The following is a 55,742-nucleotide window of genomic DNA, read 5'->3' as shown; positions in this document are numbered from 1 at the left end:
GCAGCTCCTGCTTCGCCCAGCCGAGGAAGTCGTCGAGGCTCCGGCCCTGCTTCCGGAAGCCCCACTGGAATTGATAGAGGCTGCGCTCGTTGATGAAGGGCACGATGGCCTTCGGCGCCGCCTCGATGACGCGGGCGCCCCAGAAGGGCGGCGCCGGCACCGGCTCCTCGGCAGTGAGCCGCCGCCGCCGCGCCTCGGCATAGGCAACATCGACGGGCGCGAAGCCGCGCGGGTCGGCGGTGCCGAGGGTGCGGGCCTCGTTGCGCGACTTGCCCTTCCGCTTCGACTGCAAGGCGGCCAGATAATCGTCGAAGCCGTTGCCGGTCACCTTGTCCATCAGGTGGAGGCCGTCGAAGGCATCCCGCGCATAGGCGACACGGCCCGAGGCATAGGCGCGGACGCAATCCTCCTCGACATAATTCCGGGTCAGCGCGGCGCCGCCGAGCAGCACCGGCACGTCGAGGCCGATGCGGCTCATCTCCTCGAGGTTCTCGCGCATGACGACGGTCGATTTCACCAAGAGTCCGCTCATGCCGATGGCATGCGCCCGGTGTTCCCTGACCGCCGCCACCATGTCGGCCAATGGCACCTTGATGCCGAGATTGACCACGCGGTAGCCGTTGTTGGTGAGGATGATATCGACCAGGTTCTTGCCGATGTCGTGCACGTCGCCCTTCACCGTGGCGAGGACGATGGTGCCCTTCTCCTGCCCCTCGATCTTCTCCATGAAGGGCTCGAGATAGGCGACGGCGGCCTTCATCGTCTCCGCGCTCTGGAGGACGAAGGGCAGCTGCATCTTGCCGGCGCCGAACAGCTCGCCCACCACCTTCATGCCGTCGAGCAGCACGTCGTTGATGATGGCGAGCGGCGCGATGCCCTGGTCGAGCGCGTCCTGCAACTCCTCGTTCAGCCCCTTGCGGTCGCCATCGACGATGCGGTCCTTGAGGCGGCCCTCGACCGTCTCGGCCCGCACCTTCTTCGTGCTGTCGGCGGCCTTCCGGCCGGAGAAGATTTCCAGCAGTTTCTGCAGCGGGTCGTAGCCCTCCCGCCTGCGGTCGAAGATCAGGTCCTCGGCGACCTCCACCTCCTCCGGCGGGATCAGGTGCAGCGGCTTGATCTTCGACACATGCACGATGGCGCCGGTCATGCCGGCCTTCACCGCATGGTCGAGGAAGACGCTGTTCAGCACGTGCCGCGCGGCCGGGTTGAGGCCGAAGGAGATGTTGGAGAGGCCGAGGATGATCTGGATGTCAGGGAATTCCTCCCGGATCATCCGGATGCCCTCCAACGTCCACTGGCCGAGCTTGCGGTCGTCCTCGTTGCCCGTGGCGATGGTGAAGGTCAGCGGGTCGATCAGCAGGTCGGACTGCGGCAGGCCATGCTTGTTGCAGGCGAAATCGACCAGGCGGCGGGCGATGCGGAGCTTGTCCTCCGCCGTCTTCGCCATGCCGACCTCGTCGATGGTCAAGGCGATGACGGCGGCGCCGAATTTCTTCGCCAGGACGAGCCGGTCATGTGCGGCACCCTCGCCATCCTCGAAATTGATCGAGTTGATGATCGGCTTTCCGCCATGGAGCTTGAGGGCCGCCTCGATCACCGGCGTCTCGGTGCTGTCGATCACCAGCGGGGCGTTGACCGAGGAGGTGAAGCGGGTGACGACCTCGTTCATCTCCGCCATCTCGTCGCGCCCGACGAAGGCGGTGCAGATATCGAGGCTGTTGGAGCCCTCGCCCACCTGCTCGCGGCCCATGGCGACGCAGCCATCCCAGTCATGCGCCGCCTGCCGCTCGCGCCAGGCCTTGGAGCCATTGGCGTTGCAGCGCTCGCCGATGGAAAAATAGGCATTCTCCTGCCGCAGCGAGACGGCGCCGTAGAGCGAGGCGACGGAAGGAACCCAGACAGGCTTGCGGGCGACCGGCGAGGGGCGCCAAGCATCGTGCTTCCGCAGCATGGCGTCGAGGGCCGCGATATGCGGCGTCGAGGTGCCGCAGCAGCCGCCGATGAGATTGACGCCGTCTTCGCGGACAAAGCGCTCCATCCAGCTCGCCATCTCCGTGGCGCCGAGGGGGTAGTGGGTCTTGCCATCGACCAGCTCCGGCAGGCCCGCATTGGGCTGCACGCTGATGAGGCCGGGCCAATTCTGCGACAGCCAGCGGACATGCTCGGCCATTTCCTGCGGACCGGTTGCGCAGTTCAAACCCATCAGCGGCACGTCGAGCGCATTCACCACGGTCGCCGCCGCGGCGATGTCGGGGCCGACCAGCAGCGTACCCGTCGTCTCGACTGTCACCTGGACGAAGATCGGGATGTCGGCGCCGGCGGCCTTGATTGCCGCCTTAGCCGCATTCACCGCGGCCTTGATGAAGAGCGTGTCCTGGTTGGTTTCCGTCAGCAGCGCATCAACGCCGCCGGCGATCAGCCCGCGGCACTGCTCCTCGAGCGCGGCCTGGAGGTCGTCATAGGCAATATGGCCCAGGGAAGGCAGCTTGGTGCCCGGGCCGATATCGCCGATCACCCACCGGTCGCGGCCATCGGCGAAGGTCTCGGCCGCCTCGCGCGCCAGCTCGCCGGCCAGCTTGTTGATCTCGAAGGCGCGCTCGGTCAACTCGAACTCGCCCAGCGTCACCGGCGAGCCGCCGAAGCTGTTGGTCAGCACCATGTCGGCACCGGCCTCGTAATAGCCGCGATGGATCTCGCGCACGAGGTCGGGGCGGGAGAGGTTCAGCACCTCGGTGCAGTTTTCCTTGCCCCAGTAATCCTTGTCGACGTCGAGGGTGAGCGCCTGCACGCGGCTGCCCATGCCGCCGTCGCAAAGCAGCACGCGGTCGCGGAGAGCCTGAAGCAGGTGGGGGCGCGCCATGGTGAAGGGCTTCCTAGAAGGTCAGGGCAGGCAGGGCGGCGGCAGGCACCGCGAGGCGGCGGGCCGGCCAGAGGCGAACCTCCAGCGGGCCGGGGATGGTGGCGGGAGGCAACGGCGCGTAGCCGGCGGGACCGAGCCAACCGGCGATTCCGGCATCATCGAAACCGGGCCAGCGATGGGCGTGGCGGTCCAGCAATTCGGCCCGGCCATGCGGGGCGAGGTCGAGGATCAGCAGCAGGCCATCGGGCCGCAACACGCGGGCGGCCTCGGCCAGGGCGGCGGCCGGGTCCTCGGCATAGTGCAGGACCATCTGCATGGTCACGAGGTCGAAGCCGGCATCGGGCAGCGGCAGGCGGTACATGTCGGCCTGGCGTACGGCGCAATGGGCGCCGAGGCCGCGCTCGGCCAGGCGGGCGCGGGCCAGGGCCAGCATGTCGCGGCTGGCGTCGACGCCAAGGGCGGCTTCGGCGCGTGGAGCCAGCAGCTCCAGCAGGCGGCCGGTGCCGGTGCCGATATCGAGGACGCGGCCGATGCGCTCCGGCAGGGCGGCGAGCAGCGCAGCCTCGATCGCCTCGGCGGGCAAGTCCAGGGCGCGCATTTCGTCCCAGTCGGCGCCATGGCGGCGGAAGGCGTCGGACGCGATGCGGGCACGCTCGGCGGCGAGGCGAGCCGCCTGGCGCCGGTCGGCAGCGAGCAGCGGGTCCTCCTCCGGCAGCCGGGCGAGCAGCTGATGAACGAGGCCGGCGGCGGCGGGAACCTGGAAATAGACGTTGGCGCCTTCCGGCAGGCGCTCCAGCAACCCGGCCTCGACCAGCAGCTTGAGGTGGCGCGACAGGCGGGGCTGGGACTGGCCGAGCACGGCGCAGAGATCGGAGACGCAGAAGGCCCCACGGGCGCAGAGCGCCAGCAACCGCAGGCGGGTCGGCTCGGCGGCGGCACGCAGCTGGGCCAGAAGCTCATCCATGGTGCTGGATATCACATAAAGATATCCTTATGTCTAGTGGCTGAAGGAGGATGTCATGGCCTGGACTCTGGACGCGCGCATCCCGCTGCTGCTGGTGAAGGACGAAGCGGGGCTCGATGCGGCACTGGCCGCCGGACCGCCGGCCGCGCTGCTGGCCGAGGCCCCTGCCCTAGCCCGGCCCGGCTTGCCGTTCGAGGCATTCATGGTGGCGGAAGCGCATGCGGCGGCCTGTGCCTGCTGCGCCGGCCGGCCTGCGGCGGCGGTGGCGCTCGACCGGCTGTTCCAGGCCAGGGTGCGCGGGCAATGCGCCTGGTTCGAGCGGGCGGTTGCGCTGGCCGGCAGCGCGGCGGGGCGCGCGCAGGTGCTGGCGGCGCTCAATGGCGATGCGGTGACGGCGGCGCGTTTCAGGGCAGCCGAGGTGCTTCCCGCTGTGCCGTGACCGTCATAGGCTTTCGGCAAGCCGCAAGAAGCCTGGCCCTGGCAGACGGCACTCCCGACCCTCGCCCCCCTCCTCGTGCCGGCCGGGAAACCTGACGAGTTCCGCCAGAACAGCCACAATCGGCAGGCATCGGAAGCGGCGAGGAGCCAAACCAGCCGGAAGGATGGTCGTCGCAACCTGTGACAAGGACCGTTAGGATGGAGGCAAAGCGAATCGTATCGCTCAGGTTAACGAAGCTGCAAGCAAAGTAAGGTGATGGGCGAGGCCCATGGTATCGCACCGCCCAGCCGGCGCCGGAGAGAAGAGGTCGTCATGGTATTGCGTCGGCGCTTCCTGGCTGGGCCACCGCTCCGGTGCGGCGATTGGCTGTTCGTCCTACGGATCATGCTGGTCTGCCTCGCCTTGTCCGGCACCCGCCCAGCCCTCGCCGATGATCCGCCGATATCCTTGAAGATCGTTGGCGGGTTGGCCGGCGTCGCCCAGTACACCCGCCATGAGATGCCCTTCTGGACCGAGCAGGTGACGCAACTCACCCAAGGCCGGGTCCGGGTGGAGATCGCTCCCTTCGACCGCAGCGGCATCCGCGGGCCGGAGATGCTGCCGCTCATGCGGCTTGGCGTGGTGCCTTTCGGCACGGTGCCGCTCTCGGTCTCGGCGGGCGACGAGCCGGAGATCAACGCCGTGGACCTGCCGGTGACGAATCCCGATTTCGGCACGCTCCGCCGCACCGTGACGCTGCTCCGCCCTCGGCTCGAGGCGCTGCTGAAGGAGCGGTTCAACGTGGTGCTGCTTGCCGTCTATGCCTATCCGGCGCAGGTGGTCTTCTGCCGCCAGCCCTTCTCCGGCCTCGGCGACCTGAGCGGGCGCCGCATCCGCGTCTCCTCGGTCGGGCAGAGCGAGCTGTTCGAGGCGCTGGGAGCGATCCCGGTGGTGACGCCCTTCGCCGAGATTCCGGCGGCGCTGCGCGGCGGCATCGTCGAATGCGCCGTGACCGGCAGCCTCTCGGGCAACACGCTCGGCCTGCCGGGCATCGCCACCTATGTCTCCCGCCAGGCGATCAGCTGGGGCGTGTCGGTCTTCGGCGCCAATGCCGGCGCCTGGGCGGCCCTGCCGCAGGAGGTTCGCGGCCAGCTGCAGGCCGGTCTTGGCGAATTGCAGGAGCAGATCTGGCGCGCGGCCGAACAGGAGACGGAGGAAGGCTTCGCCTGCAATGCCGGCCGGCCGGAATGCGTCCATGGCACCCGCGGCCAAATGGTGGTGCTGGATGACGAGCCGCGCGACCGCCAGCGCCGCGCCCAGCTGCTGCGCGACGTGATCCTGCCGAGCTGGATTCGCCGCTGCGGCAGCGACTGCATCGACACCTGGAACACCACCATGGCCCCCAGCCGGGGCATTTTGGCACGGCCCGAATAGCATGCAGCAACGCCGCTTCCGCCTCGCCGTCCTGCTGATCGCCACGCTGCTGCTGGCGGCACTCTGCTTCGGCACCAGCCTGCTGATCGACCGCCTGCACCGCACAACGGAGCAGGCGGCGCGGGAGACGGTGCAACGCGTCACCCGCGTGGCCGAGAGCACCGTCAACCGGCATTTCCTCGCCGTCGACGGCATGCTGGCCGGGCTGCCCGCCTTGCTGAACCAGGTTGCCAGCAACGGCCGGATCGAGCCGGCGGCGGCCAACCGCATGCTGCGCGAGCTGAACTTCCAGAATTTCAGCTTCCGCGACCTGGTGCTGGTGCTGCCCGATGGCAGGCCCTGGGCCGCGGCGCTCGCTGCCTCGCGCAGCCGGCCGCCGCCGATCGAGCCGGCGGCGCTGGCAGGGGCCGCCGGGCTGGGCGCGGCCGTCATCAGCGGGCCGGCGCGCAATCCGCTGACCGGGGAATGGTCGCTGATGTTCCTGCGCGCCATGGAACTCCCCGGCATCGGCCCGGTGGTCGGCATGGCCGAGGTGCCGGTCTCCCTGGTCGCCACGCTGCTCGCGCCGATCGGCGAGGTGCCGGGGCTGCGCATCTCGGTCGAGCGGGCGGACGGGCGGGTGCTCGCATCCCTGCCGCATGACGAGACCCGGATGGGTCGGCCGCTCGCCCGCACCGCCACCACCTTGCCGGCCGATGGCAGCGCGGCGCTGATCCCCGGCCGCTTCCAGGACAGGCCGGTGCTGGCTGCGGCCAAGTCGATCCTCTACCGGGACATGTATGTGGTGGCGAGCTACGACGAGGGTGCCGCCTTCGCCGGCTGGACGCAGGACCGCCGGCGCCTCATCATCGTCGCCGCCAGCCTCGGCCTGCTGCTGGTGGCGCTGGCCGCGGCGCTATACCACGCGCTGCGCCAGCGCGAGCGGGTCGACGCCGAGCGGGCCCGGGCGCGGGCGGTGCTCGAAGGTGCGATCGAGACCATGCCGGACGGCTTCGTCATGTTCGATGCCGACGACCGCCTGGTGATCTGCAACCAGCGCTACCGCGAGCTCTATGCCGTCAGCGCGCCCTTCATCACCGTGGGCGCCAAATTCGAGGACATCATCCGCGAGGGCGCCCGGCGCGGCCAGTATCCTCAGGCGGGCGAGGATATCGAGCGCTTCGTAGCCGAGACCATCGCCTGGCACCGCGGCAACCACCCCAGCATCGAGCGGCTGCTGCCTGACGGGCGCTGGCTGATGGTCAGCGCGCGGCAGACGCCGGATGGCGGCACCGTCGGCATCCGCACCGACATCACGACCCTGAAGCGGGCGATGAGCGACCTCGCCCTGGCGCGCGACCAGTCGGCGGCGGCGACCGCGGCCAAGTCCCGATTCCTCGCCCAGATGAGCCATGAGCTGCGTACCCCGCTGAACGGCGTGCTCGGCCTCGCCCAGGCCCTGGCGCGGGACCCGGCCCTCTCCGGCGAGCAGCGCGCTCGGGCGCGGACGCTCGAGGATGCGGGACGGCACCTCGTCACCGTCGCCAATGACGTGCTCGACCTCGCCAAGGTGGAGGCGGGGCGGCTGGAGCTGCGCCTCGCCCCGACCCGCTTGGGCGAGCTGCTGGACAGCGCCGCCACGCTGGTCCGTCCAGCGGCGGAGGAGAAGCAGCTGACGCTGCGCGTCCAGGTCGCGGCGGAGCTGCCACCCCTGGTCCAGGCCGACCCGACCAGGCTGCGCCAGCTGCTGCTCAACCTGCTCTCCAACGCGGTGAAATTCACCCCAGCCGGCGGGACTGTGGAGCTGGTCGCCCGGCTCGCCGGCAGTCCCGGCGCGAAGGGCCACCAGCCGGTGCGGATCGAGGTGCGGGATACCGGCCCAGGCGTGCCGGAGGCGAAGCGGAAGGTCGTGTTCGGTGACTTCGTCCAGCTCGATCGCGGCGAGCGGGCGGGCGGCACAGGCCTCGGCCTCGCCATCGCCGCCGGCATCGCAGCGCAGATGGAAGGCAGCATCGGCTGCATCGACAACCTCGCCTCGCCGAGCGGGCATGGCGCCATCTTCTGGGTGGAGCTGCCGCTGTTGCCTCTCGCCGCGGCCGAGGCCCAGCCGGCCGAGGCGGTGCAGCCAGTGGCCGAGCAGCGTCCGCTCCGCGTGCTGGTCGCGGATGACGTGCCGGCCAACTTGGCGGTGGCGCGGGCGCTGCTCGAATCCTGCGGGCATGTCGTGGAATGCGTCTCGGACGGCTCGCTCGCCCTCGATGCGCTGGCCAAGGCGGCGCCGGCGCGGCCCTATGACGTGGTGCTGATGGATGTGATGATGCCCGGAATGGACGGGCTGGAAGCGACGCGCCGCATCCGCCAGCTGCCGGCGCCGGCCGGACAGGTGCCGATCCTCGCCGTTACCGCGAGCGCCTTCGCCGAGGACATCGCCGCCTGCCATGCGGCCGGGATGAATGCGCATCTGGCGAAGCCGATCGAGCGGGATGCGCTGATGGCGTCGCTCGAGCGGCTGACCGCCGTCGAGGCCACTGCCCGGCCCGCCGTGCCACCGGCCCCCGTCTTGGCGGAGGCGAAGCCGGAACTGCCGCTGCTCGCGCGACGCGGGACGGATGGCAAGCTGGCCATTCCTGGTCTCGACGATGCGGCGGCGAGTAGGCTGGCCCCGGTCTTCCTGCAGGAGATCGCCGAGCAGGCGCGGGTGCTGCGCGCCGCCGGGCCGGAGATGGTGAGTGAGGCCATCGCCGCGGCGCATCGGCTGACCGGCTCCGCCGCGACGCTCGGCGCGAGCCGGTTGGCGGCGGTGTCGCGGCAATTCCAGGCCGATGCGCGGCGGCTGCCGCCGGCGGAGGCGATGGCGCTCCGCGCCTCGGTCCTAGCCGTCGCCGACGAGACGCTGGCGGCGCTGGAAGCGGCACTCGGGCCGGAGCCGAGCGCCGCCCTCGCCTGAGGACGCTTTTCGGGAATTTGGCCGCAGGGCTTGGGCAGGCTGCCCGTTGCGGCGCCAGAGTCGGCCCACTAGGCCGGCTCAGGATTGGCATGGGCATTGCAGATTGAAGGCGCCCAATGGAGCGCCGCATGACAGACCTCCCCGGCGGGATGCCACCCGCGACGCGCGACTTGGCCGGCTATGGCCGCACCCCGCCCGATCCGCGTTGGCCCAGCGGCGCCCGCCTCGCCTTGTCCTTCGTAGTCAATGTCGAGGAGGGGGCGGAGCTCTCCATTGCCAGCGGCGACGAGCGGAACGAGCGCGTGCCGGAAAGCCCCAGCTGGTCGAGGGCCATCCCGATCCCTGCATGGAGACGCATTTCGCCTATGGCTCGCGGGGCGGGATCTGGCGGATTCTGGGCCTGTTCAACCGCTTCGGGGTGAAGGCGACATTCTCCTGCTGCGGGCGCGCGGTCGCGGTGACGCCCGTGCTGGCTGCGGTGCCGGCTGCCGCCGGGCATGAGGTCAGTGCCCATGGCTGGCGCTGGGAGATGCTGGCCGGCATGCCCGAGGCGCAGGAACGGACCGTCATGGCCGCCCGACCTTCCGCGACAGTTGCAACCGCGTCTGGGGCGAATGCGCCGCCGTATGGAACCGGACGGCCGGCGCGGCGCCGGGCCATACGATCCCCTGAGCCCTACCGCCCCTTGAATTGCGGCGGGCGTCGTTCGCGGAAGGCGGCGACGCCCTCCTGAAAATCCTCCGAGTTGCGGATGCCGTTCAACCGCTGGCCCTGCAAGGCCCATTGCTCGGAGGGACCGCGCGGCAGGATGTCGTCCAGCACCATCCGCTTGATGGCGCCGGTGACCAACGGTGCGAAGCCGGCCATCTCCTTGCCCCACTCGATCGCCCTGGCAAGAGCGCCGCCATCCGGCACCACCTCATTCACCAGGCCAACGCGCTCCGACTTCGCCGCGTCGAAGGTGCGGCAGAGCAGGGTCAGCTCCATCGCAAACTTATGCGGGATGCGGGAGGGCAATGCGGCGATCATCCCGCCGGTGAGGCCGAGCTTCGCCTCCGGATAGTAGAATTTCGCCGAACTGCCGCAGACGGCGAGGTCGGCCATCATGGCGAGGACCAGCGCGCCGCCGATGCACCAGCCCTCCACCGCGCAGATCAGCGGCTTGTCGGTCTGCCAGCCGACATTGGGGACGGCGCGCCAGAGCTCCGGCGGCTCCCCCACGTCGGCGCCGAAGGAGAAGGCCTTCTCGCCCATTCCTGTCAGCACCGCGACGCGCTGGTCGGAGGTGGCGAATTCCTGCATCGCCGCCTGGATCTCCTCCGCCATCAGCCGGGTGATGGCATTGCCCTTGTCCGGCCGGTTCAGTGCGACGATGCGGACAGGGCCATCGTCCCAGGACTTGATGTGCTCGAAGCTCATTCCACTTTCGCTCCCGTACGGCGCACCGCCTCTCCGAAGATCGCCCGGTCCTGCTGGATGCGGTTGGCGAAGGCCTCGCCCGCCTCGAGCTGCGGGCGGAGGCCGACCGGCGCCATGGCCCGCGCCACCTCCGGCATAGCCAGCACCCGCTCCAGCGCCCCGACCAGCCGTGCCACCAACTCCGGCGGCATCCCCGCCGGCCCGGCCAGGCCGAAGAAGGCGAGGCCGCCCTCGCCGTAGAGGCCAAGCTCGCGCAGCGTCGGCAGTTCGGGCAGTTCCGGGCTCCGCGTCTCGCCGGTGGTGGCGAGGCCGATCAGGCGACCGTCCTTCACCGGCGGCGTGGCGACCGGGTCGAATTGCAGTTCCACATCGCCGGCCAGCAGCGCGGTCAGCGCCGGGGCGGAGCCGCGATAGGGAACATGCTCCAGCCGGATGCCGGCCGCATGGGCGAAGATCTCGCCCGTCATCTGGGTGATGGTGCCGTTGCCGGCGGAACTGAAGCGCAGCTTGCCGGGATTGGCCTTGGCATAAGTCACCAGCGCATGGATGTCCCGCACCGGCACCGAAGGGTGCATCGCCACCACGCCATCCGAGATGGCCAGCATGGCGATGGGGGTGAAGTCCCGCTGCGGGTCATAGGGCAGGCGCATCATGTGCGGGCTGATGGTCAGCACCGCGGTCGGCCAGACCAGCAGGGTCAGCCCATCTGGCCTCGCCTGCGCCACCAGGGCAGCGCCGATCGAGCCGCCGGCGCCACCACGATTCTCGATCAGCACCGGTTGGCCCAGCGCCTCCGCCAGCGGCTGCTGGATCGGCCGGGCGACGTTGTCGCTGCTGCCGCCGGGGGGATAGGGGACGATGAGCGTGATCGCCCGCGGGCCCTGCGCAAGCGCCGGCGTGGCGAGCAGCGGGCTGGCGAGCAGCAGCCGGCGCGCGAGGCGCGGCATGGTGCCTAGATGGGCCATGGGTCGGCTCCGTTTCCTCCGCTGCCAGCTTGGCATGGCCCCGGGGCGCTGGGTAGCGCCCCTACCCCCTCATCTTGGCTGTGGAACCGTGATACCCACATGCATCATGGTGAAAGACAATGTCTCCCTGACCCCACGCGGGCGGATCTATGACAGCGTGCTGGAGATCGTCGGCGGCACTCCGCTGGTGCGGCTGCCGCGGCTGAAGGCAGCCGAGGGCCTCGGCGCCGACCTCGCCCTCAAGCTGGAATTCTTCAACCCGCTCGGCTCGGTGAAGGACCGCATCGGCCTCGCCATGGTCGAGGCGGCGGAGCGCGAGGGGCTGATCTCCCCCGGCCGCTCCACACTGGTGGAGCCGACCTCCGGCAATACCGGCATCGCGTTGGCCTTCGTCGCTGCCGCCAAGGGCTACCGGCTGATCGTCGTCATGCCGGACGGCGCCAGCATCGAGCGGCGCAAGATGATGCGGCTGATGGGCGCCGAACTGGAGTTGACCCCGGCTCGCCGCGGCATGGCCGGGGCCATCGCCAGGGCCGAGGCCATCCTCGCCGCGACGCCTGGCGCCTGGATGCCGAAGCAGTTCGACAACCCCGCCAATCCGGAGATCCATGCCGCCACCACGGCGGAGGAGATCTGGGCCGATACCGATGGCGCCGTCGATGTCGTCATCGGTGGTCTCGGCACGGGCGGGACGCTGACCGGCATCGCCCGGGCCTTGAAGCCGCGCAAGCCCGGCCTCCGCATCATTGGGGTGGAGCCGGCCGAGAGCGCCGTGCTCTCGGGCGACGAACCGGGACCGCATGGCATCCAGGGCATCGGCGCCGGGTTCAAGCCGGCGGTGCTGGAGCTCGAGCGGCTCGACGGGGTGATGCGCGTCGCGGAGCGGGAGGCGATCGCCGCCGCCCGCCGCTGCGCCCAGCTTGAGGGGCTGCCGGTCGGCATCTCGTCCGGCGCCATGCTGCATGCGGCGCTGCAGGTGGCGCGGGAGATGCGGGGCGGGCTGGTGGTGGGCATCGCTCCCTCCTTTGCCGAGCGCTATCTGTCGACGGAGCTCTTCGCCGGGCTATGATCGGGGCACGACCAAGGAGTTCGCGCCATGCCGCATGACGGCCATCACAGCCACGACACGCCCCCGGATGACGGGTGGAAGCATACCGGCGTCCGGGTCATTCCCGGCGACCAGCTCGATGCCAATACGGCGCAGACCCCGGGGATGAACCGCGCCGCCGCCATCAACGCTGCGCGCGTCGGGGCGCAGAAGATCTGGGCGGGGACCGTGCACATCCACCCGAATGCGAAGACGGGCGCCCACCACCACGGCGCGTTGGAGAGCGTGATCTACATCGTCTCCGGCCGCGCCCGCATGCGCTGGGGGGAGAAGCTGGAATTCGTCGCGGAAGCCGGGCCGGGCGACTTCATCTTCGTGCCGCCCTATGTACCGCACCAGGAGATCAACGCGTCGACCGACGAGACGCTGCGCTGCGTGCTGGTCCGTTCGGACAACGAGGCGGTGGTGGTCAATCTCGACATCGAGCCGGTCGAGAAGCCGGAAGAGGTGCTGTGGATCGACCCGATCCACAAAAACGGCGGCGTTTAGGCAGGCTGGGCGGGGGAAGCTTCCCCCGCCCCTCCGGCTCAGTTCTTCGCCTTGTCGACCAGGGCGTTCTTCTTGATCCAGGGCATCATCGCGCGGAGCTTCTCGCCCACTTCCTCGATCGGGTGCTCGGCGAGGCGGCGGCGGGTTGCCTTGAAGCTCGCCTGGTTCACCCGGTTCTCCAGCATCCAGTCGCGGGCGAACTTGCCGCTCTGGATGTCGTCCAGCACCCGCTTCATCTCGGCCTTGGTTTCGGCGGTGATGATGCGCGGGCCGGTGATGTACTCGCCATACTCGGCGGTGTTGGAGATCGAGTAGTTCATGTTGGCGATGCCGCCCTCATAGATGAGGTCGACGATCAGCTTCACCTCGTGCAGGCACTCGAAATAGGCCATCTCCGGGGCGTAGCCCGCCTCGACCAGCGTTTCGAAGCCGGCCTTGATGAGCTCGACCAGGCCGCCGCAGAGCACCGTCTGCTCGCCGAAGAGGTCGGTCTCGCACTCTTCCTTGAAGGTCGTCTCGATGACGCCGGCGCGACCGCCGCCGATGGCCGAGGCATAGGAGAGCGCGATCTCGAGCCCGTTGCCCGAGGGGTTCTGGGCGAGCGCCACAAGGCAGGGCACGCCGCCGCCGCGCTGGTACTCGGAGCGCACGGTGTGGCCCGGGCCCTTCGGCGCAATCATGAAGACGTCGAGGTCCGGCCGCGGATCGAGCAGGTTGAAATGGACATTGAGGCCATGGGCGAAGGCGAGCGCGGCGCCCTCCTTCATGTTCGGGCCGAGCGCCTCGCGGTAGAGGTCGCCCTGCAGCTCGTCCGGCGTGAGGACCATGACGACGTCGGCCCACTTGGCTGCATCGGCCGGGGACATGACCTTGAAGCCGGCATCCTCGGCCTTCTTCCAGGAGCCGCCCTGGCGCACGCCGATCGCCACATCGGCGACGCCGCTGTCGCGCAGGTTCATCGCATGCGCATGGCCCTGGCTGCCGAAGCCGATGATCGCGACCTTCTTGGCCTTGATCAGGTTCACATCCGCATCGCGGTCGTAATACACGCGCATGATCGCGCTCCTCCTCACTGCAACAAAAAACGAATCAGGCCTCGAAACCGCCGGGCCCACGGGCGATGGCGACGACGCCGGTGCGCGACACCTCGGCCAGGCCGATCGGCCGCATCAGCGCGATGAAGGCATCGAGCTTCTCGCCCGCTCCCGTCATCTCGAAGACGAAGCTTTCGATGGTGGCATCCACCACGCGGGCGCGGAAGGCATCTGCGAGGCGCAGCGCCTCCATCCGCGCCTCGCCCTTGCCGACGACCTTGATGAGCGCCAGCTCGCGGGCGAGGTGTGGGCCCTCCAGCGTCAGGTCGCTCACCTTGTGGACCGGCACCAGCCGGTCGAGCTGCGCCTTGATCTGCTCGATCACCATGTCGGTGCCGCTGGTGACGATGGTGATGCGCGACAGGCGCCGGTCGGCGTCGACGGGTGCGACGGTCAGGCTCTCGATATTGTAGCCGCGGCCGGAGAAGAGGCCGACGACGCGCGCGAGGATGCCGGCCTCGTTCTCGACGAGCACGGCGATGGTCGCGTTGCGGAGCGTGGTTTCCAGGGGGTCAGGCATCGGTCAGCCAAGGGCAGGAGAGCGCGCGGGGCGTAGCCGCCCCGGAATGGATCGGCAAGGGTCGGACGGTCAGACCAGGACCTTGCCCTCATCCGTCACGCCGGTGACGCCACCCTCCTGGCCGGGGGCCAGGATCATCTCGTTATGCGCCGCACCCGAGGGGATCATCGGGAAGCAGTTCTCGTCCTTGGCGACGGCGATGTCGGCGATGACTGGGCCGGGATGCGCGATCATCTCACGGATTGCATCGTCGAGCTGGCTCGCCTCCGTCACCCGCATGCCGCGGGCATGGAAGGCCTCGGCGAGGCGGACGAAATCCGGCAGCGCCTCGGAATAGCTCTCCGAGTAGCGGCTGCCATGCAGCAGCTCCTGCCACTGCCGCACCATGCCCATGTACTCGTTGTTCAGGATGAAGACCTTCACCGGCAGGCGGTACTGCGCCAGCGTTCCCATCTCCTGGATGTTCATCAGGATGCTGGCCTCGCCGGCGATGTCGATGACGAGCGCATCCGGGTGGGCGATCTGCACGCCCATCGCCGCCGGCAGGCCGTAGCCCATGGTGCCGAGCCCGCCCGAGGTCATCCAGCGGTTCGGCTTCTGGAAGCCGAAATACTGCGCCGCCCACATCTGGTGCTGGCCGACCTCGGTGGTGATGAAGGTCTCGCGCCCCATCTCGCGGGTGATCTCGTAGAGGCGCTTCACCGCATGCTGCGGCTTGATGATGCTGCCTTCCTGCCGGTACTGCAGGCAGCCCGTGCCGCGCCAGCCATCGATGGCCCGCCACCACTCGGTGATAGCGGCCTTTTCCTGCGGCTGCTCATCGGCCTGCCAGCACTCGATCAGCGCCTTCAGCACCGCCCCCGCATCGCCGACGATCGCCACGTCGACCTTGACGTTCTTGTTGATGGAGGACGGGTCGATATCGGCGTGGATCTTCTTCGAGTTCGGCGAGAAGGCGTTGAGCCGCCCCGTCACCCGGTCGTCGAAGCGGGCTCCGATATTCAGCATGACGTCGCAGCCATGCATGGCGAGGTTCGCCTCGTAGGTCCCGTGCATCCCCAGCATGCCGAGGAATTGCGGGTCCTCGGAGGGGAAGGCACCGAGCCCCATCAGCGTGTTGGTGCAGGGCATGCGCGTCATATGCACGAACTCGCCGAGCAGGCGGGCGGCCTCCGGCCCGGCATTGATGACGCCGCCGCCGGCATAGACGATGGGCCGCTTCGCCCCCTTCAGCAGCCGCACGGCGGCCTGGATGCTCGCCATGTCCGGCTCGGTCTGCGGGCGGTAGCTGCGATGCGGAGCCTGCGGCGCCTCGCTGTAGGGGCCCTTGCCGATCAGGATGTCCTTCGGCAGGTCGATCACCACCGGGCCGGGCCGGCCGGACTTCGCCACGTAGAAGGCCTCGTGGACCGTGCCGGCGAGCTTCTTGATGTCCTTGACCAGGTAGTTGTGCTTGGTCGCCGGGCGGGTAATGCCGGTGGTGTCCGCCTCCTGGAAGGCGTCGTTGCCGATGAGATGCGTCGGCACCTGGCCGGTCAGGCAGATCACCGGGATGCTGTCCATCAGCGCATCGACGAGGCCGGTGACGGCATTGGTCGCGCCCGGGCCGCTCGTCACCAGCACCACGCCGACCTTGCCGGTGGAACGGGCATAGCCCTCAGCGGCATGCACCGCCGCCTGCTCGTGCCGAACCAGGATGTGGCGGATGGCGTTCTGCTGGAACAGCGCATCGTAAAGCGGCAATACGGCGCCGCCGGGGTAGCCGAAGATGACCTCGACGCCATTGTCCTTCAGCGCCTGAAGGACGATCTCCGCACCGGTCATGGTGCGGGTCTCGGCGGTCTGCAGGGTGGCGGACATGGCGGGCTCCTCGAAAACACATCGCCCCACCGGGTTGACCCCGGTCGTGGCGGAGCGGGAGGCTTAGACCCCTCCTCCGGGTAGGTCAACGTCGCTTCTCAACAAATGCGAAGATTTCTGCCAATTCGCTTTCCTGAAATTGCGCGCGGCCCGTCATACGCGCATGGATGATATGCGTCTCGCTCGGGGCGGCCAACTCATGGTGGCGGAACCAGGTCGCCTGCCGCTTGGTGTACTGGCCGGTATTGAGGATCGCCCGCTGCCGCGCCGCCTCCGGCGCCATCTCGCCACGCAGCACGGCGGCCAATTCCGGCACGCCATGGGCGCGCATCGCCGGCAGGGCGGCATCGAGCTTCTGGGCGAGTAGGGCCTGCACCTCCTCCATCGCGCCGCCTGCCAGCATTGCATCGAACCTGGCGGCGATAGCCTCGCGCAGCACGTCCCGCGGCGGGTCGAGGCGGATGGCGGCAAAGCGCCAGGGTGCTGGGCCGGTCTGCGGCGCTTCCCTCTGCCAGACGGCAAGACCGCGCCCGGTGCCGATGAGCACCTCATAGGCCCGGGTGACGCGCTGGCTGTCGCCCGGGCGGAGCTGGGTGGCCGTCTCCGCATCCAGCCGCGCATGCAGGCCCGGCGCACCGAGCGTGGCCAGCAGCGCCCGCGCCTCCGTCCGCGCCTCGGCCGGCACGGGAGGGATGGCGGAAAGGCCATCGGTCAGCGAGAGGAAGTAGAGGCCGGTCCCGCCGCAGAGGATGGGCAACTCCGCCCGCTCCATCTCGGCCAGCGCCGCCTCGCGCCACCAGGCGACGCTCGCCGCCTCGGCCGCTGGGCGGATGCCGTAGAGGCGATGGGGGGCCAGCGCCTCCTCCTCCGGCGTCGGCCGCGCGGTCAGCACGCGGAGCTCACGGTAGAGCTGCATGGAATCGGCATTGATGACGGTGCCGCCGAAGCGTCGGGCGAGCGCCAGGGCCAGGGCCGACTTCCCGCTCGCCGTCGGCCCGGCGAGCAGCAACGCAAGCCGCCGTTGCGTCATGCCGCCCGCCCCGGCATATCCCCGCCCGCATGTCCCATGTCCTGACCCTGGTGGCCCTCGCCGGCGGCCTTGCCACCACCACCCTCGCCCGGCTCCGCGCCGCGCTGGCCGATCTCGGGGCCGATGCCGGCACGCCGGACTGGCTCGCTCCGGAGGAGGCTGCCGACATCCCCTTCGCCGGCCTCTCGCCGGAGCAGGCGACCGTCACCGCCCGCGCCGTGCTGGAGGAGGCGCCGGTCGATGCCATCGCGCTCCCCGCCGAGGGCCGCCGCAAGCGCCTGCTGCTGGCCGATATGGACAGCACCATCGTCACCAGCGAGACGCTGGACGAGTTGGCGGCCTATGCCGGGCTGAAAGACCGGATCGCCGCCATCACCCGCCGCTCGATGAATGGCGAGCTGGATTTCCGGGAGGCGCTGGCGGAGCGCGTTGGCCTGCTCGCCGGCCTCGATGCAGCGGCGCTCGAAGAAACCTGGAAGGCCACCGAGATCACCCCGGGCGCCTGGGCACTGGTCGCCACCATGCGGGCCCATGGCGCGCATTGCGCCATCGTCTCCGGCGGCTTCACCTTCTTCACGGGGCGGGTGGCGGAGAGGCTCGGCTTCCATGCCCACTACTCCAACACCCTGGGCGTGGCGGATGGCAAGCTGACCGGGCAGGTGGAGGAGCCGATCCTCGATCGCGACGCCAAGCTGGCGACACTGAAGCGCCTCTCGGCCGAGCACGGCCTGCCGCTCTCCGATACGCTGACCGTGGGCGATGGCGCCAACGACCTCGCCATGTTGCAGGCCGCCGGCCTCGGCATCGCCTTCCGGGCCAAGCCAGTGGTCGCGGCCGCGGCGCGGGCGCGGGTCGATCATGCCGATCTCCGGGCCCTGCTCTTCGCGCAGGGCTACCGGGCGGACGAGATCGTCGCGGGCTGAGGCCAGCCCGCGACGCCTTGACCTGTCAGCCCGGGCTGCCCCGCTCGCCGCGCAGCCGCAGCGGGACGAAGCGCTGGCCCTGCGCCGTCTCGATCAGCAGCAGCGCGCTCGGGCGGTTCTGCCGGCGGAGCTGCTCCAGCTTCGCCTGGACCTCCTGCGGAGTCGTCACCCGCTCCTGCTGCACCTCGACGATGACGTCGCCAGGGCGCAACTCCCGCTCGGCGGCGGGGCTGTCGGGTGCCACCTCCATGACGACCACGCCGCGCTGGTCCGGCTTTAGGCTGAACCGCTCCCGCGTCTCCGGCGAGATCGGCGCGACGCGGAGGCCGAGGCCAGACAGCTCCGTCGGCCGGTTCGCCTGCGGAGCAGGCGTCGCCGCGGCTTGCTGCGGCTCGGCCGGCAGCTCGCCGACAGTGACGTTGACGGTTTGCTCGCGCCCGTCGCGCCAGACCACCACCGGCACCGGCCGGCCGACCGGCGTCTCCGCCACGATGCGCGGCAGGGTGCGCATCTCCCGCACGTCCTGGCCGTTGAAGCGCAGGACCACGTCCCCGTTGCGGATGCCGGCCTTGGCCGCCGGACCGTCCTCCTGGGCACGGGCCACCAGCGCGCCGCGGCCGCCGCCCTGAAGGCCGAGGCTCTCGGCGATCTCGTCCGTCACCTGCTGGATGTTCACGCCGAGCCAGCCGCGCCGCACCTTGCCCGTCTCGCGGAGCTGAGCGGTGATGTTGCGCGCCAGGTTGGAGGGGATGGAGAAGCCGATGCCGATCGATCCGCCGGAAGGCGAGTAGATCGCGGTGTTGATTCCGACGACCTGGCCGTCCAGGTTGAACAGCGGCCCGCCGGAATTGCCGCGGTTGATGGCGGCATCGGTTTGAATGAAGTCGTCATACATGCCCTGGCGGATGTCCCGCCCGCGGGCCGAGACGATGCCGGCCGTGACCGTGCCGCCGAGGCCGAAGGGGTTGCCGATCGCCAGCACCCAGTCGCCGACCTGCGCCGAGTCGCTGTCGCCGAACTGCACGGCATGCAGCGGCTTGTCGGTCTTGATCCGCAGCACGGCGAGGTCGGTCCGCGGGTCGGTGCCCAGAAGCTCCGCCCGGATCGACGTGTTGTCCTGGAGGATGACGTTGATCTCGTCGGCGCCGTCGATGACGTGGTTGTTGGTCACCACGATGCCGCTGGTGTCGATGATGAAGCCGGAGCCGAGCGACTGCGCCCGGCGCGGCCGCTGCTGCTCCGGCCCCTGCCCCGGCTGGCCGGGCTGCCCCGGCCGGTTGCGGTTGAAGAAGTCCCGGAAGAATTCCTCGAAGGGGCTGCCGGGCGGGGCCTGCGGCATGTCCGGCGCATCCGGCCGGTTGGCCCGGGCCTGGGAATTCTGGGTCGTCGAGATGTTCACCACCGCCGGCAGAAGCTGGCGTGCCAGCGGCGCGAAGGAGGGCGGCACGTCCCGCATGGGCATCGCCGGCGGCGCATTGGTGGGCGGTGCCGCGGCGGGGGGGGCGGGCAGCGGCGCCACCTGTGCGGGCGCGGTCGGCGCGGGCTGGCCCTGGGCCAGCGCGGGCAGGCCGGCGATCATCAGGGCGAGGACGGGATGGGCTAGGCGCATCGGGGACACCTCGATTGCGAAGGGATGCCGGCTCAACGCGGCACCGACCGGAAGGGCTGAGGTTAGGCGAGATGGTGACGGAGCGCTAAAGGGCCAGCCGGGAACGGGGGCGCGGTCCGGCACCGCGCCCCCCGCCCGTCATGGCGTCCGGGTCTGACCGGGCGCCGGGATGCTGCGGAAATACTTGAAGAAGTCGCTCTCCGGGCTCAGCAGCATCCGCGTGTCGCCATCGGAGAAGGCCTCCCGCATCGCCTGCATGGTCCGCCAGAACTGGAAGAACTCCGGGTCCTGCTGGAAGGCCTCGGCGAAGATGCGGATGGCTGTCTGCTCGCCCTGGCCGCGCAGGATCTCGGCCTGCGACTGAGCCTCGGCGATCAGCACCGTCCGGTCGCGCTCGGCCGCGGCGCGGATGCGCTGGGCCTGCTCGGCACCTTCCGCCCGCTGCTCGCGGGCGACGCGCTCGCGCTCCGACTGCATGCGGGAGAGGATGGCCTGGGTGTTCTCCTCCGGCAGGTCGGCGCGGCGGATGCGGACGTCTGTCACCTCGATGCCAAAGCTCTGCGCCTCGGTGTTCACCCGCTGGCGGATCTCGCCCATGATCCGGGCACGATCGGCCGAGAGCACCGCCAGCAGCGTCTCGCTGCCGAGGGTGTTCCGCAGCGTCGAGGAAACGATCGGCCCGAGCCGCAGGCGGATGCCGTTCTCGGTCGCGCCCACCGTCTGGTAGAAGCGCAGCGGGTCGGTGATGCGGTAGCGGGTGAAGGTATCCACCACGATCCGCCGCTGGTCGCCGAGGATCACCTCCTGCCCCTGCGCGTCGAAGTCGAGCAGGCGGCGGTCGAAGGCGATCACGGTCTGGATGAAGGGTACCTTCATGTTCAGCCCCGGCTCCCGCACCACCCGGCGCGGCTCGCCGAACTGGGTGATCAGCACCTGCTGCGTCTGGTGCACGGTGAAGAGCGAGGAGAGGACGGCGAACAGCGCAAAAAGCAGAACCAAACCGGCAATGGAAAGGCGGTTCATCGGGTGCCTCCCTGCGTCTGCGCGCCACGCGGCATGCTGGGCAGCGTCGGCACCGAGGAGGGAGCTGGGCGGTTGCCGCCACGGGCCGGCGGGTCCGTCAGGTTCAGGAAAGGCACCAGCCCCTGCAGCCGGTCATCCACGATGACCTTCGGGTTGCGCCGCAGGATGTCCTCCATGGTTTCGAGATAGAGTCGGCGCATCGTGATGTCCTGGGCCTGGCGATAGGCGCCGAGCACGCTGACGAAGCGCGTCGCCTCGCCCCTGGCGCGGGCCTCCTGGCTGTCGCGATAGCCCTGGGCCTCCTGGATCATCCGCTCCGCCTCGCCGCGGGCGCGGGGGATGATGTCGTTGCGGTAGGCCTCGGCCTCGTTGCGGGAGCGCTCCTTGTCAGCCGCGGCGCGCTGCACGTCGCGGAAGGCCTCAATCACCTCGGCGGGCGGGTCCACCTTCTGCAGCTGCACCTGGGTGACGACGACGCCTGCCTTGTACTGGTCGAGGATCGCCTGGGTGCCCTGGGCCACCTGGGTCTCGATCTGGGCGCGCGCCTCGGTCAGCGCCGGCTGGATCGGCGTGCGGCCGATCACCTCGCGCATCATGCTCTCGGCGGCCGATTTGATGGTGTTTTCCGGGTTCCGGGTGTTGAACAGGAACTCGGAGGCGTCGCGAACGCGCCAGCGCACTACGAAATCGATGTCGATGATGTTCTCGTCGCCGGTCAACATCAGCGACTCCTCCCGCACGTCGCGGCCGGCGCCGGCCCGGGGGGCGCTGGCATCGGCCGAGCGGAAGCCGATGAAGACCAGGTTCTCGGTCGTGACGCGCGGGGTCAGCGCCGTCTCGACCGGCCAGGGGATGTGGTAGTTCAGGCCGGGCGGGGCATTGCGGTGATAGGCGCCGAAGCGCAGCACTACGCCCTCCTCATCGGGCTGGACGCGGTAGATGCCGCTCGCCGCCCAGACGCCGAGGACGAGAAGCGCCAGCAGCGCAGCGGCGCGCCCGCTGCCGCCGCCACGCGGCGTGCGAAGAAAGCCCCGTACCCAGTCCTGCGCGCGGCGGATCAGGTCGTCGAGGTCAGGTCCCGGCCCGCCCGGACCGCGGCCGCCCCCCGGAGGCCCGGGTGGAGGTGTCCCCCACGGCCCGCCCGGTCGGGGATTTCCCCAAGGGCTGGGTCCGCCACTGTTCAGCGCCATCGTTTGGTCCGGCCTCCACCGTTTGATGTTCTGGCCGCCGGCAGGACCCTGGACACGCTCTGCGGCGCGTTTGGGGCTGGATGCGCGACGGCACCCGGCCAATATGACACGCCCGGCCGGGCGACGGGTGCCTGCACGCCAGAACAGGTCGCGAAGGGGCAGATGCCCGCAGCGTGAGTCCGTTCTGCGAGGAACAGGCCAGGACGGTTGGCATGTCGATCCGGACATGCCAACCGTCCTGGCCACGCGTTCCAGGCGGGCGCGATATTGGCCGGAAACGAGGGGTTTTCAAGCGATGTCCGAACAACTGGTCGATACGGTGCGGAATGCGCTGCGCGCGGTGCGCGATCCGGCGACGGGGCAGGACATCGTTTCCTCCGGCATGGTGCAGGGGCTGGCGGCACGCGACGGGCTCGTGCAGTTCGCCCTCGCCGTACCGCGCGAGCGGGCGCCGCAGATGGAGCCGCTGCGCCTCGCCGCTGAGCAGGCCGCGGCCGCCATCCCCGGTGTGCTGAGCGCGACAGCGGTGCTGACCGCGCATCGCCCGGCGCCGGCGGCCCCCGCCGCGCCGCCGCGCCCTAGCCCCAAGGGCCCCGCCGGCCAGGGCCCGATGCTGTTGCCCGAGGTGCGGAAGATCGTCGCCGTCGCCTCCGGCAAGGGCGGGGTCGGCAAGTCCACGACGGCGGTGAACCTCGCCGTCGCACTGGCCGCCGAGGGGCTGAAGGTCGGGCTGCTCGACGCCGACATCTTCGGCCCCTCCCTTCCCCAGATGCTCGGCACCCGCGAGCGGCCGCGCACCGAGGGCCAGCGGATCATCCCGATCAGCCGTTGGGGGCTGAAGGCCATGTCCATCGGCTTCCTCGTCGAGGAAGAGACGGCGATGATCTGGCGTGGCCCGATGGTGATGGGCGCACTCGAGCAGCTCATGGGCCAGGTGGAGTGGGGCGCGCTCGACATCATGGTGGTGGACATGCCGCCCGGCACCGGCGACGCGCAGCTCACCATGTCGCAGCGGGTGCCGCTGGCCGGCGCCGTCATCGTCTCGACGCCGCAGGACGTGGCGCTGATCGACGCGCGGCGCGGGGTGAAGATGTTCGAGAAGGTCCATGTCCCCGTGCTCGGGGTAATCGAGAACATGTCCTACTACTGCTGCCCGAATTGCGGGCATCGGGACGAGCTCTTCGGCCATGGCGGCGCGCGGGCCGAGGCGGAGCGGATGGGCGTCGAATTCCTCGGCGAGCTGCCACTCAAGCTCGAGATCCGCACGTTGGCCGATGCCGGCACCCCGATCGTCGCCGCAAGGCCGGAGACGGAGGAGGCGCAGGCCTATCGCCGGATGGCCACCCGGCTCTGGACCAAGCTGAACGTCGCAGAAGCGCCGATTGGGCCGCGGATTTTTATTGAGTAGTGCCAGTTAGCCAGGGCGGGCCATAGTGCCCGCCCCAACCGAAACGCTTCAGCGTTTACGGTCGCTACGATGCTCCGCTCGTTCATGGAGACGGACCGCAACCCAACCCAGGGTCACAACCACCACCGGCATAACGGCGAAGGCAAGAATATAATATTCGTTCAAGCCTTGAGTCCTGCGAGCACCCGTCGCGCCAGGAGATGTGGTGCAACGGCACCCGCAAGCCAACAACCTGAGCCAATCAACAGGTAAATAGGAGGCACCGCCTACTCCAGAATGCCTGCGCCGTATGGCAAGCCAGACAAGGGTGCCAGGATGCCAACGGCAACGCAGGCAGTTGAGGCGCGGTCCAATGCATTTGCAGGAGTTTAGTACGCTCGTTGAAAACGAGGCTCATTGCCGCGGCGCCGTCCAGCGCCCGAGCAAAACGCCGAGCAGCAGCATCCCGCCCAGCAGCGCCACCACCTCGCCGAACAGGGCATGGGCCAGCGGCAGGCCGATCAGCACGGCGAAGACCAGCACGCCGACCCAAAGCCAGCGCCGCCAGCCCGTGAAGGGAGAAACCGGCGCGGGCGTGCGGGAGGCGCGTGGGGCGGCAGGCCGGCCGGCCGGGCGGCTGGCGCGTGGGGCGCGGGGCTTTGGCGAGGAACGGGCGGTGCCGGCCGGGCTGCCGGCATCCCTGCCGCCATGGCTCCGGCTCATGCGGCAGGGCGCCCCAGCATCTCCATCAGCTCGCGCCATTCCCGCTTGGAGAGGCCGCTGCCGGGCTGTTCCACCGCCTCGCCCGCCAGCATCCGCCGAACGATCGCCAGCATCCCGGCCGAGAGCGTCGCCGCGCCCATGCGGTAATCGACAAAGGCCTCGTGGCAAGCCGGGACCCATGCCTTCACCATCTCCAGCATGGCATCGGCATAGGCGCGGATCTCGTACTGGGCATGGGAATCGGCGCGCAGCGAGAGGAAGTTGAGAAGGTTGTGGAGGTCAGCCTTCCAGTACCACTGGGTATAGGTGTTGAGCGTCAGGTTCATCCGCGCCAGCTCTCGTGCCAGGCCCTGGCGGGCGGGATCGGCCGGATTGCCCTCGGCATCCTCGTTCAGCATCCAGGCGTAGTGGTCATAGGCCTGCATGGCGTCGCCGCGCAGCAGGTCGAGCACCCGCGCCGCCTCTTCGCCCGATAGAATATCGCCGCGGCCCTGGCGGTTGGCGGTGGATTGCGCGGCAAGCTGGTCGGGCGCGGGGATGTAGAATTCCCGGTCGAGGATGGAATAGCGCGCCGAGTACTCGTTCACGTTCGCGGTGCGGTGGCGGATCCATTGCCGCGCGATGAAGATCGGCAGCTTCACATGGAACTTAATCTCGCACATCTCGAAGGGCGTCGAGTGACGATGCCGCATCAAGTAGCGGATCAGGCCGCGATCCTCATTGGCGGCGCGCGTGCCACGGCCATAGGAGACGCGGGCGGCCTGCACCACCGCCGCGTCGTCGCCCATATAATCGATGACGCGGACGAAGCCGTGGTCGAGCACCGGCACCGCCTGGTAGAGCAGCGCCTCGAGCCCGGGTGCCACGGGGCGACGGGTGCGGCCCTCGGCGGCGCGGGCGGCCTCGATCTCCTGTTGCTGGTCGTCGGTAAGCGGCATCGCGGTCCCCTGTGCTGGCCCGCGGTGTAACCCAGCCCCGCCGGCCGCGCCACGGTGACGGCGAGGAGTGTGGCGCGGCTGCATCGCGCCATCATTCACCGCGACATGAGCTGTCTTACCCCTCGAATTCCGCTGCCGGAGCGCCTACATCCCGTGGGTCGCTTCGGCGACTATGGTGATAAACACGGTCTGAAATAATCGTTGCGGACCCGGGGGCAGTGCCCGGCGCCTCCACCATAACGGGGGCGAAACAGGCTCGACGCGCGTGGTAAAGAGACCGCTTTTGCCCGGCATGGTTCCGCCGTCATCGGGCCGATTCTAAGTGCGAACGATAACAGCCGCGAGGCTGTCGCACTCGCTGCCTAGGAATAGGTAAGCGCGGCTCGGGGGGCGCCGGGCAACAGAAGCCCCCCACTTTCTGCTTGTCGATCTTATACTCCCACTTCCGTGATCGAGTAAAATCGCATTATATGAAGGAGGGAGTTCGATGCATGAGCGATTCGCCAACCCGTCCTGAAAGCCTGCTTCCTTACGCCCTGTGGACGGAGGAAGCCTTACGTGTCGTCGTACAGGACGCGCTGGCGCATGCCGCCAAGCATGGGCTGCCCGGTGAGCACCATTTCTACATCACCTTCCGCACCGACCATCCGGGCGTTGCCATGCCCGGTCATCTCCGCGCCCGCTACCCTCAGGAGATGACGGTCGTACTGCAGCACAAATTCTGGGACCTCTCCGTGGACCGCGCGGCCGGCATCTTCTCGGTCGGCCTGTCCTTTGGCGGCGTCCCGGCCATGCTGACCGTACCCTTCGCCGCGCTCACCGCCTTCGCCGACCCCTCGGTCCGCTTCGGCCTGCGCTTCCAGGCGATGCCGGCGCAGGAGACAGCGCCGGAGCCCGAGCCTGCCGTCGCGGCCGCGTCCGGGCCCAGCCAGGTCGTCAGCCTCGACAGCTTCCGCCGCCGGCCGGCCCGCGACTGATCCTCTCCGGTTGGCTTGGCTCCGCCTCTGGGCTAATGCCGGGTGATGATCGCGCCGCCGGTGGCTCATCGGTGGCGCCCCCTGCGCGGAGACCGCCCGTGACCCCTCCCCTCGATGTAGACGCTGGCCCGGTGTCGGCGCCCGCCCGCCCGTCCGGCTTCCAGTACAGCCCGATGTTCCCGCTGGCGGAGGATGGCACGCCCTGGCGCCGCCTGCCGATCGAGGGCGTCCGCACCGTCGAGGTCGATAGCAAGACCGTGCTGAAGGTCCCGGCCAAGGCCCTTGAGGAGTTGGCCTTCCAGGCCTGCCGCGACGTCTCCCACCTGCTGCGCCCCGGCCACCTGCAGCAGCTCGCCAATATCCTGAATGACCCGGAGGCGAGCGCCAACGACCGCTTCGTCGCGCTCGACCTGCTGAAGAACGCGAACATCGCCGCCGGCGGCGTGCTGCCGATGTGCCAGGACACCGGCACCGCCATCGTCTTCGGAAAGAAGGGCCAGCGCGTCTGGGTCGAGGGCGACGAGGAGGAGGCGCTGAGCTTCGGCGTCCACCGCACCTATACCGAGACCAACCTGCGCTACTCGCAGATGGCGCCGCTTTCGATGTTCGAGGAGGTGAATACCGGCAACAACCTGCCGGTCGACTTCTCCATCATGGCGCAGCCGGGCGAGCACCATGCGGACGAATTCCACATGATGTTCGTGCTCAAGGGCGGCGGCTCGGCCAACAAGACCTTCCTCTACCAGCAGACGCGCGCGGTGCTGAACAAGCCGAAGCTGCTCGCCTTCCTTGAGGAGAAGATCAAGACCCTCGGCACCAGCGCCTGCCCGCCCTACCACCTGGCGATCGTCATTGGCGGCACCACGGCCGAGACCACTCTGAAGACGGTGAAGCTGGCCTCCACGCGCTGGCTCGACACCCTCCCCACCCAGGGCGACAAGTCCGGCCACGCCATCCGCGACCCGGAGCTGGAGGCGGAGGTCCACAAGCTGACGCAGAACCTCGGCATCGGCGCGCAGTTCGGCGGCAAGTATTTCTGCCACGACGTGCGGGTGATCCGTCTGCCGCGGCATGGCGCGTCGCTGCCCATCGGCATCGGCGTCTCGTGCTCGGCCGACCGGCAGGTGAAGGCGAAGATCACCCCCAAGGGCGTCTTCCTCGAGCAGCTGGAGCACGACCCGGCGCATTACCTGCCGGAGGCGACGGACAGCATCCTCGGTGGCGACGTGGTCCGCATCGACCTGAACCGGCCGATGAGCGAGATCCGCGCCGAGCTGTCGAAGCACCCGGTGAAGACCCGCGTCTCGCTGACCGGCACGGTGGTCGTCGCTCGCGACATCGCCCATGCCAAGCTGCAGGAGCGGCTGGACCGCGGCGAGGGCTTGCCGGACTACATCAAGAACCATCCCGTCTATTACGCCGGCCCGGCCAAGACGCCGGAGGGCTATGCGACGGGCAGCTTCGGCCCGACGACGGCCGGGCGGATGGACAGCTATGTCGCCGCCTTCCAGGCCGCCGGCGGCAGCCTCGTCATGCTGGCAAAGGGCAACCGCAGCAAGGCGGTGCTGAATGCCTGCAAGCAGTATGGCGGCTTCTACCTTGGCTCGGTCGGCGGCCCGGCGGCGCGGCTGGCGCAGGACTGCATTAGGAAGGTCGAGGTGCTGGAATACCCCGAGCTCGGCATGGAGGCGGTCTGGCGCATCGAGGTCGAGGACTTCCCGGCCTTCATCGTGGTCGATGACAAGGGGAACGACTTCTACGAAGGGCTTGAGTGATGCTGGAGCTCCGCCCCAACTGCGAATGCTGCGGGCGGGACCTGCCGCCCGAGAGCCGGGAGGCGCTGATCTGCTCCTTCGAATGCACCTGGTGCCGGGACTGCGCGGCGAATCGCCTGCCCGGCGGGCTCTGCCCGAATTGCGGCGGCGAGCTGGCGGCGCGGCCGATCCGGCCCGCCGGCAAGCTCGAACGCTTCCCCGCCGCCACGGCGCGCAAGCGCTCCTCCCTCCCCGCCTGCGCCGGAGCCTGAACGCCATGGCCCGCATCCATATCTCCTCCGGCTCCCGCTTCGAGGAGGAGATCGGCTATTCCCGCGCCGTGGTCGATGGCGACCATGTCTGGGTCTCCGGCACCACCGGCTACGACTACGCCCGCATGACTATCGAGGACGATGTCGTGGCCCAGGCCGACCAGGCCTTCCGCAACATCGCCGCCGCCTTGGCCCAGGCCGGCGCCAGCCTCGATGACGTGGTGCGGGTGCTCTTCATCGTGCCGCGCCGCGAGGATTGGGAACCCTGCTGGCCGGTGGTGAAGCGCCATCTCGGCAAGGCCCGCCCCGCCTCCACCCTCATCCATGCCGGGCTGCAGACCGATGCCATGCGCATCGAGATCGAGGTCACGGCCCGGCTGCCCAACAAGGGATCCGCCTGATGCGCTTCGCGGTCGACCGGCTGGACCATCTCGTCATCAACTGCCGGGACCTGGAGGTCATGGCCTCCTGGTACCAGCGCGTCCTTGGGATGGAGCGGGAGGATTTCGGGTCCCCACCGCGGATTGCGCTGAAATTCGGCGGGCAGAAGATCAACCTCCGCCCCGCCGATGCCCCGACGGAGGAATGGATCGCCGCTGCCCGCTGCGAGCCCGGCACGCAGGACCTTTGCTTCGTCGTCGCGGTCTCGCCGGAGGAGATCGTCGGCCAATTCCATGCCTGCGGCGTCACCATCGAACTCGGCCCGGTCACCCGCACCGGCGCGCTGGGCGCCATGGGCTCGGTCTATTGCCGGGACCCGGAGGGCAACCTGATCGAGGTTTCCTCCTACTCCGCCTGAGGCGGCCGGGCCGGGCTGACGAACGGCAGGCCCTGCGCCACGTTGGCAGGACGACCGCCAAGGAGACGCCCGCATGGCCGAGACCCGCACCGAGACCGACAGCCTCGGCACCATCGACATCGCCGCCGACCGATACTGGGGCCCGCAGACCGAGCGGGCGCGCCTCCTCTTCCGCATCGGCACGGAGCATTTCACCCCGGCGCTGATTCGTGCCGTCGGCCTGCACAAATGGGCCTGCGCCGAGGCGAACGGCCGACTTGGCGAGCTCCCGGCCGAGCTTGTCGGGCCGATCAAGGACGCCGCGCAGGAGATCGTCGACGGCAAGCGGGACGCCGACTTCCCGCTGCCGATCTGGCAGACCGGCTCCGGCACGCAGACCAACATGAACGCCAACGAGGTCATCTCGAACCGCGCCAACGAGATGCTCGGCCAGCCGCTTGGCAGCCGTAAGCCGGTCCACCCGAACGACCACGTCAACCGGGGCCAATCCTCGAACGACAACTTCCCCACTATGATGCATATCGCCGCCGCCGAGACGGTGGAGGGGCGCCTGCTCCCTGCCCTCGGCCGGCTGCATGCGGCGCTGAACCAGCGCGCCGCCGAATGGGCCGACATCATCAAGGTGGGCCGAACCCATATGATGGACGCGGTGCCGGTCACGCTCGGCCAGGAGGCCGGCGCCTGGGCCCGCCAGGTGGAGCTCGGCCAGGAGCGCCTCCGTGCCACCCTGCCGCGTCTGCTGATGCTGCCCCAGGGCGGCACCGCGGTCGGCACCGGCCTCAACCGCCACCGCGACTTCGACCGCGTCTTCTGCGAGATCGTCGCCGAGCGCACCGGCCTCGCCTTCGCCCCGAACCCGAACAAATTCGAGGGCATGGGCGCGCATGACGCCCTCGTCGAGTTGCAGGGGGCGATGAATGTCATCGCCGTCTCGCTGAACAAGATCGGCAATGATGTTCGCCTGCTCGGCAGCGGCCCACGTTCCGGCCTGTCGGAGCTGGTGGTGCCGGCGGATGGGCTCTCCTCCTCCATCATGCCCGGGAAGACCAACCCTACCCAGGCGGAGGCGCTGACCATGGTCTGCGCCCAGGTGATGGGCAACACCACGACCGTCACCATGGCCGGCGCGCAGAGCTTTCTCGAGCTCAACGTGTTCAAGCCGGTCATCATCCACTGCGTGCTGCAATCGGCGACGTTGCTGGCCGATGCGGCCGAGAGCTTCGCCGAGCACATGGTCCTGAAGCTGGAGCCGGCACGGGAGCGCATCGCCGAGAACCTGGCGAAGTCGCTGATGCTGGTGACGGCGCTGAACCCGCGGATCGGCTACGACAAGGCCGTCGCCATCGGCAAGCTGGCGCTCAAGGAGAACCTGACGCTGAAGGAGGCGGCGCAGCGCCTCGGCCATGTCAGCCCGGAGGATTTCGACCGTTGGGTCCGGCCGGAGGACATGGTCACCCCCGGCGCGACGCTGGATGGGTGAGGAGCAGCATCTCAGGAAACGCAGCTTCCAGCTCGCCGGGCATCGCACCTCTGTGGCGCTGGAGGCGGAATTCTGGGTGGTGCTGGAGGATGTCGCCGTCCGGCGCGGGCAAAGCCTCGCCGGGCTGGTGACGGAGATCGATATGGCCCGCGCCAGCTCCGGTCGGCCGCTGGCGAGCGCCTTGCGGGTCTTCGCCTTGGGGGAAAAGGCCTAGCGCATCCGCGCCGGGGCGGAGACGCCGCCGCCCCCTCCCCCGCCGCCACCACCAAGCGTCGCCGCCAGCACCCCGGCCGCGATGCCGAGCGGTACGCTGATTAGCAGCGAGGTCGGCGTGCCTGTCTCGGCCGGCCGGGGCGCCTGCAGCACCCGTTCGCTGATCGCCCGGCGCGGTCGTCGTGCCGCACCGGGCGAGGCGATGGGCGCCGCGCCCCGTGCCGGAATGGCGATGGAGGCCTCGGCCGGCACCACCATTGCACGCTGCTGCGCCGCCGCTGGCCAGGCCAGGACGATCAGCAGCAGCGGCAGGAGTAGGCGAGGAAACATTCCGATATTCTACCTATCTGGTGCCGTCACCGGCAAGTGGCTTATCGCCGGCCGAGCATCGAGCGGGCGACGATCAGCCGCATCACCTCATTCGTCCCTTCGAGGATGCGGTGGACGCGGAGATCGCGGACGATCTTCTCGATCCCGTATTCCGCCAGGTAGCCATAGCCGCCGAGCAGTTGCAGCGCATCGTCCGCCACCTTGTGGCAGGTATCGGTGACGAAGCGCTTGGCCATGGCGCAGAAGGCGCCGGCATCGGGCGCCTTGGCGTCCAGCTTGCCGCAGGCGCGCCAGAGCAGCGTGCGGCTCGCCTCCAGCTCGGTCCGCATGTCGGCGAGACGGAATTGTGTGTTCTGGAAATCGGCGATCGCCTTGCCGAAGGCCTGCCGCTCCTGGACGTAGGCCAGGGCCTTGTCGAGCGCCGCCTGCGCCCCGCCGAGCGAGCAGGCGGCGATGTTCAGCCGCCCGCCATCCAGCCCGGCCATGGCGAAGCGGAAGCCCTGCCCCTCCTCACCGAGCAGGGCGGAGGCGGGCACGCGGGCGCCGTCGAAGATCAGCTGCCGCGTCGGCTGGGCGTTCCAGCCCATCTTCTTCTCGTTGGCGCCGAAGGAGAGGCCCGGCGTATCCTTCGGCATCAGCAGGGCGGAGACGCCGCCCGGCCCCTCGCCGCCCGTCCGCACCATGGTCAAATAGAGGTCCGAGGCGCCGGCGCCGGAGATGAACTGCTTGGTGCCGTCGAGGATGTAGTGGTCGCCCTCCCGCCGCGCCCGGGTACGCAAGGCGGCGGCGTCGGAGCCGGAGCCCGGCTCGGTCAGCGCGTAGCTGGCGACGAGGCGCATCGGCACCAGCTCCGGCAGCCAACGGGCGCGCTGGGCGTCGTTGCCGAAGCGGTCGATCATCCAGGCGACCATGTTGTGGATGGAGAGATAGGCCGAGACGGTGGGGCAGCCCATCGCCAGCGCCTCGAAGACCACGGCGGCATCGAGCCGCGTCAGCCCCGCCCCGCCGCTCTCCTCCCGCACGTAGAGCGCGGCCATGCCGAGGCTGGCCGCGGCGCGCATCTCCTCCACCGGGAAGTGCCGTGCCTGGTCCCATTCCAGCGCCCGCGGGGCGAGGGTGTCCATGGCGAAGCCGAGCGCGGTCTCCCGCAGTTCCTGCGTCGCCTCGGGCAGTTCGAAGGCCTGGTCGGGCAGCATGGTCGTCCTCCGGATGCCGTCTCTGCGGCTGGGGCGGATGTAGCCTATTCCGCCGCCATCGCCACCACCGGCTGCGACACCGCCGCCTCCAGCTCCGTCATCCGCGCCCGGGTCGCCGCCGCGTTGCGGGCCTTGATGTGGCCGTAGCCCTTGATGCCCGCCGCCGCCTCGGCCCAGTCGCAGATGCGCGAATGGGTCTCGGGCGAGAGCAGGGCCAGCAGCCGCTCCACGCCGGCGCGGTATTCGCCGGGCAGGGCGCGCTCCATCCGCCGCTCCTCGGTGCGGCCGAAGGGGTCGAGCGGGGTGCCACGCAGCAGCTTGCCGTGGCGCAGCAGGCGCATGGCCGTGAGCATCCAGGGGCCGAAGGCCATCTTGCGGGGCTGGCCGGTCACCGGATCGGTCTTGGCGAGAATCGGCGGCGCCAGGTTCAGCTCCACCCGCTGCGTGCCGGTGAAGTGGCTGGCGAGATGCGCCTGCCATTCCGGCAGGTGATGCAGGCGGGCGACCTCGTACTCGTCCTTGTAGGCCATCAGTCGGTAGAGCTGGGTGGCGACGGCACGGGTCAGCCGCTCCTCGCCCGGCACCGCGCGCGCTTCGGCGGCACGGACGCGGGTGACGAAGTCGGCATAGCCGCGCGCATAGCCTGCGCTCTGATAGTCCGTCAGCTCCGCGATGCGGCGGGCGACAAGCGCGTCGAGCGTCTCGTCCGCCGGTGCCACCGGGGCGGGCGGGGCAAGGGCCGCGGCACGGCCGAGGGCAAAGGCGGCCTTGTTGCGCTCCACCTGGGCACCGTTCAGCTCCAGCGCCCGGTCGATGGCCTCGGCCGAGAGCGGCACCAGCCCGCGCTGGAAGGCAATGCCGAGCAGCCAGACATTGAGGTAGATGAGATCGCCGAAGGCCTCTTCCACCGCGTGGACGCCAGGCACCGCCACCACCTCGCGGCAGGCGCCGCGAATGCTCTCCAGCATGCCGGCGCGGTCATATCGGGTGCTGGTGTCCTTCACGAACTGTGCGGTCGGCTGCAGGTCGGCGTTCAGCACGGCGACGGTGCGCCCGGCGCCGAGCAGCGGCCGCGCCGTCCGCCCATGCGCGACGACCATGTCGGCCGAGAGCAGCAGGTCGGTCTGGCCCATGCCGATGCGCGGCGCCTCGATCGTCTCCGGTGCCGCGCCGGCCCGGCCGATGCGGAGCTGGGCGAAGACGCCGCCGCCCTTCTGGGCGAGGCCAAGCATGTCGACCGAGCGGCTCGGCCGGCCCTCCAGATGCGCCGCCATGCCGAGGATGGCCGAGAGCGCCGTCACCCCCTGCCCGCCGACGCCGGCGAGCAGGATGTTCCAAGCCGGCTCGCCCGCGCGCGGCTCGGCCGCCATCGGCTCCGGCAGGGCATCGCCCGGCTTCGGCACCGGCTTCTTCACCGGCTCCGCGCCGACCAGCGTGACGAAGGAGGGGCAGAAGCCCTCGACGCAGGAGAGGTCCTGGTTGCAGGCGCTCTGGTCGATCTGCCGCTTGCGGCCGAACTCGGTCTCGATCGGCTCGACAGCGAGGCAGTTGGAGGTGCGGGAGCAGTCGCCGCAATCCTCGCAGACGCGCGGGTTGATCGCTACGCGCTTGATCGCCACGGCCTGGGTGCCGCGCTTGCGCTTGCGGCGCCGCTCCGTCGCACATTGCTGGTCGTAGATCAGGACGGAGACGCCCGGCAGGTCGCGCAGCTCGCGCTGCACCGCGTCCAGCTCGCTGCGATGGCGGTAGTCGATGCCCTTCGGCATGCGCGCATCGCCCTGGTGCCGCTCCGGGTCGTCGGAGACGAGGACGATCTTCTGCACGCCCTCGGCCGCCATCTGCGCCGCGATCTCCGGCACGCCGAGCTCGCCTTCCGGCGTCTGCCCGCCGGTCATGGCGACGGCGCTGTTCACCAGGATCTTGTAGGTGATGTTCGCCCCCGCCGCGATCGCCTGCCGGATGGCGAGGCTGCCGGAATGGGCATAGGTGCCGTCGCCGAGATTAGCGAACATGTGCTTCTCGGACACGAAGGGCGCCATGCCGAGCCAGGGCATGCCCTCGCCGCCCATATGGGTCAGCAGGTCCGTCTTGCGGTCCATGTAGATCGCCAGCGTATGGCAGCCGATGCCGGCCATGGCATGGCTGCCCTCGGGCACATTGGTCGAGGTGTTGTGCGGGCAGCCCGGGCAGAAATGCGGCGTGCGGTCATGCACCGGCGCCACAGCGAGGTTGGCCAGCTCGTCAAGCTGGGCGATGCGGGCGGCCAGCTGCTCGGTCCGCAGCGCCTCCGGCAGGCGGGCATAGAGCGCCCGCAGCACGGCGCCGGTGTCGAGCTCCAGCAGGTCGGAGAGCAGGCGCCGCCCCTGCTCGTCGGTCTTGCCGGTGATCCGTGGCCGCTGCATCTCGTGGTAGAGCGCGTCGCGCAGCTGCGGCTCGATCACCGGGCGGCGGTCCTCGACCACCAGAACCTCCTCGAGCCCACGGGCGAATTCCCGCGCGGCCTCAGCATCCAGCGGCCAGGCGAGGCCGACCTTCCAGATGCGCAGGCCCGCCATCCGCGCCAGCTCGTCGGTGATGCCGGCATCACGCAGAGCCTGGCGCAGCGTCGCATAGGCCTTGCCGCGGGCGGCTATGCCGAAGCGTGCCTGCGGACTGTCCACCACGATGGGGTTCAGCCCGTTCGCCCGGGCGAAGGCGACGGCCGCCGGCAGCTTCACCTGCCGCAGCCGCTGCTCCTGCGGGATGGCGTGGTCGCGGAGGCGGATATGCACACCGTCCGGCGGGAAGGGGAAGTCGGGCAGGACGCTCGCATAGGCCGCCGGGTCAACCAGGACGGAGGCGGCGCCGTCCATCGTCTCCGCCACGCATTTCATGCCGACCCAGAGGCCGGCGAAGCGCGACATGTCGATCGCCTTCAGCCCGTAGTCGAGGATTTCATCGACGCCGGCCGGGTCGAGCACCGGCATCTCCACATCCATGAAGCTGATCTCGCAGCCCGAGGTGATGGTGGAGGACTTGCAGGTCGGGTCGTCGCCCGCCAGGGCCAGCACGCCACCCTTCGGCGCGGTGCCGGCACTGTTGGCGTGCCGCAGCACGTCGCCGGAGCGATCGACGCCCGGCCCCTTGCCGTACCAGATGCCGAAGACGCCATCGACCGTCTGGTTGCCGTAGAGCGCCACCTGCTGGCTGCCCCAGACCGCAGTCGCCGCCAAATCCTCGTTCAGCCCGGGGCGGACGACGATGTTCGCCTCGGCCAGGCGCTTGGCCTGCTTCATCAGCTGCATGTCGTAGGTGCCGAGGGGCGAGCCGCGGTAGCCGCTGATATAGCCGCCGGTGTTCCAGCCCAGCGCTTTGTCCAGCTGGTGGCGGACCAGGGGCAAGCGGACCAGCGCCTGGATGCCGGTCAGCAGCAGCGTCTCGCCTGACTTGTCCCAACGGTCGTCGAGGGTCGCTTCGGGGCGTAGGATGCTGCCCATGGTCCGTCTCCCGCGTCTTTATCCCGAATGTCGGGCGGCCGGGGCCCCGGGGCAATCCCCCGGGCGCGGCCTTTCAGCGTGGAAGGATGAACCGCTCCTGCCGGGGTTTCTTCCCGTTCTTTATGCTGCACCGCCGAGAAGGCAGAAGGATCATCCGCGATGGGCGGTCGCGGGATGGGGAGGGGCGAGGCGCGGCCCGGCGCCGAACAGCTTCTGCCGGTAAGTCCCTGGCGCATAGCCCCGTTTGTAGGCCCCGCGCTCCTGCAATTCGGGCACCAGCAGGTCGACAATGGCCTCGATCCCCTCCGGCATCACCGTCCGGGCAAGGTTGAAGCCATCGACATCCGCCGCTTCGACGAAGCCGATCAGCGCCTCCGCCACCTCCGCCGCGCTCCCGACGACCGGGCGCTGCCGGCTGCCGAGGACGAACTGGTCGATGAGCTGCCGCTTGGTCCAGCCCGGGCCGAAGACGCGCCGCAATGCTTCGACATTGGAGCTGATCGCATCGGTCGCCGCCACATCGATCGGCTCGTCGATGCCGAAGCGGTCGAAATCGATCCCGAGCGAGGCTGCGGCATGGGCCAAGGCGCCCTCGACGCTCGCATGGCGGCGGTATTCGGCCAGCAGCTCCTCCGCCTCGGCCCGGGTCCGGCCGACGATCAGCGTTGCACCGGCGAAGATGCGGATCGGCCGCGGTGAGGCCCGCCCCCGGAGGTCGGCGGTGAGCCGCGCGATGTCGGCCGGCCTGCCGTAGTTGACGAAGACGCATTCGGCATGCCGGGCGGCGAATTCCCGTCCCCGGTCGGAGGCCCCCGCCTGGTAGAGCACCGGCGTGCGCTGAGGCGAGGGCTCGACCAAGAAGGGGCCGCCGCCTCCCACGTCCCGCACGAGCGACGGATCGGCATAGACCCCGGACGCCCGGTCCCGCCGCACCGCGCCATCCGCCCAGGAGCCTTCCCAGAGCTCGTAGGCGCGGTCCATGAAGGCTTCGGCCGCGTCGTAGCGGTCGTCATGCGCGACCTGCTTCTGCAGGCCCATGGCGCGGGCGGCGCTGTCCAGATAGCCGGTGACGATGTTCCAGCCGATCCTCCCACGGGTCAGATGGTCCAGCGTCGCCATCCGCCGGGCAAAGAGGGGCGGTGCCTCATAGCTGAGGTTGCAGGTGACGCCGAAGCCGAGATGGCTGGTCGCCGCCGCCATGGCCGGCACCAGCATCAGCGGGTCGAGCAGCGGAATTTGCACGGCGTTGCGGATTGCGGCATCGGGCCGGCCGCCCAGCACGTCATAAACGCCGACCACATCGGCCAGGAACAGCCCGTCGAAGAGCCCCCGCTCCAAGGTCCGGGCCAGGCTCATCCAGTAGCCGAGGGTCGTATACTCTACCGAGCGGTCACGCGGGTGGGTCCACATCCCATGCTGGATGTGGCCGATGCAGGCCATGTCGAAGGCGTTCAGGCGGATTTCACGGGGCATGGGCGAAGGCTACCATGACGAGACAGGGCGGCCAGCAATCGCACCTCCTCGACCACAGGTTGTCGTATCGATGTTCATATTATAACGTATAATGCCTCACCGGGCCCTTTGAGAAGAAAACCACCTCATCAAGGTAGACGAGACTAAGCGATGACCATGCCTCCCTTGAATGCTGACTGCTTCCAGGCTGCCGACGCAGCGAATCCGCATTACCGGCGTGCTTGCGAGGGGATCGTCAATCCTCGCTACAAGCTCCTTCCCGCCAGGACGCGCCTGTTCCGCTTCGGCCATACCGTGGACCGCCGCAACGGCAACAACATCCCGGCTGTCGTCAACCACACCTCTCCCTGGTGGTTCTCGGAATCGGATTTCCGGAACTTCCTCGTCGCCCCGACGACGCGTCCTGCCCGCAGCGGCTTCGTCCTCGACCCGTCGGACGCAGGCGGCGGCCCGAGCGGCTTCAACTCCTACGGCCAAAATGCGCTGGTTCGGACGCGCCTCGCCGTTGTGCACCAGTTCGGCCAAGCCGACCGGATCCTCGAGGCGGTCCTGACCGCCGACCTGGGCTGCTTCACGGGCAAGGGCAAGCCGATCAGCGAGGATCCGGTCACGGGCTCGCTTGCCCCCCTCATCACCGACAGCGTGACGACCTGGTTCGCCGATGCGGATGTGATGCAGCTCTTCATCCCCGGCCTCCGCAATGCATCCGGCGGGCGCAGCACCGTGGCCTCCGATGCGATGCGCATCGTGAAGGACCGGCCGGCCCACGAGTTCTTCGTGTTCTGATGGAAGGGCCCTCCCAAGCCCACCCGTCGCAACCCTGACCAAGCGAGCGCGCATGGACGCCATCGACCGACGCATCCTCCGCGCCCTCCATCGCAATGCCCGCCTGACCAATGCCGAGCTGGCGGAGGAGGTCGGCCTTTCTCCATCCCCCTGCTGGACGCGGGTGAAGCGGCTGGAGCAGGCTGGCGTCATCAAGGGCTACGTGGCGATCCTCGACCAGGCGGCGCTCGGCCTGCCGGACACAGTCATCATTGAGGTGATGATGGAGCGGCACGACGAGGAAAGCCTGCGCCGCTTCGAACAGGCGGTGACCGACATGCCGGAAGTGGTGGAGGCCTGGCTCGTCACCGGCGAGTACGACTATGTCATCAAGGCCGTGGTCGGCGGCACGGCCGGCTATGAGCGGCTTTTGCGGGAGAAGCTCTACCGCCTGCCCGGTGTCCGCCACACGCGGAGCAGCTTCACGCTGCGCAACCTAAAGCAGGTCTGGACGCCAACGCCCTGAGCAGGCCTCAGGCCGGCGGCAGGACCCGCGCTGCGCGGTAGGCGTCGATCTGCCGGGAGAACATCGCCCAGCTGTCGACAAAGCCGGTGAAGCCGGCCATCCGCGCCGCCGTCATCGAGTGCAGCACGTCGTAGTCCATGCCGAGGACGAAGTCGGCGAACTCCCAGCTCGCCACCGCCTCGATCGGCAGTGCAAGGCCGTGGCGCGCGCGGATGCCCTCCCAGACCGGTCCCTTGTCGGCCATCCAATGAGCGAGCCGCATCGGCCGCACGGCGCCGGACGGCAGGCCGAACCGGTCGGCGAGGAAGGGCCAGAGGTCGCACCAGCGGAAGCAGTCGCCGTTGACGAGGTTGAAGGCCCGGTTGGCACAGCGCGGCTCGCCGATCATCCAGAGCACGCCCTCGGCCAGCAGCGCGGCATCCGTCACCTCGTGCAGGGCGGTCCAGGTGCCGGGCTTGCCGGGAAAGTCGAAGGGCAGGCCGAGCGCGCGGCAGATCGCGGCATAGGCGCCGAGGGTGGAGACGAGGTTCCGCGCCCGGCCCGGCGCCACGTCGAGCACGAAGCTCGGCCGGCTGGCGCTCCAGCTCCAGCCCCTCCCCTGCTGGCGCCCGGCCACCAGATCCTGCTGGTCGTAGTAGAAATTGGGCGGCATGTGGCGCGGGTCATCCTCCCGGGCCGGCGTCCGGAAGGGGCCGATATGCACCCCGTACCACTTGCCGCCATGCACCAGGTGCAGGTGGCCGAAGCGCGGCAAGCCGGCCTCCGCCGCGTCCAGCAGGTTGCGCAGCATCGCCAGGTTGGCGGCGACGTCCTCCACCCCGCTCTCGCCATGCGGCGCGCGGGAGGCATAGACGAGATGGGTGATCTCCGGCCGCGCCGCCAGCGCACGGGCCAGCCCCGCCGCGTCCTGCAGGTCGGCGGCAATCCAGTCCCCTGCCCCCTCAGGCACGCGGCGGGAGAGGCCGATCGGGGCGAGGCCCGGCGTCAGCGCAGCCCGTTCGGTGATGCGGGTGGCTGCCGCGCCGCTGGCGCCGACGATCAGCAGGCTGCGTGCGTTGCTCATGGCTCCTCCCTTAGGACGAGCAGACTGAACCGCCCCCAGGCCGGGCGCCAGGGCCTGCCCAGTTTGGGCCACGCCGCGCCGGTGCTACGCTCGCCGGAACAAGCCCCGGGGAAACCGCCATGCCGACACGCCGCCACCTGCTGCTCGCCACTCCTGCCCTTCTCGCCGCGCCCGCACTGGCGCAGACGGCGTTCGACCATACCATCCGCATTATCGTCCCCTTCGCCCCGGGCGGCACCAGCGACATCCTCGCCCGCATCCTGGCGCCGGAGCTGACGAAGCAGCTCGGCCAGTCCGTGGTGGTGGAGAACCGGCCGGGCGCCGCCGGCAACCTGGGCGCCGATGCCGTGGCCAAGGCGGCGCCGGACGGCCACACCATCCTGCTGATCGATGCCGGCATCCTGGCGACGGCGCCGAGCCTCTTCACCCGCCTGCCCTTCGACGTCCGGCGGGACCTGGCGCCGGCGACCATGCTGATCTACGCGCCCTACATCCTCGCCGTGCATCCGAGCCTGCCGGCGAAGGACGCCGCCGAACTCACCGCCTATGCCAAGGCCAACCCGGCCAAGGTGAACGTTGCCCATTCCGGCATCGGCGCCGCCAACCACCTGACGGCGCTGATGCTGACCCAGGCCTGGGGCGCGGAGCCGGTTTTCGTCCCCTATCGCGGCGGGGCGGCGGCGCTCTCGGCGGCGGCGAGCGGCGAGGCGAACCTCATTATCAACGGCGCGACGGCGACTCAGCCCTTCGTCCAGAACGGCACGCTGCGGGGCATCGCCGTCTCCGGCGCGCATCGCCTCGCCGCCTTCCCGGCGCTGCCGACCTTCCGCGAGTTGGGCTGGCCCGCGGTCGACAGCGGCACCTGGCAGGGGGTGCTGCTGCCGGGCGGCACGCCCCAGCCGATGATCGCCCGCTGGGACGAGGTGCTGCGGAGCGTCCTCGCCCAGCCGGAGGTGACGCGGCGCATCGCCGATCTCGGTGGCGAGGTCCGCGCCGAGGGTCCGGCCGCCTTCCGCAGCTGGCTCGAGAGCGAGACTGAGAGCTGGGGCGCCATCATCCGCACCAACAACGTGAAGCTCGATTGAGAGCCAACGCGACCGTATCTGACGCGTTACCGGTGTTGAACTGAGGCGCTGGGGGCTGTATGGCCCCTGTCGCCGCCGCGGGGCCTCCCCGCCGGCAATCCGACGACAGAGAGACCGATGCACCCCCACCCTAGGCGTGGCACTGCCCCGTTCGCCCCCGCGGCGACGGTTGCGGTGCCGCCCGGAACAGCGAGACCCGCCCCTGGCCCGGTGCCAGGCGAGACGGGAGGCGTGGCCTAGGCGGCGCCTTTCCCGATCGCCTCTGCCCCGGCCCCGGGCGGGATGGAGACGAGCGATGGCGAATGGCGCGATCACCCGCGATGCGACCCCCGGCACGACCTTGGCCGAAGCGCGTGATGTTTTTGTGAAACGGCATGAAGTGGCGGAGCATCCCGCTATGCCGGCGGCTGCCCTGGCCCTGGGCGATGGCGAGGCCGCGCCGGTGCCGAGGAACCCCTGGGCCGGCGTTGTGGCCACCCGCCTCTGTCGCGCCGCCCTCGCCCTGCCGAAGGCGGCGTAACCGCCCGCCAGGACTGCCCGAGGATGCGGCTGCCGCCCGCCCCTGCCTCGCACTGTCCGTGGGGCCGATGGCCGGGGCTGCTCTAGCCCTGCTGAGCCTCCCAGGGGCGCAGGGCCATGGCAGCGCCGGCGTTGCCAATGTCGACCCGCCCGAGGCGGCGCTCTTCCCAGACCTGATCGTTCTTCAGGACCGGCTAGAGGAGCAGGGCTGGATGCTGCACGGCGAGGCGGCCTTCGTGTTGCAGGGGCATCCGCGCTTTAATTCGTCCTGTCGCGGCGCCGTCAGCCTCAGCCCGGCGGCGAATGCGCGGACCATCCTCTCGACCGACCTCATCCGCGGCCGGCGGCCCTGGCGCGGAGCGGAGGTGACCGTCGATGCCTCGGTAACGCGGGGCTTCGGCCTCTCCAACTCCATCGGCACCGCCGCCTTCCGCCTCGGCTCCACCGAGGCAACCTTCTTTGTCACTTGCAGCTTCCTGCGCCAGGTCACCGCCTTCTCCGGCAAACCGTACCGGATGACGAGGATCTGCTGCGCTTCAGCGGGCCGATGCGGCGGGAGCGGCTGACCATGACGCTCGGCAAATTCTCGGTCTGGGATATCTTCGATAACAATCTCTACGTCTATGACGCCCGCACCCAGTTCTCGGCTGGGCGGCATCGGCTTCATCACCGGCGACGGGCGGCCGGACTACTTGCCGGAACTTGCGAACCAGGTCTTCCACGACGCCCGCATCGCGCCCGGCCGCAGCGTGGCGCTCGACTACCAGCCCCTCGCCAACCCCGCCTATGAAACCGACCGGACCGGTGAACGTCTCCTCGCTGCGGACCTGGATCGCCTTCCGACCCCTTGCATCGGCGATGGCTGATCTGCGCATTGCGCGGGTGGTAATCTTGGCACAACCAGACCATATCACGACCATCATGCGTGACATGCCCGCCCTCCAGGCCGACGACATTGCCATCCGCCTTGCCGGCCTCAGCAAGCGCTTCGCCGAGGGCGGGACGCTGGCGCTGAGGGACGTCTCGCTCGAGGTGCGGGGCGGCGAGATCTTCGGCATCGTCGGCCGCTCCGGCGCCGGCAAGTCGACGCTGGTGCGCACCATCAACCTGTTGGAACGACCGGATGCTGGCGCCGTCACCGTGCTCGGCCAGGAGTTGCTGGGCCTCGACGCTGCGGCGCTGCGTACGGCCCGGCGCGGCATCGGCATGGTTTTCCAGCACTTCAACCTGCACCACCGCCGGACGGTCGCCGAGAACATCGCCTTCCCGCTCGAGATCGCGGGCATCTCCCGTGCTGAACGCGCGGCCCGCGTCGCGGAGCTGCTGCCGCTCGTCGGACTGGAGGCGAAGCGGGACGCCTATCCGGCCCAGCTGTCGGGCGGACAGAAGCAGCGCGTCGGCATCGCCCGCGCGCTCGCCAGCCGTCCGCGCATCCTGCTCTGCGACGAGGCGACCAGCGCGCTCGACCCGGAGACGACGGCCGAGATCCTCGCCCTCATCCGCAACCTGCGCGACCGCTTGCAGCTCACCGTGCTGCTCATTACCCATGAGATGGCGGTGGTGAAGTCGATCTGCGACCGCGTGGCGGTGATGGAGGCCGGCCGGGTCATCGAGCAGGGACCGGTGCTCGAGGTCTTCACCCGGCCGCGCCAGGAGACGACGCGCCGCTTCGTCGCCGAGGTGATCGGCCATGGCGTGCCGGCCGGGACGCTCGCCCGCCTGCCCGCGCCAAAGCCGGGCGAGGCGCGGCGGCTGGTGCAGGTACTCTTCCTCGGCCCGCACAGCACCCGCGCCGTCATCAGCGAGGCGAGCCGGGACTTCGGCATCGACCTCGACATCGCGGCCGGCCGCATCGACAGCATCGCCGGCGAACCCTTCGGCGTGATGGCGCTCGCCGCCTATGGCCCGGCTGAGGCCCTGGAGGCGGCCTTCGCCTGGATGCGCGGGCTCGGCCTCGTCATCGAGGAGATCGCGCCATGACTTGGCTCACCCCCATGATGCAGGAGCTGCTGATCGAGGCGCTGGGCCAGACCCTCGTCATGGTCGGCGTCAGCACGGTGCTCGCCATCGCCTTCGGCCTGCCGCTTGCCCTGCTGCTGCATGTGACGGGGCCGGGCGGGCTCTCGCCGCGGCCCTGGCTGAACCGGCCGCTCGGCCTCGTCGTCAACGCGCTGCGCTCGACGCCCTTCATCATCCTGATGGTCGCCATCGTGCCGTTCACGCGCCTCGTCGCCGGGACCTCGATCGGCACCGGGGCGGCGATCGTTCCGCTGGCGCTGGCCGCGACGGCCTTCCTCGCCCGGCTCTTCGAAAATGCGCTGCGCGAGGTCGACCCTGGCGTGGTCGAGGCGGCGCAGGCCATGGGCGCCTCGCGTGGCCAGATCGTCTGGAAGGTGCTGGTGCCGGAGGCGCTGCCGGGCCTCATCGCCGCCGTCACCGTGGCGCTGGTCTCACTGGTCGGCTTCTCCGCCATGGCGGGGGCGATCGGCGGCGGCGGGCTCGGCGACCTCGGCATCCGCTTCGGCTACCAGCGCTTCATGCCGGAGGTGATGGCGAGCGTCGTCCTCATCCTCATCCTGCTGGTGCAGGGCCTGCAATCCATCGGGGATTGGCTGGTCCGCCGGCTGTCCCACCGCTGACGGAGTACCTCGCATGATCCGCCGCCGCCCGCTGCTGCTCGCCGCCCTTGCCGCACCCTCTCTTGCTTACGCGCAGGAGATCGGCAGCGCTGCCCGACCGCTCCGCATCGGCGCGACGGCGGGGCCGCATGCGCAGGTGCTGGAGAAGGTGCGCGAGATCGCCGCGCGCGACGGGCTCGTCCTGCGCATCACCGAATTCCAGGACTACATCCAGCCGAATGCGGCGCTGGCGGCGGGCGACCTCGATGCCAACAGCTACCAACACCAGCCCTTCCTCGACCAGCAGGTGAAGGATCGCGGCCTGGCGCTGGTGGGCGTCGGCAAGACGCTGATCTTCCCGCTTGGCGTCTATTCACGCCGGATCAAGGCGCTGGCGGAGTTGCCGCAGAGCGGCCGCATCGCCATCCCGAACGACCCGACCAATGGCGGCCGCGCCTTGGTGCTGCTGGCGTCGAAGGGCGCCTTCGGCCTGCGCGCGGGCAGCGACTTCCGGGCGACGGTCGCCGACATCACCGAGAACCCCCGCCGGCTGCGCATCCTGGAACTGGAAGCGGCGCAGTTGCCGCGCGTGCTTCAGGAGGTGGATGCGGCGGCGATCAACACCAATTTCGCCGTCCCCGCCGGGCTCAACCCGGTGAAGGACGCGATCGCGCTGGAGAGCGGCGACAGCCCTTATGCCAACCTTATCGCCGTGCGTCGGCAGGATGAGGCTGCGCCCTGGGTGCGTCGGCTGGTCGCGGCCTACCAGACGCAGGAGGTGAAGGACTTCGTCGCCGCCACCTTCCAGGGCGCGGTGATCCCGGCCTTCTGAAAAGCTGCGGAAGTTCGCAGCAATTGAAGCATGGGTCCCGGTCCGGCCGGGGCCTGATGACCGATGGGACCCGCCACATGTTGGGGCGGGGTCCGTAAGACGGTTCGGACGGAAACCGCTCTCGTAGCGGTCAGCGTTGCAGCGACGATCAAGCGCACCGGAACCAATGTCGGCACCCGATTGGTGCCGACATATTCCTGCCGAGCGAGACGCGCTGCGCCACCTGCCGCTTTTTCAACCCGGCGGAAATGCAGAAGACGAGCAGAAGGATCGGAGCAAAGGCGGAGCGAAGATGCGTCGCTCTTTGCATAGCCGAGCCCGCACCTGGGCCAAATGCCTGGATCGCGGGAGACGACGTGTAAGGAAGCCGACTGGAGCAGCGGTGGGAACCGGGGAATGAAAGTCTCTGGCCAGGGCTGCTGCATCACCGCAACCGCCAATCAAGCAGTTGCGAATCAGCAAGGAAATCGCGCCTATCGCGCCGGAGGCAGCGAACCATCCCCTCTTCGCATTGGAACGTTCCGGCGCTGCCATTATGGTGCTGACGGGTATGTTGCTCAGGTTGGGCTCGCTGCGCACCATCACCCTGTTGCCGACGCATCGGCAGACATCGTCCAGATACAAGCCTCCGAAGGCTGCCCCGCTGACCGAGCGCACGTCATCGCAATGCAAGCGGTGACCACTTATTTCTCCGACGCCGCAGGGTGGGCGTGCAAGAAGACCAGGATAGCCTGGGCGAACTCAGGCCTTCCTGGTGCTAAGCCGTGCGAAGCATTCTCGATAGTGACTAACTTGAGCTGTGGCATCCTCGCCCTCAGCTCAAAGAACGAGCCCAGGTAGGGATCAGCGGTGCCGACAAGCCCGAGCGTCGGCACCGTGACTGCCGCCATTTGCGCCAGGGTGACTACCTGGGCGGGGTTCGAGCGCCGCACAGCAGCGAGGGCGCGCACGTCTTGGCGGGCGAGTTGTGCGGCAGAGAGCTCGCGGATTCGCGCCTCATCGGGCGGCGGTTCGCCGTTTGGCCAAAGCCGGAGCATTTGGGAGCGGAGCAGGCCCTGCTCCATCTCGGCCGCTTCGCGATCTACCCGCTGCTGATCCTCCGGCGACCAGCTGAACCGGCCGGGAGCGCCGCCAAGCGTCGCGGTCAGGAATCGCTCGGGATGGATGGTGAGCAACTGCGCCACGATGTGCGCCCCCATCGAGTACCCGATGATATGGGCTCGCGCGATGCCAAGGCGATCGAGCAGGCGCAGGATGTCATATCCCATCTCTGGCCCGTACTGGGCGGCGGCATGCGGCTTACCGCTGCGCCCGTGACCTCGCACGTCCAGGGCAATGACGCGGTACCGCGCGGCAAGAGCCTGGGGTATGCCGGTCCAGGCCCACTGGGCCTCGGCGTCCGAGGTGTAGCCGTGAACCAGGACGACACACTCCCCCCAGCCCTCCTCAATGTAGCGAATGCGAACGCCGGCCGAGTCAAAGAACTGCTCCACCGCCGCGTCGGCGCCAGTGATAAAGCAGAAGGCTCCAAGCGCGAGCAGGGACCGTCTGGCGATTAGCATCGTCCGCATCTTACCGAGTTTGGTCCTTCTCTCTGATCGCCGTGTCGGCACCTAGCGGGTCCAGTTGACCTGCATAGGGCTGAAACGGGTGATGCCGTAGCGTGCCGATCGACGGATACGCGACGCGACATCGGACTGGTTCGAAGCGGGTGAGTAGCGCGCTGGGCTGGCGGGACTAAGGCTGGGCTTCGCCTACTTTAGTGGCCAAAATCTGACACTTGGTACCGCTGACTGGCCTGGCGCTGCATTTCAGGAAACAGTTATTTCCTGCCTCGAAGGCGAGCTTGCAGGCCTGTTGCGGCGTGTTAGGCTGAACCTTGTTCGAAAGGCCGGACGGTGTGGTGAGCTTGGCCGCCCCGCAACGAGCATCTGCCTGATGCCGGCGCTTCTGCACGTGCAGGCGGCCCTGTCCGGGAGCCGAAAGACGCCGATGCAGTTCCTGCGGGCCAATGACTACGACATGGCTTACCTGGAGCGGGGGGCAGGTACTCCTCTGCTTCTCATCCACGGTGCACTCTGCGACTGCCGGTATTGGATGCCGCAGATGGAAGCGTTCGGCCAGCAGTACCGGGCGATCACCGTCAGCCTCCGCCACTTCTGGCCTGCGTGCTGGGACGGGTCGGGCGACGACTTCACCACGCAGCAGCATACCGAGGATGTTGCTGCCTTCCTGGCCACCCTCGGAGCCGGACCGGTACACCTCGTCGGGCACTCGCGGGGGGGCTATGTGGCGTTTCAGGTCGCTCGCAACTTCCCGGACCGGGTCCGCGCTCTGGTCCTCGCCGAGCCTGGCGGCGACCTCGATGCATCATTGCAGCATACTCCGACGCCAACGGCTTCGGTCGCACCCATTTCGTTCGATGGAGCAGCCGAGTGTATCCGCCAAGGTGATATCGACGCTGGCCTTGCCGTGTTCGTGGAGGCGGTCAGCGGTCGTGGCGCCTGGGACGACCTTTCCGAGCGATCAAAGCAGGTCATGAGGGACAATGCACATACGCTGCTCGGGCAGTTCAGGGAGCAACGGGCCCCTTTCACCCGAAGGAACGTAGAGGAGATTGCGGCACCAACATTGCTGGTCGGCGCAGAACGATCGCCGCCGGCCTACGCACGGATACTAGACGCGCTGGAGCAGTCGCTTAGGAATGTCCAGCGTGTGACCATCCCGGGCGCTTCGCACCCAATGAACCACCACAATCCTGCAGCCTTCAACACGGCCGTGCTGGACTTCCTTGCATCGTGCGGAACCTGATCCGTGCAACGGCTCACCAAGCCGGCAGCCGCGCCGCCAGGGAGGCGTCTCAGCGCAAAGCTCCTCCGCGTCAGTGGGCGTACTAGCCCTACTGTCGTGCCGCCCGCCCGTGTCCGATCCGTTGTCGACCGGCGCCATTGTGCTGTTTTTAGGCGTTCGTCCATTCGCGTAAACTTGGGGCGACGCTTTGGCAGACCGCGGGTGGTCAGGGCCCTATAGCTGCGGCGGTGCCGTCTAGCACGAACGAACTCCAGCGCACGAAGTCGAGCAAACTTTGGTGATTTGCGGACCGCGCCCGACCGGCGCGCTCAGGCGTTTGGTGTTGGCCCTTTCAACTCGTGCGGATGCGGCCGCACGATGCGTACCCGCGAGGCGTTCGGCCCACCACCCCTGAGTGGCCCGGCGTTGCTGCTTGGCCTTGTAGGGGTGGAGCATAGGCGCGGTGGGAGATTTACAGGTGCAGCGTGGTGTTGTGGCCGTGTACTCCGACCCCGGGCGCGGCTTTGCCCATCGCCACGAAAGGGCTACCCGCGAGGTCATAGCGAGGCAGCTGGCCGCCGTGAAAGGCCTCGAATTTGCGGGGGAGTACCAGCCGGGCACGTGCTACCGGGGCCCCGTCTACCTCGTGCCGAGCGACACCCTTGTCGGGCTTGGGGCGGCGGCGGCGCTCGGGGTGCGCGGCGAGCACGACCTGTTTGGCGGCGTAGTGCCTCAGGCCTTCGTAGCGACCAAGGCGATCACCCATCCCCTCGTCTGCGCAGACGCGGCAGCGCCGCCCGGCTGGTCGCCCGCATTCGGGCACCGGGTGAGTGGTGCCGTCCTTTCCGGCTTCACCGCCTTCGCCCGCGCGGACGCCCGCCGCGCCGGCGAGCGCCTGCTTGAGCGCGGGCCCGTGCGCGTCAAGCGAGTGCGGGCGACTGGCGGGCGCGGGCAGGTCGTGGTCTCCGATATGACCGCGCTGGAGGCAACGCTCGACAGGGTGGAGGCCGCGACCTTCTCGGACGATGGGCTCGTCCTGGAGGAGAATCTGGCGGCGGTGACGACCTACAGCGTAGGCCAAGTGCGGGTGGCCGAGCTGGTCGCGACCTACTGTGGCACACAGCGTCTCACTCAGGACAGCAGCGGCGCGGCCGTCTACGGCGGCTCCGAGCTGTTCGTCGCACGCGGCGGCTTCGAAGCGCTGGCGGAGCTCGGACTTTCGGACGAAACACGGCTCGCGGTGTCACAGGCGCAGGTCTACGATACAGCGGCGGTGGAGTGTTTCGCAGGGATGTTCGCCTCGCGCCGCAACTACGATGTTGCCCAAGGGTCAGACGCGACGGGCCGACCCCGCTGCGGCGTTCTGGAGCAGTCCTGGCGTATCGGCGGCGCGAGCGGCGCTGAGCTCGCGGCACTGGAGGCGTTCCGCGCCGAGCCCGCGCTGCGCACGGTACGCGCCGCTACCGTGGAGATCTATGGCGAAGCCGCGCCACCGCCGCCGAACGCGACGGTGTACTTCCGGGGGGTGGACGAGCTGGATGGCCCGATGACCAAATACGCGATGGTGGAGCTCTGATGGCTACGCGCGATGAAGCGGTCGAAATTCCTGTCGACGGTCGGAGCATTCCCGGTACCGTGGTCGCGCCGGCGACCGCGATTCCCGGCATGCTGTTCGTGCAGGGGTGGGGGAGCAATCAGGACGTCTACCTCCCCCGCGCCCGTCAGATTGCGTCGCTCGGCTGCGTCGGCCTAACCTTCGAGCCGCGCGGCGTGGCGCGAGATGACCCCCGGCACAACACCGTGTCGCGTGAGGACAACCTGCGCGACCTTGTTGCGGCCTACGATACGCTAGCCGGTCAGCCGGGCGTCGACCCGGCGGCGATCGGCGCCGTCGGCAGCAGCTACGGCGCCTACCTGGCGGCTATCCTTACCACACTCCGGCCCGTCAGGTGGCTCACCTTGCGGGTGCCTGCTCTTTACCGAGACGAGGATTGGGCGGCACCGAAGCAGCGGCTCGACAAGGACGCTTTGGCGGCTTATCGGCGGGGCCCGGTCGCCGCGGAGGAGAACCGGGCGCTGCGCGCCTGCGCAGAGTTCGAAGGTGATGCGCTGATCGTTGAATCCGAGCACGACGACATCATCCCCCACGCGGTGGTCGCGAATTACCTCGCGGCGTTCCGGCGCGCACGCTCGCTGACCTATCGCCGGATCGAGGGTGCCGACCACGGGCTGTCCGACAGGGCGTCACAGGAGGCCTATGCCGCGCTGCTTATGAGTTGGGTGACGGAGATGGTGTTGGACGCCAGAGGCGGTCAAGCCTACCCTTCCGGCCATCCGTGGGCGGGTTGAAAGGCTTTGCACAAGCCTTGCTGCACGGGATGTCGCCCGGACAGACGCGGCCGCTCTGGAGGACCTTGTCGGGCGTGATCCCTCCGCCCAACGGCGTCCGCCCCACAAGGCTCCCCCCGCGCAGACGCGTTCCGACGGGGCGAACACGACCACAGGGACCCGCCCATGGTGACCTCAGCCGAAATCACCATTCGCAAGGCATTTGCCGCACAGGCCGAAGCGTGCGCCAAACGCGGCTCGCCCTTCACGGGTCTGCTCTGCGAGGTGCTCGAGCGTTCGCTCGACCGCTCGACAGAAGTCGGACGACGCGTGCTCAACTGGTCCGGGCGGCCCGACGCACGCGGCGATTCGGTTCCGCTCAGATTGGCCGGCGGTCTGCACGCCCTGGTCCGGCGGGGGCGCCTGCCGCGCCTGGCTGCGATGTACCCGCCCAATTCACTACCAGAAGCGGAGACGCTCCAGGCGACCTTGGCCGACGCCTTGCCCGAGGCCGATGCCGACCTCCTGCCGTGGCTCGACCGCGCGCCACAGACCAACGAGCCCATGCGCTCGGGCCCGCTCATGGCGGGCCTCCTCGTTATCGCCGCCGAGACCGGCGGATTGCCCTTCGCGCTGCACGAGCTCGGTGCGAGCGCGGGCCTCGTCCTCGTGCTCGATCGCTACGAGCACCAGTTGGGCGGGGTGACGGCCGGCACGCTGGGCGCGCTGGTCAGGGTCGCTCCCGCTTGGGAGGGTGACCCGCCGCCGGCAGACGTGTCGCTACATGTTCTGCGGCAGCAGGGGTGCGACCTCGACCCGCTTGACGTGGCAAACCCTACGGACCGCGAGCGCCTGCTCGCCTACGTGTGGCCCGATCAGGCCGACAGGCTCGCCCGCGTCGAAGCTGCCATCAGTGTCGCGGCCACCGACCCGCCCCGGCTGGACCGCGCAGAGGCAGCCGCCTGGACCGAAGCGGCGCTTGACCCGGGTGCCGCCGAGGAGGGGGTGGCGCGCGTTCTCATGCATGCGGTGGCCCTCCAGTACGCCCCAAAGGAGACCGCTGTCCGGGTCGCAACGCATGCGGCGCGGGTCGGGGCGGCTGCGACCAGCGAGGCGCCCTTCGCCTGGCTCCGCTTCGAGGCGGATCCGGCCTACGGCGAGCAGGCGAGCCTGCGACTGACCTTGTGGCCTAACGGAGGCGAGCGTGTGCTCGGGTTGAGCGACACGCACGGAGAGAAGCTGAAATGGTTGAGGTAGGCCCAGTGGTATCTATTGTCGGGCCGGTGCGTCGAATCAGTCGTGGTTAGCACCACGCGCCCTCTTTGGCTGGCCGGGGCGGCGCCGGTAAGCACCGGAGCCAGCGGGGCGGAAGCTGGTGATGAACTGTGTGGCTTGCGGCTCTGCTGCCGTCGCGGAGCGGTTGGACCGTGCGGCCCAGGGTTACCGCCGGTCCGCTGCCGCGACTGCAGGAAAGCGTTCAACGGCTACTCCGGCTACGCGCACCAACACTCAGCAGGGAGCACGCCCGGCGGTCAGCCTTGTGAGTTCTTAGCCGCATCCGGGTTCGAGCCGGCATCCTCCTCAAGGTCCGCAACAATCTCCTTCAACGCAGACTCATCAAGCTTTTTGGCCTCTTCGATCAGCTGGTCGGCCTCGGCCTCCCGTCCCTCTGCTAGCTTACCCAATGCCGCTTCGCCGAGGTCCCGAGCTTTCTCGTGCCGGTTGTCAGTCGATTGTGCCGGGTCTTTGCTTTGCTTCGCCATGATGCGCTCCGAGCAGGATCTCGCCAGAACCGGAATCCAATCATCTGGTTCCAGTTGGTGTTGCCTTAGGAGACCTGTGCGCGGGTCCGGTGAGCCACATTCTGTAGCGGCTGTCTCAGGCGCCCAGGTGCCAGATACTGTGTCTCGGTCGATCCGCGCACAGGTCTCCTAGCCAGAACAAAGCCGCTTCGACACCAGTGAACCTCAAGTTTTCTATGTGTCCGGACCAGTTTACACTCTGATTGTGGGCCCTGCGGTCCGCAGGAGATCGGAGGGGAAGGCTTGAGTGAAAATCCGGAGGGCCCGGGCTCGGCGACATTGCAGCCGGCGGCGCCTCCCCACCCAGGCTCAGTATTGCGACAGCGGATGCTCGCAGTATCCGGCATTTCAGTTGCCCGTGCCGCGCGCGAACTCGGCGTCACACGGCAGGCGCTTCACCGCCTGCTCTCGGGCATGACCGGTGTCACGCCTGAAATGGCTACTCGCCTTGGGCGCTTCTGTGGCACGGGAGGCGCCTATTGGCTTACCCTTCAGCAGGACTTCGACCTGGCGGATGCTGAGCGTGCCCTCGGCGCGGCCCTCGATCGCATCCCGACCTATGCCGGTCTCGCCGGCAACCTCACCGGACAACCCCATGCATCCCGGGCCGGTGCGATGGGCGAGACCGAGTACGCGACGTTTACGGCCGACCCGCCGGGCTGCACCGCCGGCACGCTGGAGGAGGAGATAGCCAGCGGGCTTGCTGAAGGAGGCACGGCCGGCGAGCGCAGGGACCTCCAGAAGGATGACCCTCGCTTCTGGGCCAGCGGCCCGCCAATGCCGCTTCGGACCGATGAGGACGGGGCCCGGCTGACCGAACACGCCGGAGTTCTTGGGCAGCTCGCCGAAGGGGTGATCGTTGCTGATGCCGCCGGGCGCATCACTTTCGTGAACGACGCAGCAGCTCAGATCCACGGTGTGGCGCGGCTGGATGTCCTGCCTGATGCTTACAGCAAGACCTACCACCTCTTGACCGAGGACGGTCGCACCTATCCGTCAGCCGAGCTGCCACTCGCGCGCGCCGTGCTCCGGGGCGAAACGGTGACTGATGCGCGCTGGCGTATCCGCCGGCCCGATGGCTCCGAGGTGCTCGCCGTCGGCAGTGCGCGGCCGCTGCTGGCCGTTGATCGCACGCAGGTCGGCGCGGTGCTTACATTGCGCGACGAGACCGCACGCGACGCGGCTGAACAGGCACTGCGAGCGAGCGAGGAGCGCTTCCGCGGCGTCTTTGACCAGCAGTTCCAATTCATGGCCGTTCTCTCCCCGGAGGGTGTCACGCTTGAGATCAACGAGCTGCCGCTGCGCGCCGCTCAGCTGAGACGCGAGCAGGTGATCGGGCGCTTCTTTTGGGACACCCCTTTCTGGGCCGGCCTCCCCGCCATGCGTGACGCCTGGTCCGGTCGTCTTGCCGAAGCCGCGCGGGCCGACGGCCCGGTACTCTCAGAAGATCTGTACCAAGCCGCTGACGGCGAGGTTCGCACCGCGGACGCCGCAGTCACCGCGGTCAAGGGTTCGGACCGAGCCGTGCGGTTCTTCGTCATCCAGGCGAGCGATACCACCGCCCGCAAGCGGGCCGAGGCGGCGCTGCGAGAAAGCGAGGCGCGATTGCGTCTCGCCACGGAAGCGGTCGGCCTCGGCATCTGGGACGTGGATCTGGAGGGCGAGGAAGGCATCGGCACGCCCCGTGTCTTCGAGCTCTACGGCCTGCCCACCCCAACCGACGGCCGGGTCCCACGAGCCGCTTTCCTTGGCCTGATCCATCCCGACGACATCGCGGCCATACGGGCTGAGCATGAGCGCACGGCTCGGGAGGACGACACTTTTCATCTAATCCATCGCATCCGGCGCGGCTCGGATGGGGAAGAGCGCTGGCTGGAGGTCCATGGCCGCCACTTCCAACAAGCGGGGCGCCGCCGTTTTCTTGCCGTCCTGACCGACGTGACCGAGCGAAAGGTGGCTGATGAGCGACAGGCCCTCCTCTCGCGCGAGGTGGACCACCGGGCCAAGAACGCGCTTGCCGTAGTGCAGGCGACGCTGCGCCTAACTCCTAAGGAGGACGCCGCGTCCTACGCCCGAGCAGTAGAGGGTCGGGTGAGCGCACTCGCACGGGCGCAGACGCTGCTGGCCGAAGACCGCTGGACTGGGGCTGATATGCGCGCGCTTGTGCAGGGTGAAATCGAGCCCTTCCTCGCCGGACAACGCGCCGAGCTGAACGGGCCACCCGTGGTACTGCCACCCGGCGCGGCGCAGCCGATTGCCATGGTGCTGCATGAGTTAGCGACAAACGCGGTGAAGCACGGCGCGCTGTCGGTACCGGAGGGACGCGTTTCGGTGTCGTGGCACCTCGACCTGGCCAACACGACCCTACGGCTGCGCTGGGTGGAGGCGGGCGGGCCGGTAGTACCTGGGCCGCCTGGGCGACGTGGCTTTGGTATGCGCGTGCTGGAAGGCACGGTGCGAGGTCAACTCGGCGGAGTAGTGTCGCTCACCTGGGAGACAACAGGACTGGCCTGTGAGATGGGAGTGCCACTGGCACGTGGGCATCTTGTTGCACAGGGCGCCCTAGAAGGTTCTGTTCTCGGATGAAAGAGCTTGGTGCACGAATAGGTCGAATGGCGTCTCCGGTGTAAATAGGGCCAGGGCCCTGCCCGATTTCGCCAAGGGGTCCCAACTTGCCATTCAAAGCCAACGCCGACCGCCAGCACTACATTTCACGCCAGCAACACAGGGTGACGAATTGGCCTGCCTACGAGGCTGGTCTGCGAGCACGCGGGAGCTTGAAGGTGGGGTTCACGGCCGACGCGATCAAAGCATGGCGGGCTGAGCCGCGGACTACACAGTGTGGACAGCCACGCTACTCCGCCCTGGCGATCACCACGGCGCAGACTTTACCGGCAGTATTCCACCTGGCGCTGCGCCAGACGGAAGGTCTCATGACCTTCATCATCGGCCTGCTTGGCCTCGACCTCGCCGTACCCGACCACAGCACGATAAGCCGTCGAGCGGAGACACCAGAGGTACCGCGCCCGCGCCTTGGGCGTGAGTCTGTGCACCTGCTGGTGGACAGCACGGGGTTGAAGCTTTGTGACCCCGGCGAGTAGCTTGTGGAGAAGCGATGGTGCACGGAGGTTAAGGTGCGCCTACAGCACGGCTCCACCCGAGAGGTGTCAAGCGACGCGAATGGAGATCGGCTTCGCAACTCGGATCATGCGGTTGAACACCTCGGCGACTATGGCGGCTTTGCCCCGCTGAGCAGGCAGAATACGGGCGCGCAGCTTCGGTCCCATGATCGCCTTGTAGCGTCCGACCGCGGTCTCCGCGAGACTGCGCCGGCCGTAGTCTGTCGCCCTCTGCCAGGCCATTCGGCCCTTCTCTGCGGTGATCCGAATGTGATGATCGCGTTGGCTCTGCGCCTTGGCGTCCTCCTTGCTCGGCACCGCCGACGCAGGTGGCGGGGTAACACATCCGGCGGTGGATCGGGCTGGTGGCGTGGCGATGGCCTGGTATACGGGCTCGCCGTCGTACGCGCCGTCCGCTGTCATGGAGGCGATTTTGCTCTTGATCGCGTCGAGTAGCGCCGGCACCTGACTGGCGTCATTAGCGGCATTGTCAGTCAGCACGCAGGCGACGATCTCGCCGGTGCCGGCGTTGACCGCAATGTGGAGCTTTCGCCAGGATCGGCGCGTCCGGCCGTGCTTATCCGCATCCCGCTCGCCCTGGCCGAAGAGCTTCAGGCCAGTGCTGTCGATCAGCAGGTGCATCGGGCTGTGTAGGATGACCTTGGGCTGCCGCCCGGCAAAGCTGGGGCTGTGCCGGCTCAAGGCGGCGTGGTCCGGAACCCGCAACGTCTGTCCGAGCAGCCGCAGCACGCTCGTGGCGAAACCCTCGGCCTGGCGCAGAGCGAGATGGAAGACAAGCCGCAGCATCAGCACCAACTCGATCGCCGCATCCGAGTACCAGGCCTGGCCCCTGGTGTGCTTCGCCGCGGCGCCTGCCGCCCTTTCGGGGCGTCCTTCATCGAGCCAGAACATCAGGTCGCCACGCCGCTTTCAGGCCGGCTTCGTAGGCTGGCCAGTTCTGGACCAGGTAGCGGACCTGCGGGATGTGGCGGCGGCGGGCGGCGTTGTGCTTGAACGGCATGCCCGAGAGTGTACCGGCTCAACCGTAGCCGGGACACCCACCCTGGATCTCAGCGGCTCATTGCACAAACGCCGCTTAAATATAGATCGGTTCGCCGTAGTTGGGTGCGTAAGCATCGTAGACCGGCTCGAGGCTCTGTTGCACAAATGGCCTGAGGGGGATTCATCTCGTGAATCCAGCGTGATAGCTGGACGGCATGAGCAGACCGACACCGCCGACTTACAAGACCAGGAACTGGCCTGCCTACAGCGACGGGCTCAAGCGACGCGGCTCGCTAACGATCTGGCTCGATCGCGAGATGACCTGGGAAGCCGCGCCGACCGGTAAACGGGGCCGACAGCCCCTCTATAGCGATGCTGCTGTCCAGACCTGCCTGACCATGAAGGTGCTGTTCGGCATGGCGCTGCGCCAGACGACTGGCTTC

The 55,742-nt window shown here is 69.0% G+C and carries 52 protein-coding genes, 1 other RNA gene and 1 pseudogene (1 of these 54 running past the window's edge); 33 read left to right on the top strand and 21 right to left on the bottom strand.

The genetic code is table 11. From position 1 onward, the window contains the following. Both metH and EP26_RS15115 read right to left on the bottom strand, forming a co-directional pair. Nucleotides 1-2,860, bottom strand: partial view of a methionine synthase gene (gene metH / locus EP26_RS15120; RefSeq protein WP_043339624.1) — the 5' portion only. 635 nt of this gene lie to the left of the window's left edge; only the first 2,860 of its 3,495 coding nucleotides appear in the window; it begins with the start codon at nt 2,858-2,860; its stop codon lies off the left edge, out of view. Nucleotides 2,861-2,873: 13 nt separating this feature from the next. After that, entirely contained in the window at nt 2,874-3,824 is a 951-nt protein-coding gene (locus tag EP26_RS15115; RefSeq protein ID WP_043339623.1) for an ArsR/SmtB family transcription factor, read from the bottom strand. A 55-nt stretch (nt 3,825-3,879) separates the two neighbouring features. Between EP26_RS15115 and EP26_RS15110 the strand changes: the two genes are divergently transcribed. From EP26_RS15110 to EP26_RS38615, 5 genes are all read left to right on the top strand, one after another. Further along, on the top strand, nt 3,880-4,263 hold the full coding sequence (locus tag EP26_RS15110; protein ID WP_043339622.1) for a hypothetical protein: 384 nt from the start codon (nt 3,880-3,882) through the stop codon (nt 4,261-4,263). Between the two features lie 312 nt (nt 4,264-4,575). Continuing rightward, nucleotides 4,576-5,676 (top strand): TRAP transporter substrate-binding protein, encoded by a 1,101-nt coding sequence (locus EP26_RS15105; protein WP_052389219.1) that lies wholly within the window; start codon nt 4,576-4,578, stop codon nt 5,674-5,676. Between the two features lies 1 nt (nt 5,677). After that, complete coding sequence (locus EP26_RS31995) at nt 5,678-8,602, top strand: PAS-domain containing protein (protein ID WP_052389218.1); 2,925 nt, start codon at nt 5,678-5,680, stop codon at nt 8,600-8,602. Between the two features lie 128 nt (nt 8,603-8,730). Then, nucleotides 8,731-9,024, top strand: a complete 294-nt coding sequence (locus EP26_RS36240) for a hypothetical protein (protein WP_169747405.1) — start codon at nt 8,731-8,733, stop codon at nt 9,022-9,024. Next, nucleotides 8,949-9,335, top strand: a complete 387-nt coding sequence (locus EP26_RS38615) for a polysaccharide deacetylase family protein (protein ID WP_084112568.1) — start codon at nt 8,949-8,951, stop codon at nt 9,333-9,335. The genes EP26_RS36240 and EP26_RS38615 overlap by 76 nt, the downstream gene beginning before the upstream one ends. On the opposite strand, the gene EP26_RS15090 is transcribed toward EP26_RS38615, so the two are convergent. Together EP26_RS15090 and EP26_RS15085 are read right to left on the bottom strand one after the other, a co-directional pair. Beyond that, nucleotides 9,278-10,021, bottom strand: a complete 744-nt coding sequence (locus tag EP26_RS15090) for an enoyl-CoA hydratase/isomerase family protein (RefSeq protein ID WP_043339620.1) — start codon at nt 10,019-10,021, stop codon at nt 9,278-9,280. The genes EP26_RS38615 and EP26_RS15090 overlap by 58 nt on opposite strands. Further along, nucleotides 10,018-10,986, bottom strand: a complete 969-nt coding sequence (locus EP26_RS15085) for a Bug family tripartite tricarboxylate transporter substrate binding protein (RefSeq protein ID WP_052389217.1) — start codon at nt 10,984-10,986, stop codon at nt 10,018-10,020. The genes EP26_RS15090 and EP26_RS15085 overlap by 4 nt, the downstream gene beginning before the upstream one ends. A gap of 106 nt (nt 10,987-11,092) precedes the next feature. On the opposite strand from EP26_RS15085, the gene cysK reads away from it, so the two are divergent. Together cysK and EP26_RS15075 are read left to right on the top strand one after the other, a co-directional pair. After that, nucleotides 11,093-12,055: a cysteine synthase A gene (gene cysK, locus EP26_RS15080; RefSeq protein ID WP_043339619.1), complete on the top strand. Its 963-nt coding sequence runs from the start codon at nt 11,093-11,095 to the stop codon at nt 12,053-12,055. Nucleotides 12,056-12,082: 27 nt separating this feature from the next. After that, the gene (locus tag EP26_RS15075) at nt 12,083-12,583 is read left to right on the top strand and encodes a cupin domain-containing protein (protein WP_043339616.1); all 501 of its coding nucleotides are present in this window, start codon (nt 12,083-12,085) and stop codon (nt 12,581-12,583) included. A 38-nt stretch (nt 12,584-12,621) separates the two neighbouring features. On the opposite strand, the gene ilvC is transcribed toward EP26_RS15075, so the two are convergent. The 4 genes from ilvC to miaA form a co-directional block, all read right to left on the bottom strand. Further along, nucleotides 12,622-13,638, bottom strand: coding sequence for a ketol-acid reductoisomerase (gene ilvC / locus EP26_RS15070; protein WP_043339615.1), 1,017 nt, complete (start codon nt 13,636-13,638; stop codon nt 12,622-12,624). Nucleotides 13,639-13,672: 34 nt separating this feature from the next. Further along, complete coding sequence (gene ilvN / locus EP26_RS15065; RefSeq protein WP_043339613.1) at nt 13,673-14,197, bottom strand: acetolactate synthase small subunit; 525 nt, start codon at nt 14,195-14,197, stop codon at nt 13,673-13,675. A gap of 69 nt (nt 14,198-14,266) precedes the next feature. After that, nucleotides 14,267-16,057 carry an acetolactate synthase 3 large subunit gene (locus EP26_RS15060; RefSeq protein ID WP_052389216.1) on the bottom strand — a complete coding sequence of 597 codons (1,791 nt, stop codon included), beginning with the start codon at nt 16,055-16,057 and terminating at the stop codon, nt 14,267-14,269. An 85-nt stretch (nt 16,058-16,142) separates the two neighbouring features. Then, entirely contained in the window at nt 16,143-17,087 is a 945-nt protein-coding gene (gene miaA / locus EP26_RS15055) for a tRNA (adenosine(37)-N6)-dimethylallyltransferase MiaA (protein ID WP_043339612.1), read from the bottom strand. A 29-nt stretch (nt 17,088-17,116) separates the two neighbouring features. Between miaA and serB the strand changes: the two genes are divergently transcribed. Continuing rightward, the gene (gene serB / locus EP26_RS15050; RefSeq protein WP_043339611.1) at nt 17,117-18,010 is read left to right on the top strand and encodes a phosphoserine phosphatase SerB; all 894 of its coding nucleotides are present in this window, start codon (nt 17,117-17,119) and stop codon (nt 18,008-18,010) included. A gap of 25 nt (nt 18,011-18,035) precedes the next feature. Here the strand turns inward: serB and EP26_RS15045 are convergent, their stop codons facing one another. The 3 genes from EP26_RS15045 to hflK all read right to left on the bottom strand — a co-directional run bounded on the left by EP26_RS15045 (nt 18,036) and on the right by hflK (nt 21,832). Next, a complete protein-coding gene (locus tag EP26_RS15045) occupies nt 18,036-19,619 on the bottom strand; it encodes a DegQ family serine endoprotease (RefSeq protein WP_043339610.1) in 1,584 nt (527 codons plus the stop codon). 138 nt (nt 19,620-19,757) lie between these two features. Further along, the gene (gene hflC, locus EP26_RS15040) at nt 19,758-20,642 is read right to left on the bottom strand and encodes a protease modulator HflC (RefSeq protein WP_043339609.1); all 885 of its coding nucleotides are present in this window, start codon (nt 20,640-20,642) and stop codon (nt 19,758-19,760) included. After that, complete coding sequence (hflK, locus tag EP26_RS15035) at nt 20,639-21,832, bottom strand: FtsH protease activity modulator HflK (protein WP_043339608.1); 1,194 nt, start codon at nt 21,830-21,832, stop codon at nt 20,639-20,641. Before hflK ends, hflC begins: the two co-directional genes overlap by 4 nt. Nucleotides 21,833-22,127: 295 nt before the next feature. Here hflK and apbC point away from each other — a divergent pair, with 295 nt between their 5' ends. Further along, nucleotides 22,128-23,240 carry an iron-sulfur cluster carrier protein ApbC gene (gene apbC, locus EP26_RS15030; protein WP_043339607.1) on the top strand — a complete coding sequence of 371 codons (1,113 nt, stop codon included), beginning with the start codon at nt 22,128-22,130 and terminating at the stop codon, nt 23,238-23,240. 393 nt (nt 23,241-23,633) lie between these two features. Here apbC and EP26_RS15025 read toward each other — a convergent pair whose 3' ends face one another. Both EP26_RS15025 and thyX read right to left on the bottom strand, forming a co-directional pair. Continuing rightward, nucleotides 23,634-23,942, bottom strand: coding sequence for a hypothetical protein (locus EP26_RS15025; RefSeq protein ID WP_043339606.1), 309 nt, complete (start codon nt 23,940-23,942; stop codon nt 23,634-23,636). Further along, nucleotides 23,939-24,880, bottom strand: a complete 942-nt coding sequence (gene thyX / locus EP26_RS15020) for an FAD-dependent thymidylate synthase (protein WP_043339604.1) — start codon at nt 24,878-24,880, stop codon at nt 23,939-23,941. The genes EP26_RS15025 and thyX overlap by 4 nt, the downstream gene beginning before the upstream one ends. Nucleotides 24,881-24,998: 118 nt before the next feature. On the opposite strand from thyX, the gene ssrA reads away from it, so the two are divergent. The 8 genes from ssrA to EP26_RS14985 all read left to right on the top strand — a co-directional run bounded on the left by ssrA (nt 24,999) and on the right by EP26_RS14985 (nt 30,376). Then, nucleotides 24,999-25,296, top strand: a transfer-messenger RNA (tmRNA) gene (ssrA, locus tag EP26_RS33200). A 75-nt stretch (nt 25,297-25,371) separates the two neighbouring features. Continuing rightward, a complete protein-coding gene (locus tag EP26_RS15015) occupies nt 25,372-25,857 on the top strand; it encodes an SspB family protein (RefSeq protein WP_043339603.1) in 486 nt (161 codons plus the stop codon). Between the two features lie 173 nt (nt 25,858-26,030). Then, on the top strand, nt 26,031-27,632 hold the full coding sequence (locus EP26_RS15010; protein ID WP_169747409.1) for a fumarate hydratase: 1,602 nt from the start codon (nt 26,031-26,033) through the stop codon (nt 27,630-27,632). Further along, nucleotides 27,632-27,883, top strand: a complete 252-nt coding sequence (locus EP26_RS15005; RefSeq protein WP_043339599.1) for a DUF1272 domain-containing protein — start codon at nt 27,632-27,634, stop codon at nt 27,881-27,883. Before EP26_RS15010 ends, EP26_RS15005 begins: the two co-directional genes overlap by 1 nt. A 5-nt stretch (nt 27,884-27,888) precedes the next feature. Then, nucleotides 27,889-28,284 carry a RidA family protein gene (locus EP26_RS15000; RefSeq protein WP_043339598.1) on the top strand — a complete coding sequence of 132 codons (396 nt, stop codon included), beginning with the start codon at nt 27,889-27,891 and terminating at the stop codon, nt 28,282-28,284. Further along, nucleotides 28,284-28,682, top strand: a complete 399-nt coding sequence (locus EP26_RS14995) for a VOC family protein (protein WP_043339596.1) — start codon at nt 28,284-28,286, stop codon at nt 28,680-28,682. The genes EP26_RS15000 and EP26_RS14995 overlap by 1 nt, the downstream gene beginning before the upstream one ends. Before the next feature lie 73 nt (nt 28,683-28,755). After that, the gene (locus EP26_RS14990; protein WP_043339594.1) at nt 28,756-30,162 is read left to right on the top strand and encodes a class II fumarate hydratase; all 1,407 of its coding nucleotides are present in this window, start codon (nt 28,756-28,758) and stop codon (nt 30,160-30,162) included. Beyond that, nucleotides 30,155-30,376: a ribbon-helix-helix domain-containing protein gene (locus tag EP26_RS14985; RefSeq protein ID WP_043339593.1), complete on the top strand. Its 222-nt coding sequence runs from the start codon at nt 30,155-30,157 to the stop codon at nt 30,374-30,376. Before EP26_RS14990 ends, EP26_RS14985 begins: the two co-directional genes overlap by 8 nt. Here the strand turns inward: EP26_RS14985 and EP26_RS14980 are convergent. The 4 genes from EP26_RS14980 to EP26_RS14965 form a co-directional block, all read right to left on the bottom strand. Then, a complete protein-coding gene (locus EP26_RS14980; protein ID WP_043339592.1) occupies nt 30,373-30,705 on the bottom strand; it encodes a hypothetical protein in 333 nt (110 codons plus the stop codon). The two genes, EP26_RS14985 and EP26_RS14980, sit on opposite strands and share 4 nt — an antisense overlap. Before the next feature lie 41 nt (nt 30,706-30,746). After that, on the bottom strand, nt 30,747-31,901 hold the full coding sequence (locus EP26_RS14975) for an acyl-CoA dehydrogenase family protein (RefSeq protein ID WP_043339591.1): 1,155 nt from the start codon (nt 31,899-31,901) through the stop codon (nt 30,747-30,749). A 44-nt stretch (nt 31,902-31,945) separates the two neighbouring features. Then, a complete protein-coding gene (locus EP26_RS14970) occupies nt 31,946-35,377 on the bottom strand; it encodes an indolepyruvate ferredoxin oxidoreductase family protein (RefSeq protein ID WP_043339589.1) in 3,432 nt (1,143 codons plus the stop codon). 150 nt (nt 35,378-35,527) lie between these two features. Continuing rightward, the gene (locus EP26_RS14965) at nt 35,528-36,850 is read right to left on the bottom strand and encodes an LLM class flavin-dependent oxidoreductase (protein ID WP_043339588.1); all 1,323 of its coding nucleotides are present in this window, start codon (nt 36,848-36,850) and stop codon (nt 35,528-35,530) included. Nucleotides 36,851-37,000: 150 nt separating this feature from the next. Here EP26_RS14965 and EP26_RS14960 point away from each other — a divergent pair, with 150 nt between their 5' ends. Beyond that, nucleotides 37,001-37,636, top strand: coding sequence for a hypothetical protein (locus EP26_RS14960; protein ID WP_043339586.1), 636 nt, complete (start codon nt 37,001-37,003; stop codon nt 37,634-37,636). 52 nt (nt 37,637-37,688) lie between these two features. Next, nucleotides 37,689-38,141 (top strand): Lrp/AsnC family transcriptional regulator, encoded by a 453-nt coding sequence (locus tag EP26_RS14955; RefSeq protein ID WP_052389215.1) that lies wholly within the window; start codon nt 37,689-37,691, stop codon nt 38,139-38,141. Between the two features lie 7 nt (nt 38,142-38,148). On the opposite strand, the gene EP26_RS14950 is transcribed toward EP26_RS14955, so the two are convergent. Beyond that, entirely contained in the window at nt 38,149-39,204 is a 1,056-nt protein-coding gene (locus EP26_RS14950) for an SDR family oxidoreductase (RefSeq protein ID WP_043339583.1), read from the bottom strand. 119 nt (nt 39,205-39,323) lie between these two features. On the opposite strand from EP26_RS14950, the gene EP26_RS14945 reads away from it, so the two are divergent. The 7 genes from EP26_RS14945 to EP26_RS14915 all read left to right on the top strand — a co-directional run bounded on the left by EP26_RS14945 (nt 39,324) and on the right by EP26_RS14915 (nt 44,258). Beyond that, on the top strand, nt 39,324-40,289 hold the full coding sequence (locus EP26_RS14945) for a Bug family tripartite tricarboxylate transporter substrate binding protein (protein ID WP_043339582.1): 966 nt from the start codon (nt 39,324-39,326) through the stop codon (nt 40,287-40,289). 295 nt (nt 40,290-40,584) lie between these two features. Next, nucleotides 40,585-40,809 (top strand): hypothetical protein, encoded by a 225-nt coding sequence (locus EP26_RS14940; RefSeq protein ID WP_043339580.1) that lies wholly within the window; start codon nt 40,585-40,587, stop codon nt 40,807-40,809. A 67-nt stretch (nt 40,810-40,876) separates the two neighbouring features. Then, on the top strand, nt 40,877-41,374 hold the full coding sequence (locus EP26_RS14935; protein ID WP_157033555.1) for a hypothetical protein: 498 nt from the start codon (nt 40,877-40,879) through the stop codon (nt 41,372-41,374). A gap of 57 nt (nt 41,375-41,431) precedes the next feature. Next, nucleotides 41,432-41,674 (top strand): hypothetical protein, encoded by a 243-nt coding sequence (locus tag EP26_RS14930; protein WP_043339578.1) that lies wholly within the window; start codon nt 41,432-41,434, stop codon nt 41,672-41,674. A 55-nt stretch (nt 41,675-41,729) separates the two neighbouring features. Then, a complete protein-coding gene (locus EP26_RS14925; RefSeq protein WP_245624410.1) occupies nt 41,730-42,788 on the top strand; it encodes a methionine ABC transporter ATP-binding protein in 1,059 nt (352 codons plus the stop codon). Further along, complete coding sequence (locus tag EP26_RS14920) at nt 42,785-43,447, top strand: methionine ABC transporter permease (protein WP_043339577.1); 663 nt, start codon at nt 42,785-42,787, stop codon at nt 43,445-43,447. Before EP26_RS14925 ends, EP26_RS14920 begins: the two co-directional genes overlap by 4 nt. Before the next feature lie 13 nt (nt 43,448-43,460). After that, complete coding sequence (locus tag EP26_RS14915; RefSeq protein ID WP_043339576.1) at nt 43,461-44,258, top strand: MetQ/NlpA family ABC transporter substrate-binding protein; 798 nt, start codon at nt 43,461-43,463, stop codon at nt 44,256-44,258. 683 nt (nt 44,259-44,941) lie between these two features. Here EP26_RS14915 and EP26_RS14910 read toward each other — a convergent pair. Then, nucleotides 44,942-45,820: an alpha/beta fold hydrolase gene (locus tag EP26_RS14910; RefSeq protein ID WP_052389224.1), complete on the bottom strand. Its 879-nt coding sequence runs from the start codon at nt 45,818-45,820 to the stop codon at nt 44,942-44,944. 376 nt (nt 45,821-46,196) lie between these two features. Here EP26_RS14910 and EP26_RS14905 point away from each other — a divergent pair, with 376 nt between their 5' ends. The 4 genes from EP26_RS14905 (at nt 46,197) to EP26_RS14890 (ending at nt 50,633) form a co-directional block, all read left to right on the top strand. Then, nucleotides 46,197-47,069, top strand: coding sequence for an alpha/beta fold hydrolase (locus tag EP26_RS14905; protein ID WP_052389214.1), 873 nt, complete (start codon nt 46,197-46,199; stop codon nt 47,067-47,069). A gap of 442 nt (nt 47,070-47,511) precedes the next feature. Next, on the top strand, nt 47,512-48,624 hold the full coding sequence (locus tag EP26_RS14900) for a DUF3182 family protein (RefSeq protein WP_052389213.1): 1,113 nt from the start codon (nt 47,512-47,514) through the stop codon (nt 48,622-48,624). Next, the gene (locus tag EP26_RS14895) at nt 48,624-49,397 is read left to right on the top strand and encodes an alpha/beta hydrolase family protein (protein WP_043339573.1); all 774 of its coding nucleotides are present in this window, start codon (nt 48,624-48,626) and stop codon (nt 49,395-49,397) included. Before EP26_RS14900 ends, EP26_RS14895 begins: the two co-directional genes overlap by 1 nt. A 165-nt stretch (nt 49,398-49,562) precedes the next feature. Then, nucleotides 49,563-50,633, top strand: coding sequence for a DUF2332 domain-containing protein (locus EP26_RS14890; protein WP_043339572.1), 1,071 nt, complete (start codon nt 49,563-49,565; stop codon nt 50,631-50,633). Between the two features lie 275 nt (nt 50,634-50,908). Here EP26_RS14890 and EP26_RS14885 read toward each other — a convergent pair whose 3' ends face one another. After that, nucleotides 50,909-51,139, bottom strand: a complete 231-nt coding sequence (locus EP26_RS14885; RefSeq protein ID WP_043339570.1) for a hypothetical protein — start codon at nt 51,137-51,139, stop codon at nt 50,909-50,911. 282 nt (nt 51,140-51,421) lie between these two features. On the opposite strand from EP26_RS14885, the gene EP26_RS31985 reads away from it, so the two are divergent. Continuing rightward, nucleotides 51,422-53,764, top strand: coding sequence for a HigA family addiction module antitoxin (locus tag EP26_RS31985; RefSeq protein WP_169747406.1), 2,343 nt, complete (start codon nt 51,422-51,424; stop codon nt 53,762-53,764). 143 nt (nt 53,765-53,907) lie between these two features. Continuing rightward, complete coding sequence (locus tag EP26_RS33195; protein WP_281177088.1) at nt 53,908-54,279, top strand: transposase; 372 nt, start codon at nt 53,908-53,910, stop codon at nt 54,277-54,279. Between the two features lie 66 nt (nt 54,280-54,345). Here EP26_RS33195 and EP26_RS14870 read toward each other — a convergent pair. Beyond that, nucleotides 54,346-55,318 (bottom strand): annotated as a pseudogene (locus tag EP26_RS14870) (IS5 family transposase). A gap of 196 nt (nt 55,319-55,514) precedes the next feature. Here EP26_RS14870 and EP26_RS14865 point away from each other — a divergent pair. Next, nucleotides 55,515-55,742, top strand: a 228-nt coding sequence (locus EP26_RS14865) for a transposase (protein WP_043339568.1), incomplete at its 3' end; no start/stop codon positions are given.

It is taken from the genome of Belnapia moabensis DSM 16746, from assembly GCF_000745835.1.
Classification (GTDB): Bacteria; Pseudomonadota; Alphaproteobacteria; order Acetobacterales; family Acetobacteraceae; genus Belnapia; species Belnapia moabensis.
The sequence above is the reverse complement of the archived record's forward strand: the minus strand, read 5'-3'. Positions and strand labels throughout refer to the sequence as shown.

Bases quoted from the DNA above. Each gene is read 5' to 3' on its own strand.
- EP26_RS14890 (WP_043339572.1), top strand. From the start codon at position 49,563: ATGGTGACCTCAGCCGAAATCACCATTCGCAAGGCATTTGCCGCACAG.
- EP26_RS14985 (WP_043339593.1), top strand. From the start codon at position 30,155: ATGGGTGAGGAGCAGCATCTCAGGAAACGCAGCTTCCAGCTCGCCGGG.
- EP26_RS15075 (WP_043339616.1), top strand. From the start codon at position 12,083: ATGCCGCATGACGGCCATCACAGCCACGACACGCCCCCGGATGACGGG.
- EP26_RS14970 (WP_043339589.1), bottom strand. From the start codon at position 35,377: ATGGGCAGCATCCTACGCCCCGAAGCGACCCTCGACGACCGTTGGGAC.
- cysK (WP_043339619.1), top strand. From the start codon at position 11,093: ATGGTGAAAGACAATGTCTCCCTGACCCCACGCGGGCGGATCTATGAC.
- EP26_RS15060 (WP_052389216.1), bottom strand. From the start codon at position 16,057: ATGTCCGCCACCCTGCAGACCGCCGAGACCCGCACCATGACCGGTGCG.
- EP26_RS14925 (WP_245624410.1), top strand. From the start codon at position 41,730: ATGCGTGACATGCCCGCCCTCCAGGCCGACGACATTGCCATCCGCCTT.
- EP26_RS14990 (WP_043339594.1), top strand. From the start codon at position 28,756: ATGGCCGAGACCCGCACCGAGACCGACAGCCTCGGCACCATCGACATC.
- EP26_RS15025 (WP_043339606.1), bottom strand. From the start codon at position 23,942: ATGAGCCGGAGCCATGGCGGCAGGGATGCCGGCAGCCCGGCCGGCACC.
- thyX (WP_043339604.1), bottom strand. From the start codon at position 24,880: ATGCCGCTTACCGACGACCAGCAACAGGAGATCGAGGCCGCCCGCGCC.
- EP26_RS38615 (WP_084112568.1), top strand. From the start codon at position 8,949: ATGGAGACGCATTTCGCCTATGGCTCGCGGGGCGGGATCTGGCGGATT.
- apbC (WP_043339607.1), top strand. From the start codon at position 22,128: ATGTCCGAACAACTGGTCGATACGGTGCGGAATGCGCTGCGCGCGGTG.
- EP26_RS14950 (WP_043339583.1), bottom strand. From the start codon at position 39,204: ATGAGCAACGCACGCAGCCTGCTGATCGTCGGCGCCAGCGGCGCGGCA.
- EP26_RS14920 (WP_043339577.1), top strand. From the start codon at position 42,785: ATGACTTGGCTCACCCCCATGATGCAGGAGCTGCTGATCGAGGCGCTG.
- serB (WP_043339611.1), top strand. From the start codon at position 17,117: ATGTCCCATGTCCTGACCCTGGTGGCCCTCGCCGGCGGCCTTGCCACC.
- EP26_RS14930 (WP_043339578.1), top strand. From the start codon at position 41,432: ATGACGCCCGCACCCAGTTCTCGGCTGGGCGGCATCGGCTTCATCACC.
- EP26_RS14895 (WP_043339573.1), top strand. From the start codon at position 48,624: ATGGCTACGCGCGATGAAGCGGTCGAAATTCCTGTCGACGGTCGGAGC.
- EP26_RS14940 (WP_043339580.1), top strand. From the start codon at position 40,585: ATGGCGAATGGCGCGATCACCCGCGATGCGACCCCCGGCACGACCTTG.
- EP26_RS14935 (WP_157033555.1), top strand. From the start codon at position 40,877: ATGGCCGGGGCTGCTCTAGCCCTGCTGAGCCTCCCAGGGGCGCAGGGC.
- EP26_RS14965 (WP_043339588.1), bottom strand. From the start codon at position 36,850: ATGCCCCGTGAAATCCGCCTGAACGCCTTCGACATGGCCTGCATCGGC.
- hflK (WP_043339608.1), bottom strand. From the start codon at position 21,832: ATGGCGCTGAACAGTGGCGGACCCAGCCCTTGGGGAAATCCCCGACCG.
- EP26_RS15105 (WP_052389219.1), top strand. From the start codon at position 4,576: ATGGTATTGCGTCGGCGCTTCCTGGCTGGGCCACCGCTCCGGTGCGGC.
- EP26_RS31995 (WP_052389218.1), top strand. From the start codon at position 5,678: ATGCAGCAACGCCGCTTCCGCCTCGCCGTCCTGCTGATCGCCACGCTG.
- EP26_RS14905 (WP_052389214.1), top strand. From the start codon at position 46,197: ATGCCGGCGCTTCTGCACGTGCAGGCGGCCCTGTCCGGGAGCCGAAAG.
- EP26_RS15000 (WP_043339598.1), top strand. From the start codon at position 27,889: ATGGCCCGCATCCATATCTCCTCCGGCTCCCGCTTCGAGGAGGAGATC.
- EP26_RS15015 (WP_043339603.1), top strand. From the start codon at position 25,372: ATGAGCGATTCGCCAACCCGTCCTGAAAGCCTGCTTCCTTACGCCCTG.
- EP26_RS15110 (WP_043339622.1), top strand. From the start codon at position 3,880: ATGGCCTGGACTCTGGACGCGCGCATCCCGCTGCTGCTGGTGAAGGAC.
- EP26_RS15010 (WP_169747409.1), top strand. From the start codon at position 26,031: ATGTTCCCGCTGGCGGAGGATGGCACGCCCTGGCGCCGCCTGCCGATC.
- EP26_RS15005 (WP_043339599.1), top strand. From the start codon at position 27,632: ATGCTGGAGCTCCGCCCCAACTGCGAATGCTGCGGGCGGGACCTGCCG.
- EP26_RS15045 (WP_043339610.1), bottom strand. From the start codon at position 19,619: ATGCGCCTAGCCCATCCCGTCCTCGCCCTGATGATCGCCGGCCTGCCC.
- EP26_RS14885 (WP_043339570.1), bottom strand. From the start codon at position 51,139: ATGGCGAAGCAAAGCAAAGACCCGGCACAATCGACTGACAACCGGCAC.
- EP26_RS15090 (WP_043339620.1), bottom strand. From the start codon at position 10,021: ATGAGCTTCGAGCACATCAAGTCCTGGGACGATGGCCCTGTCCGCATC.
- EP26_RS14975 (WP_043339591.1), bottom strand. From the start codon at position 31,901: ATGCTGCCCGACCAGGCCTTCGAACTGCCCGAGGCGACGCAGGAACTG.
- EP26_RS14955 (WP_052389215.1), top strand. From the start codon at position 37,689: ATGGACGCCATCGACCGACGCATCCTCCGCGCCCTCCATCGCAATGCC.
- EP26_RS14980 (WP_043339592.1), bottom strand. From the start codon at position 30,705: ATGTTTCCTCGCCTACTCCTGCCGCTGCTGCTGATCGTCCTGGCCTGG.
- hflC (WP_043339609.1), bottom strand. From the start codon at position 20,642: ATGAACCGCCTTTCCATTGCCGGTTTGGTTCTGCTTTTTGCGCTGTTC.
- ilvN (WP_043339613.1), bottom strand. From the start codon at position 14,197: ATGCCTGACCCCCTGGAAACCACGCTCCGCAACGCGACCATCGCCGTG.
- EP26_RS15085 (WP_052389217.1), bottom strand. From the start codon at position 10,986: ATGGCCCATCTAGGCACCATGCCGCGCCTCGCGCGCCGGCTGCTGCTC.
- EP26_RS14945 (WP_043339582.1), top strand. From the start codon at position 39,324: ATGCCGACACGCCGCCACCTGCTGCTCGCCACTCCTGCCCTTCTCGCC.
- EP26_RS15115 (WP_043339623.1), bottom strand. From the start codon at position 3,824: ATGGATGAGCTTCTGGCCCAGCTGCGTGCCGCCGCCGAGCCGACCCGC.
- EP26_RS14910 (WP_052389224.1), bottom strand. From the start codon at position 45,820: ATGCTAATCGCCAGACGGTCCCTGCTCGCGCTTGGAGCCTTCTGCTTT.
- EP26_RS36240 (WP_169747405.1), top strand. From the start codon at position 8,731: ATGACAGACCTCCCCGGCGGGATGCCACCCGCGACGCGCGACTTGGCC.
- EP26_RS14960 (WP_043339586.1), top strand. From the start codon at position 37,001: ATGACCATGCCTCCCTTGAATGCTGACTGCTTCCAGGCTGCCGACGCA.
- EP26_RS14915 (WP_043339576.1), top strand. From the start codon at position 43,461: ATGATCCGCCGCCGCCCGCTGCTGCTCGCCGCCCTTGCCGCACCCTCT.
- EP26_RS14995 (WP_043339596.1), top strand. From the start codon at position 28,284: ATGCGCTTCGCGGTCGACCGGCTGGACCATCTCGTCATCAACTGCCGG.
- miaA (WP_043339612.1), bottom strand. From the start codon at position 17,087: ATGACGCAACGGCGGCTTGCGTTGCTGCTCGCCGGGCCGACGGCGAGC.
- ilvC (WP_043339615.1), bottom strand. From the start codon at position 13,638: ATGCGCGTGTATTACGACCGCGATGCGGATGTGAACCTGATCAAGGCC.